Source organism: Kocuria sp. WRN011, from assembly GCF_002295155.1.
Taxonomy (GTDB): Bacteria; Actinomycetota; Actinomycetes; order Actinomycetales; family Micrococcaceae; genus Kocuria; species Kocuria carniphila.
This window is the reverse complement of the sequence record NZ_NSGI01000005.1, coordinates 115,343-173,013: the sequence shown is the minus strand read 5'-3', so window position 1 is coordinate 173,013 and position 57,671 is coordinate 115,343. Positions and strand designations below refer to the sequence as shown.

At 63.5% G+C, this 57,671-nt stretch carries 49 protein-coding genes and 3 pseudogenes (2 of these 52 running past the window's edge); 18 read left to right on the top strand and 34 right to left on the bottom strand.

What is annotated here, in order from left to right:
* The 19 genes from CKW39_RS08545 to dacB form a co-directional block, all read right to left on the bottom strand.
* Positions 1-679 carry the 5' end (the start) of an ATP-dependent Clp protease ATP-binding subunit gene (locus CKW39_RS08545; protein WP_095797708.1) on the bottom strand. The gene continues 1,937 nt to the left of window position 1, outside the view, so the window shows 679 of its 2,616 coding nt (coding positions 1-679); its start codon is at positions 677-679; its stop codon lies off the left edge, out of view.
* A gap of 249 nt (positions 680-928) precedes the next feature.
* The gene (locus CKW39_RS08540; RefSeq protein ID WP_095797707.1) at positions 929-1,261 is read right to left on the bottom strand and encodes an Lsr2 family protein; all 333 of its coding nucleotides are present in this window, start codon (positions 1,259-1,261) and stop codon (positions 929-931) included.
* A 259-nt stretch (positions 1,262-1,520) separates the two neighbouring features.
* A complete protein-coding gene (locus tag CKW39_RS08535) occupies positions 1,521-1,784 on the bottom strand; it encodes a hypothetical protein (RefSeq protein WP_095797706.1) in 264 nt (87 codons plus the stop codon).
* 59 nt (positions 1,785-1,843) lie between these two features.
* Positions 1,844-3,367 carry a lysine--tRNA ligase gene (gene lysS, locus CKW39_RS08530; protein ID WP_256382224.1) on the bottom strand — a complete coding sequence of 508 codons (1,524 nt, stop codon included), beginning with the start codon at positions 3,365-3,367 and terminating at the stop codon, positions 1,844-1,846.
* A 23-nt stretch (positions 3,368-3,390) separates the two neighbouring features.
* Positions 3,391-4,233, bottom strand: a complete 843-nt coding sequence (gene panC / locus CKW39_RS08525) for a pantoate--beta-alanine ligase (RefSeq protein WP_095797705.1) — start codon at positions 4,231-4,233, stop codon at positions 3,391-3,393.
* Positions 4,230-5,156, bottom strand: coding sequence for a Rossmann-like and DUF2520 domain-containing protein (locus tag CKW39_RS08520; protein WP_095797704.1), 927 nt, complete (start codon positions 5,154-5,156; stop codon positions 4,230-4,232). The genes panC and CKW39_RS08520 overlap by 4 nt, the downstream gene beginning before the upstream one ends.
* Positions 5,153-6,862 carry a PH domain-containing protein gene (locus tag CKW39_RS08515; RefSeq protein ID WP_158222923.1) on the bottom strand — a complete coding sequence of 570 codons (1,710 nt, stop codon included), beginning with the start codon at positions 6,860-6,862 and terminating at the stop codon, positions 5,153-5,155. The genes CKW39_RS08520 and CKW39_RS08515 overlap by 4 nt, the downstream gene beginning before the upstream one ends.
* A 14-nt stretch (positions 6,863-6,876) precedes the next feature.
* Complete coding sequence (locus CKW39_RS08510) at positions 6,877-7,392, bottom strand: PH domain-containing protein (protein ID WP_095797702.1); 516 nt, start codon at positions 7,390-7,392, stop codon at positions 6,877-6,879.
* Positions 7,376-7,933, bottom strand: coding sequence for a DUF3180 domain-containing protein (locus tag CKW39_RS08505; protein ID WP_095797701.1), 558 nt, complete (start codon positions 7,931-7,933; stop codon positions 7,376-7,378). The genes CKW39_RS08510 and CKW39_RS08505 overlap by 17 nt, the downstream gene beginning before the upstream one ends.
* A 7-nt stretch (positions 7,934-7,940) precedes the next feature.
* Positions 7,941-8,456 carry a 2-amino-4-hydroxy-6-hydroxymethyldihydropteridine diphosphokinase gene (gene folK / locus CKW39_RS08500; RefSeq protein ID WP_095797700.1) on the bottom strand — a complete coding sequence of 172 codons (516 nt, stop codon included), beginning with the start codon at positions 8,454-8,456 and terminating at the stop codon, positions 7,941-7,943.
* 2 nt (positions 8,457-8,458) lie between these two features.
* On the bottom strand, positions 8,459-8,860 hold the full coding sequence (gene folB, locus CKW39_RS08495; RefSeq protein WP_095797699.1) for a dihydroneopterin aldolase: 402 nt from the start codon (positions 8,858-8,860) through the stop codon (positions 8,459-8,461).
* Between the two features lie 6 nt (positions 8,861-8,866).
* Positions 8,867-9,778, bottom strand: coding sequence for a dihydropteroate synthase (gene folP / locus CKW39_RS08490; protein ID WP_095797698.1), 912 nt, complete (start codon positions 9,776-9,778; stop codon positions 8,867-8,869).
* Entirely contained in the window at positions 9,775-10,431 is a 657-nt protein-coding gene (folE, locus tag CKW39_RS08485) for a GTP cyclohydrolase I FolE (protein WP_095797697.1), read from the bottom strand. Before folE ends, folP begins: the two co-directional genes overlap by 4 nt.
* Positions 10,432-12,579: an ATP-dependent zinc metalloprotease FtsH gene (gene ftsH, locus CKW39_RS08480; protein ID WP_095797696.1), complete on the bottom strand. Its 2,148-nt coding sequence runs from the start codon at positions 12,577-12,579 to the stop codon at positions 10,432-10,434.
* A gap of 222 nt (positions 12,580-12,801) precedes the next feature.
* Positions 12,802-13,353: a hypoxanthine phosphoribosyltransferase gene (gene hpt, locus CKW39_RS08475; RefSeq protein WP_095797695.1), complete on the bottom strand. Its 552-nt coding sequence runs from the start codon at positions 13,351-13,353 to the stop codon at positions 12,802-12,804.
* Positions 13,354-13,405: 52 nt separating this feature from the next.
* Positions 13,406-14,464 carry a tRNA lysidine(34) synthetase TilS gene (tilS, locus tag CKW39_RS08470; RefSeq protein ID WP_238663122.1) on the bottom strand — a complete coding sequence of 353 codons (1,059 nt, stop codon included), beginning with the start codon at positions 14,462-14,464 and terminating at the stop codon, positions 13,406-13,408.
* Between the two features lie 3 nt (positions 14,465-14,467).
* Entirely contained in the window at positions 14,468-14,929 is a 462-nt protein-coding gene (locus tag CKW39_RS08465) for a DNA-binding protein (RefSeq protein ID WP_254049343.1), read from the bottom strand.
* A 52-nt stretch (positions 14,930-14,981) separates the two neighbouring features.
* A complete protein-coding gene (locus CKW39_RS08460; protein WP_095797693.1) occupies positions 14,982-16,079 on the bottom strand; it encodes a zinc-dependent metalloprotease in 1,098 nt (365 codons plus the stop codon).
* A 46-nt stretch (positions 16,080-16,125) separates the two neighbouring features.
* Positions 16,126-17,571 (bottom strand): D-alanyl-D-alanine carboxypeptidase/D-alanyl-D-alanine-endopeptidase, encoded by a 1,446-nt coding sequence (gene dacB / locus CKW39_RS08455; protein ID WP_254049342.1) that lies wholly within the window; start codon positions 17,569-17,571, stop codon positions 16,126-16,128.
* Positions 17,572-17,742: 171 nt separating this feature from the next.
* Between dacB and CKW39_RS08450 the strand changes: the two genes are divergently transcribed.
* Both CKW39_RS08450 and CKW39_RS08445 read left to right on the top strand, forming a co-directional pair.
* Positions 17,743-18,258, top strand: coding sequence for an inorganic diphosphatase (locus tag CKW39_RS08450; protein ID WP_095797691.1), 516 nt, complete (start codon positions 17,743-17,745; stop codon positions 18,256-18,258).
* A gap of 438 nt (positions 18,259-18,696) precedes the next feature.
* The gene (locus CKW39_RS08445; protein WP_254049341.1) at positions 18,697-19,590 is read left to right on the top strand and encodes a hypothetical protein; all 894 of its coding nucleotides are present in this window, start codon (positions 18,697-18,699) and stop codon (positions 19,588-19,590) included.
* 81 nt (positions 19,591-19,671) lie between these two features.
* Here the strand turns inward: CKW39_RS08445 and CKW39_RS08440 are convergent, their stop codons facing one another.
* From CKW39_RS08440 to serS, 3 genes are all read right to left on the bottom strand, one after another.
* Positions 19,672-20,283, bottom strand: coding sequence for a hypothetical protein (locus tag CKW39_RS08440; protein ID WP_238663118.1), 612 nt, complete (start codon positions 20,281-20,283; stop codon positions 19,672-19,674).
* A gap of 79 nt (positions 20,284-20,362) precedes the next feature.
* Entirely contained in the window at positions 20,363-21,283 is a 921-nt protein-coding gene (locus CKW39_RS08435; RefSeq protein ID WP_371514677.1) for an HAD family hydrolase, read from the bottom strand.
* Positions 21,284-21,355: 72 nt separating this feature from the next.
* Positions 21,356-22,660, bottom strand: a complete 1,305-nt coding sequence (serS, locus tag CKW39_RS08430) for a serine--tRNA ligase (protein WP_095797689.1) — start codon at positions 22,658-22,660, stop codon at positions 21,356-21,358.
* A 127-nt stretch (positions 22,661-22,787) separates the two neighbouring features.
* Here serS and CKW39_RS08425 point away from each other — a divergent pair, with 127 nt between their 5' ends.
* Positions 22,788-23,780, top strand: coding sequence for a diacylglycerol kinase family protein (locus tag CKW39_RS08425; RefSeq protein ID WP_095797688.1), 993 nt, complete (start codon positions 22,788-22,790; stop codon positions 23,778-23,780).
* Positions 23,781-23,937: 157 nt separating this feature from the next.
* Here the strand turns inward: CKW39_RS08425 and CKW39_RS08420 are convergent, their stop codons facing one another.
* From CKW39_RS08420 to CKW39_RS08405, 4 genes are read right to left on the bottom strand one after another with little or no spacing between them, the layout of a single operon-like run.
* Positions 23,938-25,332, bottom strand: a complete 1,395-nt coding sequence (locus CKW39_RS08420; protein WP_095797687.1) for a GntP family permease — start codon at positions 25,330-25,332, stop codon at positions 23,938-23,940.
* Between the two features lie 4 nt (positions 25,333-25,336).
* Positions 25,337-26,341, bottom strand: coding sequence for a prephenate dehydratase (gene pheA, locus CKW39_RS08415; protein ID WP_095797686.1), 1,005 nt, complete (start codon positions 26,339-26,341; stop codon positions 25,337-25,339).
* Positions 26,338-26,673, bottom strand: a complete 336-nt coding sequence (locus tag CKW39_RS08410; protein WP_031272826.1) for a rhodanese-like domain-containing protein — start codon at positions 26,671-26,673, stop codon at positions 26,338-26,340. Before CKW39_RS08410 ends, pheA begins: the two co-directional genes overlap by 4 nt.
* Positions 26,674-26,716: 43 nt before the next feature.
* Positions 26,717-28,204 carry an amino acid permease gene (locus CKW39_RS08405; RefSeq protein ID WP_095797685.1) on the bottom strand — a complete coding sequence of 496 codons (1,488 nt, stop codon included), beginning with the start codon at positions 28,202-28,204 and terminating at the stop codon, positions 26,717-26,719.
* A 343-nt stretch (positions 28,205-28,547) separates the two neighbouring features.
* On the opposite strand from CKW39_RS08405, the gene CKW39_RS08400 reads away from it, so the two are divergent.
* The 5 genes and pseudogenes from CKW39_RS08400 to CKW39_RS08380 all read left to right on the top strand — a co-directional run bounded on the left by CKW39_RS08400 (position 28,548) and on the right by CKW39_RS08380 (position 36,693).
* Positions 28,548-30,224: an amidohydrolase gene (locus tag CKW39_RS08400; RefSeq protein ID WP_095797684.1), complete on the top strand. Its 1,677-nt coding sequence runs from the start codon at positions 28,548-28,550 to the stop codon at positions 30,222-30,224.
* A 94-nt stretch (positions 30,225-30,318) separates the two neighbouring features.
* Positions 30,319-31,965, top strand: a complete 1,647-nt coding sequence (locus CKW39_RS08395) for a thiamine pyrophosphate-binding protein (protein WP_095797683.1) — start codon at positions 30,319-30,321, stop codon at positions 31,963-31,965.
* A gap of 99 nt (positions 31,966-32,064) precedes the next feature.
* Positions 32,065-33,276 (top strand): PLP-dependent aminotransferase family protein, encoded by a 1,212-nt coding sequence (locus CKW39_RS08390; protein WP_254049340.1) that lies wholly within the window; start codon positions 32,065-32,067, stop codon positions 33,274-33,276.
* A gap of 163 nt (positions 33,277-33,439) precedes the next feature.
* Positions 33,440-34,965 (top strand): annotated as a pseudogene (locus tag CKW39_RS08385) (amidohydrolase).
* A gap of 99 nt (positions 34,966-35,064) precedes the next feature.
* Positions 35,065-36,693 (top strand): amidohydrolase, encoded by a 1,629-nt coding sequence (locus CKW39_RS08380; protein WP_016996810.1) that lies wholly within the window; start codon positions 35,065-35,067, stop codon positions 36,691-36,693.
* Between the two features lie 114 nt (positions 36,694-36,807).
* On the opposite strand, the gene CKW39_RS08375 is transcribed toward CKW39_RS08380, so the two are convergent.
* A complete protein-coding gene (locus CKW39_RS08375; protein ID WP_095797681.1) occupies positions 36,808-37,848 on the bottom strand; it encodes an Lrp/AsnC family transcriptional regulator in 1,041 nt (346 codons plus the stop codon).
* Between the two features lie 444 nt (positions 37,849-38,292).
* Between CKW39_RS08375 and CKW39_RS15975 the strand changes: the two are divergent.
* Positions 38,293-38,616 (top strand): annotated as a pseudogene (locus tag CKW39_RS15975) (MFS transporter); the annotation flags it as partial.
* Between the two features lie 76 nt (positions 38,617-38,692).
* Positions 38,693-39,415 (top strand): MFS transporter, encoded by a 723-nt coding sequence (locus CKW39_RS15970; protein ID WP_315278882.1) that lies wholly within the window; start codon positions 38,693-38,695, stop codon positions 39,413-39,415.
* 91 nt (positions 39,416-39,506) lie between these two features.
* Here CKW39_RS15970 and CKW39_RS08365 read toward each other — a convergent pair whose 3' ends face one another.
* Positions 39,507-40,886: an NAD-dependent succinate-semialdehyde dehydrogenase gene (locus tag CKW39_RS08365; protein ID WP_095797680.1), complete on the bottom strand. Its 1,380-nt coding sequence runs from the start codon at positions 40,884-40,886 to the stop codon at positions 39,507-39,509.
* 126 nt (positions 40,887-41,012) lie between these two features.
* On the opposite strand from CKW39_RS08365, the gene CKW39_RS08360 reads away from it, so the two are divergent.
* The 6 genes from CKW39_RS08360 to pgm all read left to right on the top strand — a co-directional run bounded on the left by CKW39_RS08360 (position 41,013) and on the right by pgm (position 50,044).
* Complete coding sequence (locus tag CKW39_RS08360; RefSeq protein WP_016996806.1) at positions 41,013-41,336, top strand: helix-turn-helix transcriptional regulator; 324 nt, start codon at positions 41,013-41,015, stop codon at positions 41,334-41,336.
* A gap of 770 nt (positions 41,337-42,106) precedes the next feature.
* Positions 42,107-43,534, top strand: a complete 1,428-nt coding sequence (locus tag CKW39_RS08355; protein ID WP_095797679.1) for an APC family permease — start codon at positions 42,107-42,109, stop codon at positions 43,532-43,534.
* Positions 43,535-43,640: 106 nt separating this feature from the next.
* Positions 43,641-45,116 (top strand): NAD-dependent succinate-semialdehyde dehydrogenase, encoded by a 1,476-nt coding sequence (locus CKW39_RS08350; protein ID WP_095797678.1) that lies wholly within the window; start codon positions 43,641-43,643, stop codon positions 45,114-45,116.
* Between the two features lie 45 nt (positions 45,117-45,161).
* Positions 45,162-46,505 carry a 4-aminobutyrate--2-oxoglutarate transaminase gene (gene gabT, locus CKW39_RS08345; RefSeq protein WP_095797677.1) on the top strand — a complete coding sequence of 448 codons (1,344 nt, stop codon included), beginning with the start codon at positions 45,162-45,164 and terminating at the stop codon, positions 46,503-46,505.
* Positions 46,506-46,834: 329 nt separating this feature from the next.
* Positions 46,835-48,343, top strand: coding sequence for an amidase (locus CKW39_RS08340; protein ID WP_095797676.1), 1,509 nt, complete (start codon positions 46,835-46,837; stop codon positions 48,341-48,343).
* A 66-nt stretch (positions 48,344-48,409) separates the two neighbouring features.
* The gene (pgm, locus tag CKW39_RS08335; RefSeq protein ID WP_095797675.1) at positions 48,410-50,044 is read left to right on the top strand and encodes a phosphoglucomutase (alpha-D-glucose-1,6-bisphosphate-dependent); all 1,635 of its coding nucleotides are present in this window, start codon (positions 48,410-48,412) and stop codon (positions 50,042-50,044) included.
* A 321-nt stretch (positions 50,045-50,365) separates the two neighbouring features.
* Here pgm and CKW39_RS08330 read toward each other — a convergent pair.
* Both CKW39_RS08330 and CKW39_RS08325 read right to left on the bottom strand, forming a co-directional pair.
* A pseudogene (locus CKW39_RS08330) lies at positions 50,366-51,413 on the bottom strand (IS481 family transposase).
* 112 nt (positions 51,414-51,525) lie between these two features.
* Entirely contained in the window at positions 51,526-52,206 is a 681-nt protein-coding gene (locus CKW39_RS08325; RefSeq protein ID WP_095797852.1) for a metal-dependent transcriptional regulator, read from the bottom strand.
* 277 nt (positions 52,207-52,483) lie between these two features.
* On the opposite strand from CKW39_RS08325, the gene CKW39_RS15290 reads away from it, so the two are divergent.
* Both CKW39_RS15290 and CKW39_RS08315 read left to right on the top strand, forming a co-directional pair.
* Positions 52,484-53,347: a hypothetical protein gene (locus CKW39_RS15290; protein ID WP_143469959.1), complete on the top strand. Its 864-nt coding sequence runs from the start codon at positions 52,484-52,486 to the stop codon at positions 53,345-53,347.
* Between the two features lie 197 nt (positions 53,348-53,544).
* The gene (locus CKW39_RS08315; protein ID WP_095797673.1) at positions 53,545-54,927 is read left to right on the top strand and encodes a uracil-xanthine permease family protein; all 1,383 of its coding nucleotides are present in this window, start codon (positions 53,545-53,547) and stop codon (positions 54,925-54,927) included.
* A gap of 60 nt (positions 54,928-54,987) precedes the next feature.
* Here CKW39_RS08315 and CKW39_RS08310 read toward each other — a convergent pair whose 3' ends face one another.
* From CKW39_RS08310 to CKW39_RS08295, 4 genes are all read right to left on the bottom strand, one after another.
* A complete protein-coding gene (locus tag CKW39_RS08310; protein ID WP_216823168.1) occupies positions 54,988-55,530 on the bottom strand; it encodes a type II toxin-antitoxin system RelE/ParE family toxin in 543 nt (180 codons plus the stop codon).
* Between the two features lie 20 nt (positions 55,531-55,550).
* Positions 55,551-55,859, bottom strand: a complete 309-nt coding sequence (locus tag CKW39_RS08305; RefSeq protein WP_095797671.1) for a type II toxin-antitoxin system Phd/YefM family antitoxin — start codon at positions 55,857-55,859, stop codon at positions 55,551-55,553.
* Positions 55,860-55,943: 84 nt separating this feature from the next.
* Entirely contained in the window at positions 55,944-56,774 is an 831-nt protein-coding gene (locus tag CKW39_RS08300) for an alpha/beta fold hydrolase (RefSeq protein WP_254049339.1), read from the bottom strand.
* Between the two features lie 83 nt (positions 56,775-56,857).
* Positions 56,858-57,671, bottom strand: partial view of an enoyl-CoA hydratase/isomerase family protein gene (locus CKW39_RS08295; protein WP_254049338.1) — the 3' portion only. Its footprint extends 227 nt past the window's final position; only the last 814 of its 1,041 coding nucleotides appear in the window; the start codon falls outside the window, past its right edge — the gene reads right to left on this strand; its stop codon occupies positions 56,858-56,860.

Genomic DNA, 57,671 nt, shown 5'->3' with positions numbered 1-57,671 from the left:
TCTTACCGACGCCGGGCTCACCGATCAACACGGGGTTGTTCTTGGTGCGGCGTGAGAGCACCTGCATCACGCGTTCCATTTCCTTGTACCGGCCGATGACCGGATCAAGCTTGGATTCGCGTGCGGCCGCGGTGAGGTTGCGACCGAACTGGTCCAGCACTGCGGAGCCCGCGGGGGTACCCTCGGCGCGGCCACCGGTCCCGACACCCGCGGCTTCTTTCTCGCCACCGGCGTTTCCGGACTGGTAACCGGAAATCAGCTCGAGCACCGTTGCCCGCACCTTGGCGGGGTCAGCACCCAGCTTGATCAGAACCTGGGATGCCACACCCTCGCCGGCACGAATGATGCCCAGCAGGATGTGCTCCGTGCCGATGTAGTTGTGACCCAGCTGCAGTGCTTCGCGCAGCGAGTGCTCCAACACCTTCTTGGCACGGGGTGTGAAGGGAATGTGACCGGACGGTGCCTGCTGGCCCGGTCCGATGATGTCTTGTACTTGTTCGCGCGCCGAGCTCAGGGTGATGCCCATCGAATCGAGAGCCTTGGCTGCTACGCCTTCGCCCTCGTGAATCAAACCGAGCAGCAGGTGCTCGGTACCGATGTAGTTGTGGTTGAGCATCCTGGCCTCTTCCTGGGCCAGCACCACGACCCGGCGGGCGCGGTCGGTGAAGCGTTCGAACATGGATACTCCTCTATTGGTGTCTGCCAACGATGCTAGGCACCTGAAGAGCGTTTATGGGCACTGTTCGCCGCTGGCGCACGATGTATAGCCCAGAGCTAAAACCTGTTGTGCCCGGCAACGGGAACGGCCGGAATGCACCCAGTAGGTGCATTCCGGCCGTTGAGCTGTTCGCCGGGATTCGCCCTTCCCGACCTACATCATCAGGTCCGTGCCGAGTCGAACTCTCCCCTTGGCACGCCTGAACTTTTCTTACTTGTGAGCGTCGTAGTACTTGTCCTGGATGTCCTGGTGGATACGTCCACGATCGGACACCTGGAAACCCTGTTCCTTGGCCCACGCCCGAATCTTGGGCGTTTCGGGGTTGCCCGAGCGGGTGGGACGCGTGGTGGCCCCGCGGTTGGTCTTGGCCGAGGCGCGGCGGGCCTTGGACACGTAAGGACGCAGAGCTTCGCGCAACTTGGTGGCGTTAGCGGAATTCAAATCGATTTCGTACTGACCGCCATCGAGACCAAAACGGATGGTCTCATCTGCGGAGCCGCCATCGATGTCATCTTCAAGAATGATCTTGACTGTCTGTGCCATGTCGGATCCTCCTCATCACCCCGTCAAGGGTCATGTCAAAATTAGTGAGACATTAGGTGCCATGAGTGCTCTCCGGGTGGAAAGCCACACGTGGTGTCATTTCGCGTGAACCTGTCCCCCGATTAGTCCATAATCACCAACGATGGTCTTGATATCCATCACACCTCGCGGTGATAAGCCGACAAGAACACGAGTGTTTCACGCGGTCCTATCATGACATGATTGTTCACTAATGTCACGGTGGGATAATTGCGCAGCGTTATTTATCCTGCGGGGTATCCCGGATCGGAATGGTGTTCTTGAGTTCTAAACCACGTTTCTTCTTTGAGCTTACTTCTTGGTAGCCAAAGGGAGCCTGGTCACCTTCGCGGTCCTTGACCTGCTCATACCAGCGCTCAGCATCCTGTTCCACATTCGCTTGTGCGGAACGTTCTGCCCGGTCACCGCGGAAAAGCCACCTCATGACCAGATAGAAAATGAGGCCCACACCGAGAGAGGGCAAGAAAACGGAAAGATACTCCATGGTGATTATTGTCCTCTACTGCCCTGAACGGTCACTGGCACTTGGCTACTCATTCCCGATCACTCGGGCTTCATGAGCGGGAACAGGATGGTCTCCCGGATTCCCAGGTTGGTGAACAGCATGATCAGTCGATCCAGGCCGAGTCCCAGCCCGCCCATGGGCGGTGCGCCGTACTCCAGCGCCCGCAGGAAGTCTTCATCGAGCTGCATGGCCTCCACATCGCCCGCAGCGGACTTCGAGGACTGTTCCGTGAGTCGCTCACGCTGGATCACTGGATCGATCAACTCGGAGAATGCGGTGCCCCGCTCCATTCCCCCGATGATTAGATCCCAGGCTTCAATGAGTCCGGGCTTCTCACGGTGTTGACGGGCCAGCGGCTGAGCCGAAGGTGGGTAATCGTAAACAAATGTGGGCTGGATCAAGTTCGGCTCGACAATTTCCCCGAACAACTCGACCACGAGTTTTTCTGCATCCCACGCGGAATCGACAGAGATCTCGCGCTGCTGAGCAATCTCGCGCAGCGTATCCGCCGATGTGTCCGGCGTGATTTCCTGCCCCACAGCTTCCGATAAATCCGGGTAGACGGAAACCCATTCCCACTCACCGAAGAGCTCGATGCGGCCCTGATCAGTATCAATACCCTCCACACCCAATGCGGAGGCGCACGCCTGAATAATTTCTTTGATGCGGTCAGCCATCACGAATTGATCCGCGTACGCTTCGTACGCTTCCAGGGTGGTGAACTCCGGGCTGTGAGTTGAATCCACACCCTCATTGCGGAATACCCGGCCGAGCTCGAAGACCTTTTCAATTCCACCCACCACGGCTCGCTTCAAATAGAGCTCGGTGGCAATTCGCAAGGTCATGTCCTGGTCGAACGCGTTGAGATGCGTTTCGAACGGCCGCGCGGCCGCACCACCGTGAATGAGCTGCAGCATGGGTGTTTCAATTTCGATATACCCGCGTTCCTCGAGAACCCGGCGTACGGTGCGCGTGATGAGCGAGCGGGTCAGCACAACGTCGCGAGCCTGAGGGCGCACCATGAGGTCCAGGTAGCGCTGACGCACCCGAGTCTCTTCGTTGAGCTCCTTGTGCAAGGTGGGCAGCGGGCGCAGCGCCTTCGAGGCCATGCGCCACGAATCGGCCATGATGGACAGTTCACCGCGCTTGGAGCTGATCACGCGGCCGGTCACGGCCACGAAGTCACCCAGGTCCACCTGGGCCTTCCAGGCCGCCAGGGCGTCCTCGCCCACGTTGGCCTTGGAGATCATGACCTGCAGCCGGGTGCCGTCACCCTCTTGAAGTGTGCCGAAGCACAGCTTGCCGGTGTTACGCACGTGGATCACACGTCCCGCGACGGTCGCGACGTCATCGGTTTCCTCTCCGGCTTCGAGGTGCTCGTAACCCTCTCGCACCTGAGCCAGGGAATGGGTGCGACCCACCCCCACCGGGTAGGGGGAAACACCCGATTCCTCAATGGCCTTGCGCTTGGCAGCACGGAACGCCATTTGGTCGTTGAGTTCGTGCTCGGAAAGCTCCGGCGTGGAATCTACTGCTGTGGTGTTATCTCGCTGCTCGGTCACAATTCTCCAGGATAGCGGTCAGATCAAATCTTCATGTTGTCGATGAGGCGGGTGGGGCCCACCCAGGCGGCGGCCAGCGCCAACGCCCCAGCTCGCGGTTGGATCTCCGCGAGCGTATCCGGGTCCACGGTGACCAGGTAATCGAGTTTTACGCTCGGCTCCGCGTCGATGCGCCCGCGGGCCTGGTCCAGAGTAAGTTCACCCGCGGCCAGCGAGCGCAAGGTGTGGTTGAGAACCAGGGCGTGGGCGGCGTCGTCGGTGGTCAAGTACTGGTTGCGCGAGGACAGCGCGAGGCCTTGCTCCGAGCGCACGATGGGCACCGGTCGGATCTGCACGCGGTGATTGAAATCACGCACCATTCTTTGCATCAGCAGCAATTGTTGGGCGTCCTTTTCGCCGAAATAGGCACGGAATTCGACACCGGGGCCCGGCTGAATAATCGTGAAGAGCTTGTTGACCACGGTCAAGGCGCCGTCGAAGTGACCGGGGCGGGTGGCACCTTCCAGCACCGAACCGGCCTGACCGGAGGTCACCGAGACCACCGGAACGCCTCCCGGGTACATCTCCTCGGTGCTCGGCGCGAAAACGATGTCCACCCCGCTCGCGGAGAGCCCGGCGACATCCTGTTCGAGCTGGCGCGGATAGCTGTCGAAGTCCTCGTTGGGACCGAACTGGAGCGGATTCACGAACACGGAAACCACAACCAGTTGATTCTCCTCGCGCGCGGTCTGCGCGATCCGGAGATGACCGTCGTGCAACGCTCCCATGGTCGGGAACAACCCCACGCTTGTCACGCCCTGAGCCACGCGTGTCTCGAGCACCTCACGCATTTCGGCAACGGAGGTGCACACCACGGGTTGAGTCACTGGAGGTCCTTCCCCTCGAGCGCGGCAAGCACCGCGCGATATGTCGTGTCGTCGATCCGCCCGGAGGCCACGGCGCGCTGGGCCGTGAGCTTCCCGAGGGCGCGATAGCCCTCGAGCAGGTCATGCCCCGCCGACGACGCCGCAGCGTCCGGTCCCGCAAGTTCCGTCAGGGCGGCCACGTGGGCGGCCACCGTGCTCACGTCACCTCGCGCCACGGGTCCGGTCAACGCGTTCTCGCCGGAGGCCAGGGCGTTGTCCACCGTGGCTCGCACCAAGGGACCCAGCACGCGATCCGGGTGTTCGACACCGATCTTATGCAGCAGCTGCATGGACTGGCCCATGAGCGTCATCACATGGTTGGATCCGTGGGCGAGAGCAGCGTGGTAGAGCGGGCGATCCGCCTCCGCAATCACGACCGGTTCGGCACCCATTTCCACGACGAGTGCCTGCGCAATGGGCAACACGGGAGCAGCAGCGGTGACCCCGAAGCTACAGTCGGTGAGCCGTTGGAGGTCAAGACTCAGGCCCGTGAACGTCATGGACGGGTGGATGGCCAGGCCGATGCCCCCGGCCGCGCGCACCGGTTCCAGCACGTCCGTTCCGAAGCGTCCGGCGGTGTGCACGACCAGTTGACCCGGCTGCCAAACGCCCAGTTTGCCGAGCCCCTCGACCAGTCCCGGGAGTTGATCATCCGGTACAGCCAGGAGCACGAGTTCGCTGCGTTCCACGATCGTGGGAACGTCGAGCACAGGAACGTCCGGCAGGAGGGCATCCGCGCGGTCACGGCTGGCTTCGGAGTGGGCGTACACACCCACCACGGCGTGTCCGGCGGCGCGCAATGCCGCGCCCAGAACGGAACCGACCTTTCCGGCACTGATGATTCCCACGCCCAGGCGTCCCGGGCGCTGTTGTGGCTCGTTCACTGGATCTCCTCGCGTGAGTGACGTGCACTGTCCTGGTTGACCCGGTCCCGGGCGACACGTGCGAGGCCCGTCTGCCGCGCCAAAAGGGCGCGGGACTGCTGCACATCCAGGTGGTAAATGGCCGTGGTGACCGGTCCGGCAATCATGTGCGCGTGGATGCTCGCCAGCTTCATCCGCCGATCGACGGGCCCTTGCTGCAGACCGAGGGACTGCGTCTTGTGATGGGGAATCACGCTGACATTCCGGTTGAGCCGGCCCCACCGCATGGCCAGAACGGCGTTGTCCATGGCGAAACCCGTGCGACGCCACGTCAGCGGGTCCACCCAGCGGGCTCGGCGGGGGCTGATCGTGTAGTTCTGGTCCCCGTCGATCCCGTTGAGTCCGTCCCGCACCAGTTCGGTGGGCGGTTCCGCGAGCGGCAGCACGAGTTCCAGGATTTCGGCCACGTTCTCGGGAGAGCCCACGGGCAGGACGAGTGACCGCAATCCCTCGAGGTCATCTGCCCCGCCCTTGCCCGCGGTGATCACCTTGACCCGGTGGCCGTCGAAGACCCGCCAGAGCATCGGTTTGGACACCTGCAGCGCCTGGACCCGGCCCACCGGAATGGTCGAGGAGCGTTCATTGAGCAGACCGGAGCGCACCCGCACGCCCACCTGCACCTGGCTGAGGGTGAAACCCCAGCTGCTTTCCAAGCGGTTGTAGAGCCCGGAGACGATCATGATGACCACGGGCAGGTAACTGGGGATCAGCACCCGCAGGGCTTCAGGGTTCCACTGCCACACCATCACGGCCACGACGGCGAAGAACACCGCGGAGACCGTGCTCCACGAGAGCAACAGGCTCAGCAGCACGCGGCTCGTGGGCACGGTGAACACGCGGCGTTGCTGATCTTGATCGTCCTGGTCCGTGAGCAGACCCAACCGCTGGGCCGCTCGAACTTCCCGGGAGCGTTCCTCGTCTGCTGTCAGGCTGGAGCCCGCACCGTGCTGGGCGAGCAACGCCCGGTGTTCCTGTGCCTGCGGAGAGTGGTCCCACGGTGCCGGCCGGTGAGCGGCCGCCACCGGGTTCGGGGCGCCGAAACATGAGCCAGCGGCGTCGTCGGACCCGTGGAGACCCTTGGTATCACCGTGAGTGACCGTGCCGGAGCCCGAGGCCTCGCGTACCGCGCCGAGTAGTTGGTGGCGCAGTTCCCGGGCCTTGTCGCGGCGCAGGTACGAGAGTTCCAGGGCGGTGCTGCCGCCGTCCGCGACGTCGAATTTCAGGGACGCCAACCCGAAGATCCGGGGCAGGAACTTTCGCTCGATGTCGATGCCCTGCACCCTGTCCAACCGAGCTTGGCGCTGCGTGCGGAAGATGGCGCCGTTTCGGAAGCGCACGTGGTCCGGGGTGATCTGGTAACGGGTGAACCACCACGAGAGCACACCCAGGCCGATCACCAGGCCGACCACACCGCACAGTACGGCCGCGACCAGGCCGAGACCCACCAGTTGAACGGTGCCGGCGAAATCCACGTCGAGCGGATCACCGTAGACGACGGCCGCCAGGACGTCGTCCAGGAACACATTGCCCACGCCCCACACGAGCGCCACGATGAGGAGCCAGCTGCGCACGTACGGGGTGAGCGGGTGAACGCGCAGCCACTCCCCTTCGGGTGCGGGCTGCGGGGCCTCCTGGTCGAACGGCGCGCTGGTCTGGGGGTCGTTCATCCCGGGGGCACTCATCACAGTCCCACCATGAGCTCTTCTCCCCGGCGTGTGAGCTCCTCACGCAACCGGTCGGCCTCAGCCCGGGGTAGGCCCGGAAGATCCGCGTCAGTGTTCGCCGCCGCCGTGTGAAGTGTCAGGTTGGCCAGGCCGAACGCGTTGAGCAGCGGGCCGGTCTTGATGTCCACGTACTGCATGCGGCCGTAAGGGACCACCGTGATGCTGCGGAAGATGATGCCCTTGCGCAACCAGAGTTCGGTGGACTCCTCCGCATAACCGATCGCGCGGACGCGGCGGGGAATCAGACACAGGTCGATCAGGCCCCACACCAGCACCACCGCGGGCGGGAACCACATCCACGGCGCCGGAGAATCACCCCAGATCCCCAACACACCGAGAATCAGCGGAATGCCGAAGCCCACGGTCCAGATCACGGTGCTGATGGTGCCGGAAATGAGCCGCACCTTGATGTAATCGGGCGATACGCGCTTCCAGGTCAAACCCTGCGGGCTCAGGTCATTGGTGTCGGGCATAGCCTCCCTCTCCGGTGGCGTAAGGGTCTTGACGTCCACCGTACGGGGTGTCCTTCTCGGATTCGGGGTCGTCCGGGGGCAGCTTGCACCAATTCTCGACGATCCACCCGATGACCATGAGCAGTACGCCCGCGACGATCTGCGCCACGCACAACCACAGCGGTTCCTGGGTGGTGCGCACGCCGAGCAGCATGACCTGATCCACGCCGAGACCCGCGTGCCATCCCGCGGTCAGTGCGCCGTAGTACGCCACAGCCTGCGCCGCCGCTGCGGTGCCCACGCCCCACACGGGGTCGTAGGGTTTCCGGTCGGCCGGGGCTCGACGACGCCGCCGCCCCTCCCCTTCCGGGTCGCGGTAGGCGCGCAGCCGCAGACCCAGATAGAGCAACACGGCCGCCGCGGCGCCCTCGGCCACAAGGCTTCCCCACGGGAGAATCAGCAGCGCCTGGTTCTGCCCGGAGACCGCGTAGTTGATGCTCCAACCCAGCACGGCGGCGACGAGTGCAATCACCACCAGCGTCAGTACGTTCAAGTAGCGCATGATTGATTCAGCTCCCCTCCGTGCCGTCACACAGCGTGAGATCCGTGGTGCTCAAACCCTCGAGGTCGGGGGCGCGCTTGGCCAAGTCACGCACTAGCTGCCCGCCCAGCTGCGCGGAAGGATCCAGCCGTGACCACGGGACCAGAACGAAGGCCCTTTCATGAGCGCGCGGATGCGGCAGCGTGAGATTCGGGTCCTGTTGTTCGACGCCCTCGAACCAAATGATGTCCACATCCAGGGTGCGGGGACCCCAGTGAACCGTGCGCTCGCGGCCGTGTTCCTGCTCCACCTTTTGACACGCGCGCAGCGTCTCTTCGGGAGTTAATTCCACACTGAGTTCGAGCACCGCGTTGAAGTAGTCCGGAGAGCCCTCGGGGCCACCCACGGACCGGGTGCTGATCACGGGTGAGCAGCCGGTCACGGACATTCCAGGGATGCCGTCCAGAGCGGACACCGCGGACCGCAACGCGGCCAACCGGTCCCCCAGGTTCGCCCCCAGGGCCACAACACACCGGGCTGTCATGACTACCCCTCCGTATCCCGCGTGCGGAAAATGGTGACCGCCACGTCCGAAAACGTGACCTCGATGGGGGCCTTGGGCTTGTGTACGGTCACTTCGAGGGCCCCAATCAAGGAGAACTTCGCGAGCAACTCAGTGGAGATGCGTTCGGCGAGAGTTTCGATGAGCTGGTAACGGGGACCGATCACGATCTCGCGCACGAGTTCGGCCACCTCCCCGTAGTGCACCGTGGCCGTCAGTTCATCGCTGCTTCCCGCGGCCTTCAGGTCCGTGTACATCACCAGGTCCACGAAGAACGGTTGGCCCGTGCGACGTTCCTTCTCGAAGACGCCGTGGTATCCCACAGCGCCCAAGCCGGTGAGGGTGATGCGGTCGTGGTGGCTCAAGTCAGCGGGGGAAGTCATCATTCGCGCTCAGTTTTCACTCTCGTGGGGAATCTCATGGGGATCAAGGATCGGAGGGGTGACACCCAACCACGCGTGGGCGGTGGCCACGGCGTCGGCGGTCGCGGCGACGTCGTGAACCCGAACCGCCCAGGCCCCGCCGAAGGCCGACAGCGCGCTGAGGGCGGCCGTGGCGCCGTCGCGCTCGGCCACGGGACGCGGGCCGTGTTCGTCCCCCAGGAGGTGGCCCAGGAAGCGTTTGCGGGATGCCGCTATGAGGACCTTGTTGCCCATCTCGAGCAACCGGGGAAGGGCGCGGAGCAGATCCCAGTCCTGGGAACCGGCCTTGGCGAATCCCAGGCCAGGATCCAGGATCAGGTTCTCTGGTTTCACCCCGGCGCGGTAGAGGCGCTCGCGCAATGCGAGCAACTCGGCGATGACCTCGTCCGGAACATTCTCGTAGCGGGACAGTGCGTCCATCGTGGTGGAGGTGCCGCGCGAGTGCATCAGGATGTACGGCACCTGCCGCTGTGCCGCGAGCTCGATCATGTCCTGCTGGACGTTCATTCCCGAGACGTCGTTGATGATGTGCGCACCGGCGTCCAGGGCGGCGGCCGCGGTCTCCGCGTTGAGAGTGTCCACACTGATCACGATGCCCCGCTCGGACAGCCCGCGGATGACCCGAAGAATGCGATGCTGCTCTTCTTCGAGACTCACCCGCACGGAACCCGGCCGGGTGGAGTCTCCGCCCACGTCCACGATGTCCGCTCCCTGGGCGGCGAGCTCCAGTCCGTGCGCGATGGCCGCGTCCACGGTGTCGTGGGTACCGCCGTCACTGAAGGAGTCCGGCGTGACGTTGAGAATGCCCATGACCAGGGTGCGGCCTTGGGGCAACTGCTCGTACGATCCCCAACCCAGCTGATCGGCACGGTTCGGGCTCATCGATTTTGGCCCGACAGAATCAGGTTCATGGCCTCCGCGCGAGTGGCCGGATCACGCAATTGTCCGCGCACCGCAGAGGTCACGGTCTTGGCTCCCGGCTTGCGCACCCCGCGCATGGACATGCACAGGTGCTCGCATTCGATCACGACGATGGCTCCGGCAGGGTGCAGGTTGTCCACGAGCGCTTCGACCACCTGTGTGGTCAATCGTTCCTGGACCTGCGGCCGCTTGGCGAACAGGTCCACCAAGCGCGCGAGCTTGGACAGCCCGGTGACCCGACCCTCGGGACCGGGGATGTAGCCCACGTGGGCCACCCCGTGGAACGGCACCAGGTGGTGCTCACAGGTCGAGTAGAACGGGATGTCCTTGACCATGACCATTTCGGCGTGGCCGATGTCGAACGTGGTGGCCATCAAGTCCGAGGGGTCCTGATGGAGCCCGGTGAAGATCTCCGCATACGCTCGGGCCACCCGCGCGGGGGTGTCCTTCAAACCGCTGCGGTCCGGATCCTCACCGATGGCCAACAGAATCTCTCGCACCGCGGCCCGAATGCGCGGCTGGTCGATGCGGCTGCCCACCTGTTCCGATTCCAGGTAGTCCGCGTACGAGCCGGAGATCGGCTCGGATAATTCCTGACCGTTGTCCGGGCTCATTCAGCGCTGCTCCTGCGATCCGCCGGACCAGGGATTCTGGCCGTCGCCCTGCTGCTCACCGCCGGCGGGTCCGCCCTGAGGGCCACCCCGCCCGTCCGTGCCGGGCATCTGGGATTCACCGTGATCCGGGACCTCGAGCGGGTGCTCAGGCTTGGCGGCCACCGCTTGGTCCTGGGGAGCCATGGTGTCCGGATCCTGGGTGTGCTTGCGGTGTGCCTCTTCGCGCTCGGCAGCCGTGATCACCGGGGGGATGTCCGATACCGGGCGGTTTTCGCCCGAGTGCCACACGGGTCGCAGCTCGCGCTTGCGCACGTCGCGGAAGATCTCGGCGATCTGCGCCTCGTTGAGCGTTTCCTTCTCGAGTAGTTCCAGGGCCAAGCGGTCCAGGACATCGCGGTTCTCGTCCAGGATCTCGTGGGCCTCGGTGTGGGCCTGCTCGAGCAGCTGGCGCACCTCGTCATCGACGACCGCCAGCGTGCTGTCCGAGTAGTCCTTGCCCGTGGAGCCCATTTCACGGCCCACGAACGGATCGGAGTTGTCTCCGCCGATCTTCACGGAACCGATGCGGCTGCTCATGCCGTACTGCGTGACCATCTTGCGCGCGGTGTCCGTGGCTTTCTGGATGTCGTTGGACGCGCCGGTGGAAGGATCGTGGAACACGAGCTCCTCCGCGGCACGGCCGCCCATCGCGTACGCCATCTGGTCCAACAGCTCGTTGCGGGTGGTCGAGTACTTGTCGTCCGCCGGCATCACCATGGTGTAACCCAGTGCGCGGCCGCGCGGCAGGATGGTGATCTTGGTGACGGGATCGGTGTTGCGCAGCGCGGCAGCCACCAACGCGTGGCCGCCCTCGTGGTATGCGGTGACCTTGCGCTCGAGTTCCTTCATGATGCGCGAACGCTTCTGCGGTCCGGCAATCACGCGGTCGATGGCCTCGTCCACGGCGCGGTCGTCAATGAGCTGGGCGTGGGAACGGGCGGTCAGCAGGGCTGCTTCGTTCATGACGTTGGCCAGCTCGGCGCCGGTGAAGCCCGGGGTGCGCTTGGCCACGGACGCCAGGTCCACGTTCTGGGCGAGCGGCTTGTTCTTGGAGTGCACGCGCAGGATCTGCTCGCGGCCCTTCATGTCCGGGGCGTCCACGCCGATCTGGCGGTCGAAACGACCCGGGCGCAACAGCGCGGGGTCCAGGACGTCCGGGCGGTTGGTCGCGGCAATCAGGATCACGTTGGTGTTCGCGTCGAAACCGTCCATCTCGACGAGCAACTGGTTCAGGGTCTGCTCGCGTTCGTCGTTGCCGCCGCCCATGCCGGCACCGCGCTGGCGACCCACAGCGTCGATCTCGTCCACGAACACGATGGCGGGGGAATTCTCCTTGGCTTGCTGGAAGAGGTCGCGCACGCGGGATGCACCCACGCCCACGAACATTTCCACGAAGTCCGAACCGGAGATCGAATAGAACGGGACGCCCGCCTCACCGGCCACGGCCTTGGCGAGCAAGGTCTTACCGGTACCCGGAGGGCCGTAGAGCAGCACGCCCTTGGGAACCTTGGCACCCACGGCGGTGAACCGGTCGTGCTCGACCAGGAACTGCTTGATCTCGTCGAGTTCCTGAACGGCCTCGTCCGCGCCGGCCACGTCCGAGAACATGACCTCGGAATTCTCCTTGTTGAACATCTTGGCCTTGGAGCGACCGAACTTCATGGCCTGCCCGCCGGACTGCATGCGGGAGAAGATGAACCAGAAAATCGCGAGGATGATCAGGAACGGCAGCATGAACCGCAACAGGGACAGGAACCAGTTGTTCTCCACCGGTTGGTCGGTGAATCCTTCCAGCTCGGCGTTGTTCATGGTCTCGATGACTTCTTCAGCTCGCGGCTCCACGAAGAAGAACTCCACGTCTTTGCCGAGCTGTTCGTCGTTGAGGGTGAGGTCTTCCTTGAGCTGGAGCTCGACCTTCTGCTGGCCGTCGTAGATCTTGGCCTCTTGCACCTTGTGGTCGCGCAGCAGCGACATGCCCACATTGGTGTCCACGCGCGAGGTGGACGGGCCGAAGAGATTTGCGCCCACGGGTACCAGCACCAAGACGGCTAGCAAGATCCAGAAGAACGGTCCCTTAAAGAAGCTGGTGGGTTTTTTCGCCGTGGCCAAGCCGATGATCCTCCCGTGGACGTGACACGCAGTGCCGCGCCCCAAAAAACTGACGGTGCTGTATCCGGGTCCGTTTGATCCGGTTACCGATGTGGGTGCGCGGCGCGTAACGCACAATCTATCGTTTCCGGGAACACCGGGCCTCATCCGGGTCCGGTCGTTCCCTGAGAGCGCACGCGCCGCGCTCACGCTACATGCGGGACCCCACTGTTCCCTGAATTCTTACTCGTAGACGTGCGGGGCCAAGGTGCCGATGCATTCCAGGTTGCGGTAGTGCTCGGCGAAGTCCAGGCCGTAGCCGACCACGAACTCGTTGGGGATGTCCCAGCCGACGTACTTCACGTCGATGGACGTCTTGGCGGCGTCCGGCTTGCGCAGCAGTGCACAGATCTCCACGGACTTGGGGCCGCGAGATTCCAGGTTGGTGCGCAACCAGGACAGGGTGAGGCCCGAGTCGATGATGTCCTCCACGATGAGAACGTCCTTACCGTGCAGGTCGGTGTCCAGATCCTTGAGGATCCGCACCACGCCCGAGGACTTGGTGCCGGAACCGTAGGACGAGACGGCCATCCAGTCCATGGGGTACTGCCCCTTGAGTGCACGCGTGAGGTCCGCCATGACCATCACGGCACCCTTGAGCACGCCCACGAGCAAAACGTCGCGGCCTTCGTAATCGCGATCGATCTGCTCTGCGAGCTCCTCGATCTTCTGGGCGATTTCTTCCTTGGTGAATAGGACGTGGGTCAGGTCTGACTCGACGTGCTCGGCCTTCACGTTGCGCTCCTGAGGTGTTGCGTGAACAGGGTATGGGGTGTGTGGGAGGGGATCATGCGGTGCCGTGGAACTCCAGGCGCCCCTTGGCGCAGTGTTTGTCCGCGCGTCGTCGCCACACGGTCACCTTACCCGCCATTTGCAGTGGACCGGCAGCCCCGTATCCCATCGCGAACTGTTCCAGTGCGCTGAGCCGCTCGAACGTAGGGGTTTCACCGCCCGCGGCCACACATGCCTGAGCGAGCATACGACGGCGCATCGCCGCCGGTGCCGCCTGTACGGCCCCGCCGTCCAGCTCCAGGTTTTCCGACGACGACGCCGCGGGGTCCAGTCGCGCGCGGCGGAAAAACTCGGCTGCTTGCTCGTCCAGGAAGTCCGCGTCCGCGTTGAGCACGGAAGCCGTGCGTGCCAGCGCGTTCGACACACCGGGGCCCAGATGGTCCTCGAGCCACGGCAGCACCTCGTGCCGGACCTTGGAGCGCATGAGCGTGGTGTCCGAGTTGCTGGGGTCGTGCCACGGGTCAAGCCCCTCGGCCCGGCAGATCTCCTCGGTCTCCTCACGCGTCACGTTGAGGAAGGGGCGCCTGTACTGGACACCGTCGATCGTGTGCCGCGGGGACATCCCGGACAGCGATCGCGTGCCTGAGCCACGCGCCAATCCCAGCAGCACAGTCTCTGCCTGGTCGTTGCGGGTGTGTCCCAGCAGCACCGCGTCCGCGCCGGTTTGCCGCGCGATGTCGTTGAGCGCGTCGTAACGGGCCAGGCGAGCCGCCATTTCGGGGCCGTGACCCGCACGATCCACGGTGACCCGGCGTGAAATCACAGGCTCCAGACCCATGTCCTCCAGGACGCGAGCGGTGGACTCGGTGACGTCTGCGGAACCGGATTGCATCTGGTGGTCGATGATCGCGGCCCCCACGCGTAATTTTCCACGGCGCGCGAAATGGGCGGTGGCCGCGGCCAGTGCCAGGGAATCGGGTCCGCCACTGCACGCGATCAGGACCAGCGGAAGCCGTCCGTCGTGTCGAGCAGGCAGTTCTTCGATGGCGCGCCCCACGGCTCTGCGCGCACGGGCCACCCAGGGGTGTAACCGGCCGGTTCTACCTCGCTGCAAGGATCAGTCCTGGGCGTCGCGCGTGCGGCGGGACATGTCCTCGGCCATGCTCAACACCTTGGACAACACGGGGGTGTGCTCCCCCAGCATGATCAGAGCGCGCTCGAGTTCACCGGAGGGCACCACGGTGGCCAACGCGGTCACGGCATCCGTCTCCGTGCTGATACCCGTGCGGATCTGCGTGGTGGACAACACCGGCTGGGCTGCTTCCACGCGACGCAGAACGGCCTCAATGTCTTGGGCACCCACACTGTCTTCCAACATGACCAAGCGTTCATAGACAGCGGGGTTACCGATCTTGATTCGGCGCCCGCTGATGAGCTGGGAAAGCATGGGCGCAGACAGACCCAACACCTCGGCCAGGCGTCGCTGAGTGATGCGGTACGCAGCCACCACGTTGCCGAATCGCTCCGACAAAGGTTGGCCGTACAGCTGAATCTGCTGATCAATATTTTCCGAACTCACGGAATCATCCTGACACATTCGGCTGAAACGAACTCTCGGAAAGGATGGAACATCACGCGAGCACCCGATCCATCCAGCGCTGCGGATCGTGGATCTCCGCTTCGGTCGGCAAGGTCTCCGCCGAGGTCCACACGGTGTTGAATGTGTCCATTCCGGCCCGTTCCACGATGTACTCCACGAATTTCTGCCCGTTGCTGTACTGGCGCATCTTGGCGTCCATACCCATGAGAGTACGGATCGCCCGGTCCAGGGCACCGTGGTTGTCCGATCGTGCATTGAACCGGCGCCGAATGGTTTTAACGGTGGGCACAATGCTGGAGTCCACCGCATCCATGACCGCGTTGGCGTGACCTTCCAAGAGGGACATGACGGCGGTGAGGTGCGACAGCGTAGCTTTCTCCTCATCGGTCAGCAGGTGGCCGATAGGCCCCAGACCCGTGTCCGGGTGATCACCGGATCCGCGCCCGGTCACCGAGGCCACCACCGCGCTCAAGCGATCCCAGGGTGAGACATCAAAGGAACCCAGGGTGGATATCTGTTCGAGCATGTGCCCGCGTAACCAAGGCGCGGCCGCGAACTGCACGCGGTGGGTCTGCTCGTGGAGGCACACCCACAAGCGGAAGTCGTCGGGGTCCACGTTGATTTCTTGTTCGGTCCACAACACGTTGGGGGCCACGAACATCAATCTGCCGCCCGGATGTGATTCGGCGGCCTGCGGAGAGACCAGACCCGCGTACGGGTCGTACTGGCCCAGCACCTTGGACGAGAGGAAACCGACCATCGCCCCCATTTCGGCGGCAGCGGCCGTGGGTGCGAAACCGCGCAGGGCGGTGTCGAACTTCTCGGGATTCTTAATGCGGATCCTGTCGAAGATCGGCTGCATGAGCACCGAGAACGTCTGGGTGTTGGCCTTGGCCCACCCGGCGCGGTCGACCACCAGGATCTTGGAATCGCGCAGGTTTTCGGCGGCGTCCAATCGAGTGATGTTGTGCACGTGATGGACGGATTCATGGGCGAAGTACCGCAGCGACTCCACGGCCTTGCTCATCTCCCGCGGTTTGGGCGTGGGCCCTGGCGGGGTGAGTTTGGCGGCGATCTGCGCCGCCGAATCCCAGTCCACGAGTGAGGGTCGAGCAAGCTCTTGAGTCATGCCCACCACTCAACCACACACAGCCGGTAAGCACACTGCCCGAAGTTCAGCCTTGGGCGAGCGCGGCCACCGTTCGGTCCACGGTGTCCTTGGCGGGGTCGGTCTGGCCACTCACATCGTTGAAGATCACCGAGTACACGAGCACTTCCCCTTCCGCCCGTTGCACGTAGCCGCTCAGCGACACCACCGAATTGAGCGTGCCGGTCTTTGCGCGGGTGAGTCCCCTGGCCGCCTGCTCGTCCGGGTCGTCGAAGCGCTCGGTGAGCGTTCCGGTGGCACCGCCCAGCGGCAGTCCCTGTCCATAGGGCCCCAGCTCCGGATCGGTCAGCAGCGCACGAGTGGCCTGCGCCAGCGTTCCCGTGGTCACGCGGTTGGACAGCGCCATGCCACTGGCGTCCACGACCTCCGCCCCGGTGAGGTCGATCTCGTGGGCCTCCAGCGTGGCACAAATGGCGTTCTGCACACCCGCAACGCTGCCCTGCTCCCCCGCTTCTCGAGCCGCGATGCGTGCCAGGGTCTCGGCGAGCGAATTGTCCGAGTGTTCGAGCATGAACGCGGTTTGTTCGTGGACGGGTGCGGATTCCACGCGCGCTAGCTCCGTACCCTGCTCGGGCGCGGAGTGGTTTCCCGGGCTCACTCTGGTGCCCGCCCCCAGGTGCCGTTGCAACCGCTCTCGGAACTCCATGGCCACGGCGTTCGGCGCGTTCTCGGGGCGTTCGCCTCGGGCTCCCGGATCCCGCCCGTCCGGGGTGGGAACCCTGTGCGAATACATGGCGATGGATGAGACGGCGGTGATTTCGCCGGCCTCGACGTCCTCGTCCGCCCAGCCCGGGTTCAGTGCGGGCCCCGAGAAGAGGGAGGTGTCCAACCCCACCTCGATCTCCCCCTGAATGCCGCGCTCGACGAGCGCATCCGCGGTCCCTTCTGCGAGGTCCTCTATCCCTGCGTGTCCGTTCACGGCTTTGGGGTCGCCCTCACCCGGCGCCAGCGTGGTGTCTCCACCGGCGACGAGCGTGATCTGGCGGGGATTTTCCCCCGTCACCACAGTGGTGGCAAGCCGCGCGTACGGGTCCAGGTGCGCGGCCACCGTCAGCGCGGTCAGTGTTTTCTGATTGGACGCGGGGATTCTCGGCGCGCCAGCCTCTCGTTCTGCTAGCACCTCTCCGGATTCGGCGTCGAGGACCGTGACACTCGAACTCCCCGGTGCGCCGGTCAGTTCGGCGTCCACGATGTTCTGGACCTCAGCACCTTGTGCAGCCGGGCTTTCCGCCGACGACGCCGCGGCCTGCAGTACCCCGGGCAGGTCCCCCGCTTCACCGGGCGGGGTAACCACCCTCATGGGCTCACCGGGCTCGCCCCGATCCACTTCCGCCAGCAACGCGGGGATTGCCCACAGCGAACTGAGAATTAGCGCCACGATGAGCAACGCCGCCACAACGGGACCCAACAGGCTCTTGGGTCGCTTGGGCGGCGGGGCGCTGGGCTTACTCATGCGGCCATTCTTTCGCATGTACGGGACTGAAACGAACCGATTGCCCGGCCCCGAGCGGCGTCGTTGATTGCTGTGCGCGCGGCACGTGCCGCTATCGTGGAACCCAACGTGATTTCGGGGCCTCAACGCGCGCCCCGATACAACTAAGACTCGAACACGAGGAGCACTGCTATGGAGCTGGACGTCACTATCGAGATTCCCCGCGGATCCCGCGTCAAGTACGAAATCGACCACGAGACCGGTCGCATCCGCCTGGATCGTGTGTTGTTCACGTCCATGCAGTACCCCACCCACTACGGCTACTTCGAAGACACCCTGGGTGAGGACGGCGACCCGCTGGACGCCATGATCATCATGGACGTGGACATCATGCCCGGCGTGATCGTGGAAGCCCGCCCCATCGCCGTGTTCAACATGACCGACGAGGCCGGTGGCGATGCCAAGGTGCTGTGCGTCTCCGTGGACAAGCGGTACGACGAGATCCAGGGCCTTGAGGACGTCAACGAGTTCAAGCAGAAGGAGATCCAGCACTTCTTCGAGCGCTACAAGGACCTCGAGCCCAACAAGTGGGTCAAGGGTGAAGGTTGGGAAGGCAAAGAGACCGCTGAGCGCCTGATCGTCGAGGCTCAGGAACGCTTCCAGAAGTCCCAGTACGACTCCGCAGCCGAAGCCGAACAGGACAACTGAGTCCCGCTCACCTTCTCGTGGGACCCCGCACCAATTCCTGGTGCGGGGTCCCGGCGTTTTCGCCCACGCTAATGCCCTGACCAGGAGCTCGAGGTGGCAGGTCGTTGGACTCGAAAAACTTTCAGAGGAAAACTCTTGTCACTCTGCATTCCGTACGCTTAATTTTCTACTAACCGGTAATACCGGTGACGAACCGGGAGAATTTCCCCCAAATCCCTCCCGGATTCGAGTACCCGAGCGCAGCAGATTTGAAACTCTCGCGAGTTTTGATGGTTCCCCCAACTTGTCGAAACTTTTGGCGCTCGGACGAATCCCGTTCGAGGCGTATACCGAGCACGGGAGTCGGCCGGTGAATGTCCCCCATGTTCACCGGCCGATACCTTTTTAACGTGACCGTTCGGCGGCCTATGCGTGTCGGTGGGTTGTGGTGGGATGGTTTTGAGCACCCCGCAGACCACGTGCGGTGGCGCTCCGTCCACCCGCCCCGCCCGCCCGCTCGAGGTGATCTCCGTGCTTGGCTCACAACCTGCGCCTTACGAGCGCGTGTATGTGTTCCACGGCAGCGCCTCGACGCAGTTGCTCGGGACCGGCCGTCTGGTCACGGCAGCGCAGAAATTGCTCGCGGCCGCCGGTGTCGATCCGCACGTTTCACCGGCCATCCACACGGACATCGTGGCCCGCCCGTACACGAATGAAGCGCTCCAGGATCCGATTCTCGATGCGCCCTCGCCCTGGGTCCGTTCCCACACCAGCGTGACGGAGCTCTCCGTGCAACTGCCCGCCCAGATGTTCTGGGACCGGCTCAATGCCGGAAGTTGGGCCACCTGGTCCGAGCAATGGCCCTCCCCCGCGGACGGCCCCATGTTCCCGCCCAGTGTCCCGGACTGGTTGGCTCATGCTCCCCGGTGGGAACTGGACCCGCTCGCACCGGCCCTGGGGCCCGCCGCACCGGGTGGTTGGATCTGGGCCCCCGCATCATCGGACGGGTCCACCGAGGCCGGTGGTTCCGAGGCCTCCGCTCCGTCTTCACCCTCTCGAGCGAGCGGTGTCGCGTGGGACGAGGCCCACGAGACCGGGGAACAGTATCCCTGGGTGGGTCTCTTTCAACTCACGGATGTGGAGTCATTCTGGGTGCTGACAACTCCGGAGCGTCTGGATCAGGTGGTCGCCCTCTGCGAAGAGCTCAGCGGCACGCACTCCGCCTTCTCGTGGCTGACCGGGTATTTCGATCCGATGGACGTCCTGGGATCGCTGCGCCTTCCCATGGAGTGCGCCGCGGAGCTGGAGTACGCCCTGACCGAGCGTGGCTATTCCGTGGACGTGTGGTGGTGAACGGATGAACTCGGGCCCGAGCGCACTTCGGTAGTGACGGCTGGAGCGCCGGTCACCGGCGGCGAACCAAGGCACGGTCGGCTAGAACTGTTCGGCGCACCGCTGCAAGAGCGTGGCAGCGGCGGGACGGGCTTCCCATTCTTCGTTCCATAGTGAGCGCACCACGGCTTTGGAAACGGCCTGCGGGGTGATGCCCAGTTGAGCGGCTACGTCCTTCTGTTGCCCCCTCGCGCCGGGTGTCAGCAGATCCACCACGCGCCATTCGGCGTCACTGCGCACGCTGACGATTCTTCCCACGAGTTTAAGCACGGCCTGGGCCTCGGCCGCGGATTGCGGGTCGGCCGCGCACACGCGCACGGCCACTCGTTCACCGAGGCGTTGGGTCGCTGCGGCCTCGTGCCCGTAGAGCATGCCCGCGCCGTCCGCGGCGACCGCCAAGCGCCCCTCCGGATCGGTCACCCGGGTCAAGAACACTTCTCCCACGCCGATGGCCACCGCATAACGGTCCTCGCGCAGGGCGATCATGGTCGCGCTCACGGCGGCGTTCGGGTCTTCGGTCAACCCACGGACCTCACCGGGCCCGGTGGGTTGGAACGGCGCACTGGTGTTCAGATCGCTCAACTCGCGCGTGAGTTCACGGTCCGTGTCGGTACTGGGCCGGGAGCTGTCCTCCACGCGCTGAGTCAATGTCATCACAAACACGTTCTCAGTATCGCAGCTCGCTGCCCGGATTCATGCGGTTGAACCCGGTGCAGCGGAGCAGTGTCTGGGCTCAGAGCAGCGTCTGCAGGATGCGCGCCGCGCCGTCCTCGTAGACCGTGGTGGTGACCTCGTGGCACACCTCGGCCACTTCGTCCGGAGCCTGTCCCATGGCCACCCCGCGGGCGGCCCAGTCGAGCATCTCAATGTCGTTGCGACCGTCGCCCATGGCAATCGTGTGCGCGGGATCCACGTTCAACTGACGCCGGATCTGCTCCAGCGCGCTCGCCTTGGACACTCCGTTGGCGGCCACGTCCAGCCACGAGGACCAACCCACGGAATAGGTCACGCCGTGCAGACCGGCCTCGTCGATCACCTTTCCGAACTCTTCAGGGGTGTCGTTGGCGCTGTAGACGACCAACCGGACCGCCGGTGTTTCGGACAGGGTCTTCAGATCCACGCCGATCGCCTCGATGCCGAAGGACGAGTCCTGGAACCGCTCGGTCGAATAAAACGTTCCGTCCTCACCCTCGAGTGCGAACTTGGCGGTGGGCAGTTTATCGGCCAGTGCTTCCAGCGCGGATGACGGGTCGAAGCTGACCCGGTCCACCACTTCGTAGTGGTTCTCGAGTTCCGGATCGAGTCGCAGTGTGATGCCGCCGTTGGAGCACACGGCAAAGCCGGACTCCATGTGTACCTGCCGGATCACGGGGAGTGTTGCGCCCATGGAGCGGCCGGTCGAGATCACCACGTGGTGACCCGCCGCGACCACTGCGCGGGCGGTGTCCTTCACGGCGCGGGACATTTTTCCGTCGTGGTCCACCAGGGTGCCGTCGACGTCCAGGGCAACGAGATACTTGACCCCTTCCTCCTTGGTCCAGGAACCCGTACGAACGGGCTGAACCTTGGTGGGGGGAAGCGTATCCGCCGCTGATTTCAGTTGTGCTTGCTGCCGGTCATCGATGCCAGCCTGTGTTTCAGTCATAACAGTCATGGTGTCACACCACCAGCTGCTCATGACACGACGCAGACCACACGGTTAAGGGCGCATGAACTCCCCGGCGCGTCAGTTCACCGGGCGCATCATGTCCTGACCGCGCATGTAAGGGCGCAGAATCTCGGGAATCACCACGGAACCGTCCTGCTGCTGGTGGGTCTCGAGGATCGCCACAATCCAGCGAGTGGTCGCCAACGTGCCGTTGAGGGTGGCGACGGCGCGCGTGCCCGCCTTCTTGGGTTTGCCGTCCGCGCCCGTGGTTTCCGGCAGGCGCTCGCGGATGTTCAGACGGCGGGCCTGATAGGTGGTGCAGTTGGAGGTCGAGGTCAGCTCGCGGTAACGGCCCTGGGTGGGTACCCACGCTTCGCAGTCGAACTTGCGGGCGGCCGATGTCCCCAGATCACCGGCGGCAGTGTCGATCACGCGGTAGCTGAGACCGCAGGCCTGCAACATCTGCTCCTCCCACGCCAGCAGCCGTTCGTGCTCGGCGGCGGCCTGGTCCTGGGTGCAGTAGACGAACATCTCCAGTTTGTTGAACTGATGCACGCGGATGATGCCGCGGGTGTCCTTACCGCCCGATCCTGCCTCGCGGCGGTAGCACGAGGACCACCCGGCGTAGCGCAGCGGACCGTCCGAGAGATCCAGGATCTCATCCATGTGATAGCCGGCCAGGGCCACCTCGGAGGTGCCGACCAGGTAGAGGTCGTCCTTCTCCACGCGGTAGATCTCGTCGTCGTGTTCCACATCGAAGCCGGTGCCGCTCATGACCTCGGGGCGCACCAGGTTGGGTGTGGTCATGGGAATGAATCCGTTGTCCAGCGCCAGGTCCTGGGCCGCGAGCAACAGTGCGTTCTCCAGGCGGGCGATGTCACGCTTGAGGAAGTAGAACCGGGAGCCGGAGACCTTGGCCCCGCGTTCCATGTCGATTCCATCGAGCAGTTCGGCAATTTCCAGGTGGTCTTTCGGCTCGAATCCTTCGGCCACGAAATCGCGCGGGGTGCCCTCGGTGCGCAGCACCGTGAAGTCTTCTTCGCCGCCGGAAGGCACGCCCTCTTCCACCAGATTGGGCAGCTGGGTGAGCAAAGCCTGCTGAGTCTGCTGAGCGGCATCGGCGGTGGCCTGCGTGGCCTTGACGTCCGCGGCGAGCTGCTTGACCTGGGCGAGCAATTCTTGCTTCTCCTCACCCTGCGCCTTGGCGACCTTCTTGCCGAACGCATTCTGCTCCGCGCGGAGGTTCTCGAACTCGGTGATGGCCGTCCGGCGCTGGGCGTCGGCATCGAGAATTCGATCCACCAGGCTCTCGTCGGCCTCGCGGGCCTTCTGGGAAGCACGGAACAGGTCGGGGTGGGCGCGCAGCTCATTGATATCGATCACCGTTCCAGGGTAGCGAACGCCGCAGGGTGACGCGGAACCCATTGCCGCACGCGGCTCGCGCCAAGCTGGCGACCGTAGACTGTCCCTAATCAACAGGTGACTGTTCTTCCTACCGAGAAAGGCTGCCGTGCGCACCAATTCTCTGGTTCCGCAGCGAGTCGCTGTGGTCCTCAATCCGATCAAGCTCCAAGCCGACGAAGCCCGCGACGCCGTGATCCTGGCGTGCCGCAAGGCTGGCTGGTCCGATCCCGAGTTCTATCTGACCGAAGTGGACGACTCGGGGTACTCCATGGCCCGGCGCGCCGTCGAGGACGGCGCGGACGTGGTCCTTGCCGCAGGCGGCGACGGCACCGTGCGAGCCGTGGCCGAAACGCTGGCCGGGACCGATACCGCCCTGGGGCTCGTTCCCCTGGGCACCGGCAACCTGCTGGCCCGCAACTTGGGTGCCAATTTGGCCGATCCGCGCCAGTGCGTGGACGTGGCCTTGTTCGGTTCCGAAAAATCCATCGACACGGTGTCCTTCAACGTGGAACGCGAGGACGGCACCACAGACGAGAACCGCTTCCTGGTCATGGGCGGCGGCGGCTTCGACGCGCAGATCATGGCGGACACCAAGGACGACCTCAAGGACATGGTCGGCTGGGTCGCCTACGGCGAGGCCGGTGCCCGCCACCTGTTCAACCGCCCCGGTTGGGCCCGATTTCAGGTGGACGGCGGCGAGTGGGAATCCGCCCGCTCCCGCTCCGTCATGGTGTGCAACTGCGGCGAACTCACCGGCGGCATGGTCCTGGTTCCGGACGCCAAACTCGACGACGGCGTTCTGGACCTTGTCGTCATGAGCCCCCGCAGCATGCTCGGCTGGGCCCGCATGGCCGCCAAGGTCCTCTTCCGCCACACCCACGACCTGCCCGTGATCGATTTCCACCGCGGCAAGCACGTGCGCGTGGAGTTCTGGGATGCCACCGAGTCCGAGATCGACGGTGATTCGCTGGGCAAGATCAAGGCCTTCGAATCCGAGGTGTTCCCCCGCTCCCTGCGCGTGCGCGTTGCACCCTCCATGGCCGATCTGGACGAGCCCGAGGCCCCGGTCATCGACGCCGCGGATCCGGACAAGATCTGAGCGCACCCTGATCGACGCTAGTGCCGCTTGGGCATGGCGCCAGTAACGTGATCGACGGTAGGGCCCGGGAATCTCGATTCCCGGGCCCTACCGTCGATCAGTTTGCGGTCCGTCGAAAATCAGGGACGCGGCGACGTCGTCGTCGAACGAACCGTTACTAGGCTACGCCGGCGAGACCGAAGATCGCCGCGGCGATCGCGAAGCCCACCACACCAATGATGGTTTCCAGAACGGTCCAGGTCTTGAACGTGGTCTTGACGTCCATTTCGAGGAAGCGACCGACCAGCCAGAAGCCGGAGTCGTTGACGTGGGACAGCACCACGGAACCGGCGGCCACGGCAACCACCATGGCGGCCAGTTGCATCGCGTTGTAATCACCGGCGAGCACAGCGGGAGCCACCAGTCCGGCCGCGGTGGTCAGCGCGACCGTGGCCGAACCCTGCGCAACGCGCATCACGGCGGCGATGATGAAGCCTGCCAGGATCACGGGGATACCCAGGTTCGAGAGCACGTTCTCCATGGCGTCGCCGATTCCCGAGGTACGCAGCACACCGCCGAACATGCCACCGGCACCGGTGATCAGGATGACCGAGCAGACGGGGCCGAGCGCGGACTCGAACGTCTTCTCGATCGCGGAACCGCTCATGCCGCGGACCTTACCGATGGTCAGGGCCGCAATGACCAGTGTGATGGTCAGGGCAATGGGTGTCTCACCGATGGCTCGAAGCAACTCGTACCAACCCCGACCGGCCGTGTCCTCCGAGACGGCTCCGGAGTTGGCCAAGGTACCCAGGCCGGTGTTGAGGAAGATCAACAGCATGGGCAGCAACAGGAGCATGATGACCAGGCCGACCGACGGCGGGTTCTTCACGTTCTCGGCCTCGCCCAGGATGCTGGGCACGGGGAGGTTGATCTTGCGCCCCATGACCTTGCCGAACAGGTAGGACGAGAGGTACCACGCGGGGATGGCGCAGACCAGGCCGACCAGGATGATGTAGCCGACGTTCGCCTCGAAGAAGGTCGCCGCGGTCACCGGACCCGGGTGGGGCGGCAGGAACACGTGCATCACGGAGAACGCACCCACGGCCGGCAGCGCGTAGGTCAACACGCTCCCGCCCAGGCGACGCGCCACGGAGAAGACCACCGGAAGCATGACCACCAGGCCGGCGTCGAAGAAGATCGGGAAGCCGAACAGCAGTGACGCCACACCCAGGGCGAGTGGGGCGCGCTTCTCCCCGAAAATTCCGATGAGCCTGTCCGCGAGCACCTGGGCACCGCCGGAGGTTTCCAGCAAGCGGCCGAGCATCGCGCCCAGGCCCACGAGCAGAGCCACGCTGGCCAGGGTGTTGCCGAAGCCGAACAGCAACACCGGAACCACTTCGCCGGTGGGGATACCCGTGGCGAACGCGGTCAGCGCGGAAATGATGATGAGTGCAAGGAACGCGTGAACGCGCAGCTTGATGATGAGCACCAGCAGCACGGCGATCGCCGCGGCTGCGATCAACAGCAGGGGACCCGCTGTGAGGGTTTGACTCCAGCCTTCGATTTCCATGGGGCTATTGTCCTCTCAAGTGATCGACCCAAGATCGGGCCTGAATAAATGCGGCATCCGAGTGTTGTTTGGCAACCTCGATGACTCGCTGATCTGCTCGCGGGTAGGAACCCAGGAATCGGGTGCGCGGGCACATACGCCGAACGCCCATCAGCGCATCCGCCACGCGGTCGTCCTGAATATGACCGTCGACGTCCACACTGAAGAAGTAGTCACCCAGGTGGCTTCCGGTGGGCCGGGATTCAATGCGGGACAGGTTCACCCCGCGAGTGGCGAACTGCTCAAGGATCTCCATGAGCGCTCCGGCACGATCTTGCCACAGCGGAATCACCACGGAGGTCTTATCCGCGCCGGTGGGTTGGGGCATGGTGGCATCAGGCCTGGCCACAAGGATGAAGCGGGTCACCGCATTTTTGTTGTCGCCGATGTTCTCGGCCAGCACGGTCAGCTCGGGGTGCCGATCGACGACGACGGGCGAGCACACCGCAGCGTCATAGCTGACACCTTCGGAGCTGGTACCGCCGTGACCGTCCAGGAAGGCGACGGCCGAGGCCGCCGTGGATGACGCCGCGACATATTCCACGCCCGGGATATTCTGCTCAACCCACCCGCGAATCTGTGCCCAGGCGTGGCTGTGCGTGGAGATGGAGCGGATCTGGTCCAACGCCAACTCCCCCGGTGCCACCAGGGTGAACTGAATCGGGACCAGGATCTCCTGGAGGATGCGCAGCTCGGCGCCCGAGGCGACGTCGTCCAGCGTTGCCGTCACGCCACCCTCGACCGAGTTCTCAATGGGGACCACCGCGGCATCCACGGCACCCTTACGAACGGCCGCGAGCGCGGACGGAACGGAAGCCATGGGAATCCGCTCGGATTCGCGGGCTCCGGGGACCTGCATGAGAGCGGCCTCGGTGAAGGTGCCCTCCGGGCCCAGAAAAGCGATCCGACGCGGGCGTGGCCCCGAGTCCGCAAGGGGACCCGAGGCCACGCCGGAAACTGCCGCGTTCACAGGACGCGCGGAGTTTCGCCGTTTTCGGAAACCAGGGGCTTGTCGGCATCCGCCCACGCGCCCATGCCACCCAGCACGTTCACGGGATCGAACCCGTACTGCGCGAGGTAGGCGGTGGCCTTCAGCGAGCGGCCGCCGGATCGGCAGATGACGTAGACATCTTCATCCACCGGAACCTCGCCGGTGCGCTCGGCCAGCTGGGACAGCGGCAGGTGCTGAGCGCCGTCAATGTGGCCGGCATCCCATTCGTCCTGCTCGCGGACGTCCAGGACGGGTGCGCCCTGGGGAATGTCCTCAACGGACGCGGACGGCAGATTGTTCACGTTGTCCATGGTTCCTCCGAACTCAGAAGCGGAAAATTGATCCGCCTCCACCTTAACGCTGGACCGGGTCCAGGGGCTCTTCTTCGTGCGACGCGAACGGGCCGAGATCAGGCAGACCGTTCTTGGCCACACTGCGCTTGGACGCGCTGAAGCCAATGGTGGTGCCCACCACGATCACCACGCCGGCGATCAGGCTGTAATACCAGTGCGGGTTGCTGAAGTCGAACATGATGTAGAGCGCCACCGCGATCAAGAACACCAGGCAGATGTAGTTGGTGACCGGAGCGCCGGGCATGCGGAAATTGACGGCATGCGCTTCGCCGCGGGCCACCTTGCGGCGGTAGCCCAGGTGCGAAACGAAGATCGAGATCCAGCCGAACAGGATGAACACCGCGCATGCGCTCAACACGACCTCGAATGCGGAAGCAGCACCCAGTGCGTAAATCAGGATGATGCCCAACAGGTAGAAACCGAGCAGGCAGATCAGTGCACCGGAGGGCACACCGCGCTTGGACACGGTGGCCGTGACGCGAGGCGCCTGGCCGTGGGCCGCGAGGTTACGGAGCAGACGGACACACGCGTAGAGAGTGGCGTTCACACCGGAGATCGCGGCGGTCAGCACCACAAAGTTCATGATGCCCGCGAGCGCCGGGATGTTCAGCGAGCCCAGAGCGGTCACGAACGGCGACTCGTTGCCGGAGTACTGGGCGGTGGGCAGCAGCATGGAGAGCACCAGGATGGAGCCGATGTAGAACAGTGCAATACGCAGTACCACGGAGTTGATGGCGCGGGGCATGGAGCGCTCGGGGTCCTTGGCTTCACCAGCGGAGACGCCCACGATCTCAATGGCGGAGTACGAGAAGACCACACCGGACATCACGACCACCAGGGCCAGGACGCCACTCGTTGCGAAGCCCTCCGACCACAGGTTGGAAACAGAAGCCACGGTGGGGGCATTGAAGATGTCACCGGCAACCACGAGGACGATGCCCGCAATCAGGAACAACAGGATGGCCAGCACCTTGATCATGGCGGCCCAGGTCTCGATGAAGCCGTAGAGCTTCACGCTGAGCAGGTTACAGCCGACTATCACGAGTGCCGCGACCAGGGACGGGATCCAGCCCGGGATCTCCGGCCACCAGAACTGCACGTACACGGCGAGCGCCGCAATCTCGCCCACGCCGGCCACTGCGGCCAGCACCACGTAGATCCAACCGGTCATGTAAGCGAAGCGGTCGGAGACGAACTCTCGGGCGTAAGACACCCACGCGCCGGTGGTGGGCCGGTGGATCACCATTTCGCCCAGTGCTCGCATGAGCAGGTAGACGACCACGGAGACGACCAGGTAGGACAGCACCAGGGCCGGCCCGGCGGTGGCCAGACGTTGCCCGATTCCGAGGAACAGGCCCACACCGATGGCGCCGCCAATGGCGATCATCTGGATCTGGAAGTTACCGAGGGACTTCTTGTACCCCTCGTCACCCCGATCCTCGTACGTGGGCATGGGCCCTGTGGCGGGCTCTTTCGGGTCGAATGGCATGACATTCTCCTGTTCGTGGGGTGAACCACCCACCTGATGCGTCAATCAGTAACGCTCACGAGACGGACCCCCACCACGCACCGCCGGTAGTTGCTCACTGAGGGTAGTTCTGAAATCGGCGTGCAACGAACATTTAGGTTCATTTGCCCGAGTGAGTCGAAATGCGTCATATTGCGCCCGCGAAGAGCAATAAATGGCAGACAAGTGACACGTGGCTGTTGACGAGAGGCGATGTAACGGTCCACGCTGACCACCAATCGGCCGGTGTGAGACGGTTAGTCACGATGCCGCTTCTGGTGGATTCCACCATCGATCGCACGAGTAAAGGACGGTAAGAGACTTCATGACTTTCGACGTGATCTTCACCAACGGCACCATTCACACCCAGGATCCTGAGCACCCCACGGCTCACAGTTTGGGTGTTCACCAGGGGAAGGTCGTGAGCCTGGACGACGAGCTGCCCACCGATCTCTTCGAGCGCGTGGTGGATCTCAAGGGTGCCGCCGTGGTCCCCGGGTTCAACGACGCTCACTGCCACCTGAGCTTCTTGGGCGAGTCGCTGGTTCAGCTGGACCTGCGCCCGTCCGCCATTTCCACCATGGACGACCTGATCGGCGCCGTGCGCGATGCCGCCGCAGACGCCGAGCCCGGCGAATGGATCCTGGGTCAGGGCTACGACCAGAATTATCTGGACGGCGCGCATCCCACCGCGGTAGCCCTGGACGAGGTCGCCCCGGACAATCCCGTGTGGCTGTGGCACAACTCGCGTCACATGGCCGTGGTCAACAGCAAGGCCTTCGAAATCGCCGGTTACCCCGGCCGCAAGGGCTTCGAGGTTCCGGAGGGTGGCGAGGTCCCGCTCGACGAGGACGGCGCCGCGCAGGGCCTGCTCTCGGAGACGGCCCGCGGCCTGGTCCAGGAAGTACTGCCCGCCAAGACCACCGAGGACGTTGCCGATCAGATTGCAGCCGCCTGCGACGCCGCTCTGGCCGCCGGCATCACGTCCATCACCGAACCGGGTTTGGGCTCTCCCGCGAACATCGGTCAGTCCTTCACGGATATCGCCGCCTACCAGCTGACCAAGGACCAGGGTCGGCTGCGCTTGCGCGCCACCGTGATGCCTTATCTGACCACGCTGCACCCCATCGATCCCAGCGGCAAGGACGTTGCCAATGAGTTCCCGGATGAGGATCAGCCCTTCGGTCTGGACTTGGGAATCCGCTCCGGCATGGGTGACGACTGGTTCCAGATCGGCGCCGTCAAGGTACTGTCGGACGGCTCTCTGATCGGCCGTTCCGCGTTCATGACCGAGGGCTACGCCGCTGATGCAGAAGAGGGCGTGGAGAACGTCGGCTTCCTGCAGTTCCCACAGGAATGGTTGGAACGCCGCCTGATCGCGGCGCACAAGAACGGCTGGCAGCTTGCCGTGCACGCCATCGGCGACGGCGCCGTGGACGTGGTGCTGGACATCATCGAGAAGGCACAGCAAGAATTCCCCCGCGAGGACGCCCGCCACCGTATCGAGCACTTCGGTGTCGCCAGCGACGAGCAAGTGGCCCGTTCGGCGGCTCTCGGAGTGGTTCCGGTGCCCCAGGGGCGGTTCGTGAACGAGCTCGGCGACGGTATGGCCAAGGCGCTGGGCGAGAAGCGCACCCGCCTGTGCTACCGCATGAAGTCCCTCATCGACGCGGGCATGGTGGCCCCCGCCTCCACGGACGCACCCGTGGTGGAGTACCCGCCGCTGTACAACATTCACGACATGGTCAACCGCCGCACGGCATCCGGCGCCCAGTTCGTTCCGGAAGAATGCATCACCGTGGACCAGGCCGTGAACGCCTACACCGTGGGCAGCGCGTACGCGTCCCACCAGGACGACTTCAAGGGCACCTTGAGCGCGGGCAAACTTGCGGACTTCGTGGTGCTCTCCGATGACATTTATGACATCGACCCGCAGACCATCAAGGACGTGCAGGTCACGGCCACGATTGTGGGTGGGGAAATTATGCACGGAAACCTGTAACCACCCGACAAATCATTCAGCGCGTCACCATTTATTGAAGTTAACGACCATTCTTCCGGTTCCGGCGAGTCCGGTGCCTAACCAGGAGGTACTAATGACCAAACAGTCAGCCGGCCATCTCATTGTCGAGTCGCTCAAGCGCCACGGCGTGGAACGCGTGTTCTCCGTGCCCGGTGAGAGCTACCTGGACGTACTCGATGGCCTCTACAACTCGGGTATCGAGAACGTGGTGTGCCGCCAGGAGGGCGGCGCCCTGTACATGGCGGAGGCAGTGGGCAAGGCCACCGGTGAGCCCGGTGTCGCCATGGTGACCCGCGGTCCCGGTGCATCCAACGCATTCGTTGGTGTCCACCTCGCATGGCAGGACTCCACTCCCCTGGTGCTATTCGTGGGCCTGATCCCGTTCGAGCACCGCATGAAGGAAGCCTTCCAGGAGTTCGACCCGTACGCGTGGTTCGGCACCCAGACCAAGCGCGTGTTCGTCCTCGACGAGGCCGAGCGCGCGTCCGAGGTCGTGGCCGAGGCATTCTTTGCCGCTACTTCCGGCCGCCCCGGTCCCGTGGTGGTCGGTCTCCCCGAGGACGTCATCACCGAAATGGTGGACCGCCCCGTGGTGCCGCGCATCCCCGTGACCGAGGGTTCCGTGAGCAACGAGGAGATCAACGACCTCAAGGCGGCCTTCGCCAAGGCCGAGCGTCCGGCAATGCTGCTCGGCGGTCCCCGCTGGACCGCGGAGGCCTCCAAGCAGGTCACCGCATTCGCCGAGAAGAACGGCATTCCGGTCATTACCGATTGGCGCGCCGCTGACCGTATCCCCGGCAACTCTTCCGTCAACGCGGGCGAGGTGGGTTATGGTCGCACCGAGGAGTCCTTGGCTGTCCTCAAGGACGCCGATCTGCTGCTCCTCGTGGGCGGCACCCTCTCCGACGTTCCGACGGAGAGCTTCACCGTTCGCCAGAACCCCGATGACGTCAACTGGATCGTCAACATCGACGCTTCCTTGCGCCAGCACTCGGGCGCGGTGACTCGTCAGATCCTGGCTTCCCCGGTGGCCTTCGGTCAGGCCGTGGCAGATCTGGACCTGGGCGAGCACCCGGACTGGACGTCGTGGCGCGAACCCGCCGTGGAAGCGCACCGCAAGGTCTCGCAGATCCCGGACAACACCGGCACCAACGCGGAGGGCACCGCTGACATGACCCTGGTCATGGAAGAGGTCCTCAAGCACATGCCGGAGGACACCCAGATCACGTTCGGTTCCGGTAACCACACCGCGTGGGGTCACCGCTACTTCCCGAACTCCTTCTACCCGTCCCAGTTCTCGGTGCGTAACGGCACCATGGGCTATTCGGTTCCCGCCGCCGTAGCGCTGTCGTTGGAGGACAAGGATCGCTTTGTCTTCTCGATCGCCGGCGACGGTGAGTTCCTCATGAACAGCCAGGAACTGGCCACGGCAAAGCAGTTCGGGGCGCACCCGCTGATCCTGGTCATGGACAACTCCCAGTTCGGCACCATCCGTTCCCACCAGGAAGCCCACTACCCGGGCCGCATCTCCGGAACGCAGCTGGCGAACCCGGACTTCGGCGTGCTGGGCGAGGGGTACGGCGGGTACGGAGCCCGCTTGGACAACAACGACGACATTGAGCGCGTCATCTCCGAGGCCATGAAGGCCACGCAGGAGGATCGCATCCCCGCCGTGGTGCACGTGGTGGTCGACCGCTCCAAGGTCATGCCGGGCATGTAATAACAGCCCGCTCGGTGTGTGGTGGCGGAATTTCCGCCGCCACACACCGTTTTCAGTCGGCACTAGCCGAGCATCGAATTATTTCAAGGAGGTATTGGCATGAGCCAAGAATTTACTATTGAGGACTGCGCCGCCGGAGTACGGAACGCCAAGCCCTCCGAGGTCCGTAAGGTTTTCGCAATGTCCGCCAAGCCGGGCATGATTTCCTTCGCGTCGGGTATGCCGGAGCTCAGCTCCCTGCCCATGGATTCGCTGGCGGACATCACTGAGGACCTGATGCGCAACCGCGGCATGGAGGTCATGCAGTACGGCGCTTCCACCGGCACGGATCACCTCAAGGCCCAGATCATCGAACTCATGAAGCTCGAGGGCATCGAGAACGCCAAGCCAGAGGACATCATTGTCACCACCGGTTCGCAGTGCGGTCTGGACATCCTGACCCGCGTGCTGATCGATCCGGAAGACGTGATCCTGGCGGAAGCACCGTCCTATTCGGGTGCCATGGCCGTGTTCACCGGCGCCCAGGCCAACGTGGTGCACGTTGGCGCTGACCACGAGGGCCTGATTCCCGAGGAACTCGAGAAGACCGTGGAGGAGCTCAAGGCGCAGGGTCGCCGCATCAAGTTCCTGTACACGATCCCGAGCTTCCAGAACCCGGGCGGCACCATGATGCCGCAGGAGCGCCGTGACCGCGTGCGCGAGATCTGCGACGCCAACCACATCCTGATCACCGAGGACAACCCCTACGGTCTGCTGGGCTTCGAGGGCCAGGTGGGCCGCGCCATGCGCGCCGACGACGACAACGTGGTTTACCTGGGATCCTTCTCCAAGATGTTTGCCCCCGGTTTGCGCGTGGGTTGGACGCTGGCGCCCAGCTCGCTGTCCAAGATCCTTGGCCTGCAGGCAGAGGCCGCCGTGCTGAACCCCTCCGTGTTCGGCCAGGAATTGGTCGCCGAGTACCTGGAGAAGACCGACTGGCAGGCTGTGCTGAACCAGTACCGCGAGCTGTACGGTAAGCGCGCCCAGGCACTGATGGACGTCTTCGACGAGTTCATGCCCGAGGGCGTGACCTGGACCCGCCCCGAGGGCGGTTTCTACTCGTGGATCACCCTGCCCGAGTCCGTGGACTCCTACGAGCTGTGCATGACCTGCATCGACCGCGGTGTGGTGTTCGTACCGGGCACCGCGTTCTACACGGACGGCCGTGGCACGCACGAGGCCCGCGTCTCGTTCTGCCACCCCACCGAGGAGGACATCCGCAAGGGTGCAGAGATCTTCGCCACCGCACTGAAGGAAGCCATCAGCGGCTGATTTCCCTCGCGTAGCGCTCATGACGACGGCGCCGCACCCCGGAAACGGGGCGCGGCGTCGTCGTATTTCTGTTAGCAAATCCCCAGGTCACTGACTTCTGTAATGTCCACAAGAACCCCTAGGCCAGTCGAGGCACGGGTATTGCAACCGCAGGCGTTCAACAATGTTCGGACTGTTCCACAATGCAAAGATCCACTCCATGAATCCGGCCGCCGGCTGGACTCCGCAAAACGCCTGGCACGCCTCGGACACTCCCCACCCGGACGCCATTTTGACCTCCCATGACCGCATCGTGGCGGTGGGTGATTATCAGGAACTCAAGGATCTGGCCCCGCTGGGCACCGAGCACACCGACATGGAAAACCGTTCGGTGCTGCCCGGGCTGGGCGATGCGCACATTCACTCCGCCATCTACGCACGCTCCCTGTTCGAGCCGGACATGCGCAATTGCCGGTCCTTGGAAGAGGCCTTGGACGTGCTGAAGCCGTACGTGGCGAAAGCTCGCGAGGATGAGAGCATCACGTGGATCTTCGGTGGGCAGTGGAACGTCAATATTTGGGACAAGCCCGTGGTGCCGGATCGCAAGGCGCTGGATTCTGTCAGCCCGGACATCCCCGTGGCGCTGGGGTCCATGGACTGGCACACCCTGTGGCTCAATTCCAAGGCTCTCGAAGAACTCGGCCTGGACCGCGACGTGCCTAACCCAAACGGCGGAACGTACGTTCGTGACGAGCACGGTGAACTGACCGGTATTCTGCGCGAGGCCGCAGCCATCCCGGTACGCGACGGTCTCATGCAGTCGGACGTCTCGGGCCATATCGACGACATGCTCCCGCACGGGCAGCGTGAACTGCTCAAGCGCGGCATCACTTCGATCCACGACATCGACGGGGCAGACTGTCTGTACGCGTACCAGAAGATCCGCGAGCGCGGTGAGCTGGACATCCGAATCCACAAGGTGCTCCGGCAGGAACAGATCCTGGACTTCATCAGCCGCGGCATTCGCACGGGATCCGGCGACGAGTGGATTTCCATTGGCCCGCTCAAACTCTTCACGGACGGCGCCCTGGGTTCCCACACCGCACACATGTCGGAGCCGTGGGTGACCAGGCCGTCACCGATGTCTTGGACTCGTTCGAGGCCAACCGAACGATCGCCCAGGTCTTCGGGCTGCGCCAGCGCGTGGAGCACGCTCAGTACATCAAACGCGATGACATCCTGAGGTTCCAGCGATTAGGGGTGACCGCTTCCATGCAGCCCCTGCACTGCCCCGAGGAGATCCCCATGAACGACTTTGTGGAGGGCCGGGATATGGTGGCCTACGGGTGGAACAGTCTGCGTGCTGCGGGAACCCCCATGGCTTTCGGCTCGGACGGGCCGGTGGTGGACCCCAACCCGTTCTTCGGGATTCACGCCGCTGTAGTATGTCGTTCGGAACCGGAGAAGCCCGCCAATCGCTGGCAACCGGAGGAGAGCATCGGTCTACCGGAGGCACTTTATTACTACACCCACGCGGTAGCCCGCGCCTCCTATGAAGAGAACCTCAAGGGGTGCCTGGCACCGGGCATGCTCGCGGACTTCATCGCGGTGGACCGAGATGTGTTTGCGGAAGACGCCCAAGCGGTCAAGGACACCGTGGTCGAAGCCACCGTGGTGGGTGCGCAGATCCGTTATCAGCGTGAACGGTAAAGGGGACAAGGAGCCTGCGCCAGTCCACCGGTTGCTTCGATAGGATCGGAGGTCAGCCCTTGTCCACCCCGCACCGGTTCGCATCGAGGAGTCCCACGGATGTTTCGCCTGTTCCATAACGCCAAGGTCCACGCCATGAACCCGGCCACGGGGTGGACTCCGCAGGCCACCTGGCACTCCCACGACATGCCTCACCCGGATGCCATCCTCACCTCGGACGACCGCATCGTGGCCGTGGGCGACTATCGGAGGCTCAAGGACATGGCTCCGTTGGGTACGGAGCGCACGAGCCTCGAGGGTAAGTACGTGTTGCCGGGCATGGGTGACGGACACATTCATTCGGCCATTTACTCACGCTCCATCACGGAACCCGATATGCGTTTCTGCGGCTCGTTGCAGGAGGCCCTGGACCTGCTGAAGCCGTTCGTGGAGAAGGCGCGGCAGGATGAGTCCCAGACCTGGATCTTCGGCGGACAGTGGAACGCCAACGGCTGGGACGTTCCGGTGTTCCCGGACAAGCACAGCCTGGATAGCATCTGCCCGGACATCCCCATGGCCCTGGGTTCCCTGGACTGGCACACGCTGTGGCTCAACTCCAAGGCGCTGGAGACTCTGGGTTTGGACCGCAACGTCAAGGACCCGGACGGCGGCACCTACGAGCGGGACGAGCACGGTGAGCTCACCGGCATCATCCGGGAAGCGGCGGGCATCCCCATCCGCGATGGCCTGATGCAGTCGGATGTCTCCGGCAACATCGACGATTACCTGCCCGTGGGCCAGCGAGAACTGCTCAAGCGCGGTATCACCTCCATCCACGACATCGACGGCGCGGACTGCCTCTTTGCCTATCAGAAACTGCGGGAACGCGGTGAGCTGGATATCCGCGTGCACAAGGTGCTGCGGCAGGAACAGATTCTCGATTTCATCAGTCGCGGTATTCGCACCGCATCGGGCGATGAGTGGATTTCAATGGGTCCGCTCAAGCTCTTCGCGGACGGCGCTCTGGGCTCCCACACTTGCCACATGTCGGATCCGTGGCCGGGCACCCAGGACCATGGGATGGCCGTGACTACTCGGGACGAATTGGATCATTGGATCCACCTGGCGGCGAGCGCCGGCATTGCCACCGCGGTTCACGCCATCGGTGACCAGGCCGCGACCGAGGTGCTCGACGCGTTCGAGACTCATCAGGCCATTTCACGGGTCTTCGGCCTGCGCCAGCGCATCGAGCACGCGCAGTACATCAAACGCAGCGACATCGCCCGATTCCGTCAACTGGGTGTCACGGCCTCTATGCAGCCCATGCACTGCACGGCTGACATCCCCATGAACGATTTCCTGGAGGATCGCGACCTGATCGCGTACGGCTGGAACAGCCTGCGGGCGGCAGGTGCGGAACTCGTCTTCGGTTCGGATGCACCCGTGGAGGATCCCAATCCGTTCCAGGGCATTCACGCGGCCATCACGCGGACTCGTGACGGGGATGCCGTGGACGGTTGGCAGCCACAGGAAATCCTTCCCCGTGCGGAGGCCGTGTACTACTACACCCACGCCGTGGCGCGCGCCTCCTACGAGGAGAACCTCAAGGGGTGCCTGGCACCGGGCATGCTCGCGGACTTCGTGGTCGTGGACCGGGACGTCTTCGCGGAGGACGATCGCGCGATCAAGGACACCGTGGTCGAGTCCACCGTGGTGGGGGCTCAGATCCGCTACCAGCGCGAGGACTGAACCACTTCCGGTTGTTCTCGAACGCCCCACCTCGACGCCGCCCCGGCACCTTGGTAGGTGCCGGGGCGGCGTCGTTGGCGAACCCGTCGTGGAGACGGGACAGGCCGCAGAAGGTTAGCTCAGGTGCAGCTCGGGCGAAACGAACTTCTTACCCACGTGACCCTCCGTGCCCAGGACCCATCCCATGCGCTTGATGGGCCGCAGGGACACCACCGTCTCCTGGGTCTCGATGCCGGACACCGCGGACTGGATGGCCCGTTCGGCCTCGAGGATCTCCCCCACCGAGCCCAACCACATGACGACCATCAGGTTCGCACGCCCGGTGATGGACGTGACCACGCGGGTACGAGGGTCGTGCGAGAGCGCTTCCGCCGCCGTTTCGTGCAGATTCGCGTCCAGGCGCGTGAACCACTGCGCCGTGATGGGCGATGCGGAGACCCGCTGGATCAAATCGCACCGGATGGACAACATCCCAGAAGCGAGCACCTTGTGCAGATACCGGCGGGCGGTGGCCGGGTGCAGGCCGGTGGTGCGAGCGATTTCCGCCGCGCTAGCGCGACCGTCGAGCATGAGCGCTTCGATCACGGGACGCTGATCCTCGCCCAGCGGCGTGCTGCTCACGGGCAGAGACTCCTGCTCAGCCTTCACCCAGGCCTGCGCGGCGGCCCGCTGCTCATCGCTGAGCCTGTCCAGACGCCACTTGTCACCGGCACGGTGGAGCTTGGTGGAGATCATGTTGTGGATCTTCACGATGCCCTGAACGCGGGAGATTTTCTCCTCGATGATGCGCGAGAGCGACTGCAGATCCCGACTGACCACGGTGAGACCGAGGTCCGGTTCTCGGCAGAAAGCCTCAACCGAAAGCACCTCCGGCATGGCCACGAGCTCTTTGACCACGTGGTCCCACTGCTGGGCGTCGCAGGAGATCTCCTGGAAGGACAACAGATTGCGGGGATCGTTGAGATTGACCTGGGCCGTGATCCAGGCTGCGCCGGAGCTGCGCAGTTTCTCCCAGCGTCCGGCCAGGGTGGTGGGGTGTGCGTCCAGAATCTCGGCGGCTTCACCCCAGGTGATTCTGGGTGCCCACTGCAGCAGGCTGATGAGCTCCAAGTCCTGGTCGGACAGCTCAGTCTTGGACTGGCCGTTGCTTGCCATGGATCTCCCTTAGATGTGTGTGGTGGCCGATACATGATTCTACAAAGTCAGGGTGATGACCCTGGGTCTGTGGTTTCAGACGCTGGGGCAATAATTTGAAACAAAATCGCGACATGCGCCCGTGAACTGTAAAAAATCTTACACAGGTCTTGGTAATCTGGAACGCATCGTGCACAATTGCCTATACGAGCTGTAGCACCCGCCACTTTCTACTTCTTTCGCGGCGCCCCTCACGAGGCATCGCTCCACCGATTCAGGATGCACGTTATGGCTACTTCAACTGCCACCCCTTACTCGGAGACCAATCCGGGCGGCATTGCCGTCTCTTCCAGGAAAACCCTCATCAACACGGGCATTGGCAACGCCCTGGAGTGATACGACTGGAGTAATTACGCGACATTCTCCATTTACTTTGCTCGCGAGATCTTCAACCCGTCGGATCCCGTGGCCTCCATCCTGGGCGCCATGGCCATCTTTGCCGTGGGCTTCATTTTCCGCCCGATCGGCGGTTTGTTCTTCGGTTGGATGGCCGACCGCGTGGGTCGTAAGGCTGTACTGCTGACCACGGTCGGAGGTATCGCACTGGGCGCGCTGATGATCGGCGTGACACCCACCTTCGAGACCGCGGGCGTGTTCGCCGCCATCATGCTGCTGGCCGCACGCCTGATTCAGGGTCCGGCCTACGGTGGCGAAATGCCCACCGCTCAGACCTACCTGGCGGAGATGGCTCCCCCGGAGCGCCGCGGCCTCTGGTCCTCCATGATCTACGTGTCCGGCACCATTGGCGCGTGCCTGGGTATTTTCATGGGCGTCATCATGAACCTGTTCCTCTCCCCCCGAGTAGATGAGCGAGTGGGGCTGGCGCGTTCCGTTCTTCATCGGCGCCTTGGGTGGCCTGTGGGCCCTGGTCGGCCGTTCACAACTGCACGAGTCCGAAACCTTCAAGTCCAACAAGGCCAAGCGCCCCTCGATCTGGCCCGAGTTCCGCCGCAACTGGAAGTCCGCATTCCGCGTGATCGGCCTGACCATTGGCGGCACCGTGTGCTACTACGTGTGGTCCGTGTCCGCGGTTCAGCAGGCCGTGGTGGTCCACGGCATGCCCCAGGCCACCGCGCTCAACGCGAGCCTCTTGGCCAACGTGGTACTCATCATCTCCCTGCCGTTCTGGGGCAAGTTCTCCGACCGATTCGGTCGCCGCCCCGCACTGATCATCGGCAACGTTGTTCCGCTGCTGCCGTTCTTCCCCATGAACGCCATGGTGGGTCAGACCTTCGTGTCCCTGGTCTTCCCCGCCGCACTCATCCTGCTCTTCATGGGCGCCACCCTGGCCAACACTCCGGCCGTATTCGCGGAGTTGTTCCCCACCAGCGTGCGCACCGTGGGCGTGGCCTTCCCGTACGCGGTGGCCGTGGCCATCTTCGGTGGCACCGCACCCTACCTGCAGAACTGGATCAGCACCCAGTACTCCGTGAGCGCTTTCTCGGTGTATGTGTGCCTGCTGCTGCTCGTGTCATCGGTGGTCGCATTCTTCCTTCCCGAGACCAAGGGCAAGGACCTGCGCCACTAAAGCTTTCCCGAGAACGACGCCGCCCCCGCACCTTTTCCAGGTGCGGGGGCGGCTTTCGTCTGTCTACCGTTCGAGAACGGTCAACCCTGCCTTACTTCTTGGCGGGGGTGTGCAGCAGCTTCTTGTTGGCGAACTCTTCGATACCGAAGGGGCCCAGCTCACGGCCCACACCGGAACGCTTGACGCCACCGAAGGGCAGGTCCGGAGCGGTGCCGGTCACCTCGTTGACGAACACCATGCCGGAGTCAACGCGCTTGGCGATCTCCAGAGCGGCGGCCTCGTCCGCGCCGAACACGGAACCACCCAGGCCGAAGGGCGAGGAGTTGGCGAGTTCGATCGCTTCGTCAGCGTCCTTGACCTTGTAGACCACGGCCACCGGGCCGAAGATCTCCTCGGCGTAGGCACGCATCTCGGGGGTCACGTCAGCAAGGACGGTAGCTTCCATCCATGCGCCGTCGCGCTCGATCTTCTTACCACCGGCCAGCACGGATGCGCCCTTGTCGATGGCGTCCTGGACCTGCTCCATGATCTCGTCACGAGCGCCCACGGTGCTGATCGGGCCCAGGAAGGTCTTGTCGTCCGAGGGGTCACCGGGCTCGATGCCCTGGACAGCCTGCGCGAACTTGTCCACGAAGGACTCGTAGGCGTCTTCCAGAACGATGAAGCGCTTGGCGTTGGTGCACGCCTGGCCGTTGTTGGACATACGACCCATCACGGCGTTCTTCACGGTGCGTTCCACGTTCTGGTCGTCCAGAACGATGAAGGGGTCGGAACCGCCGAGCTCCAGAACGACCTTCTTGAGGTTCTTACCAGCGGTGGCGGCCACGGAGGCACCTGCGCGCTCGGAACCGGTCAGGGACACACCCTGCACAGCCGGATCCGGGATCACGATGTCAGCGATCTGGTCGTTGGAAGCGAAGATGTTGATGTAAACATCCTTGGGGAAGCCCGCCTCGTGGAAGAGCTCCTCCTGCACCACGGCAGACTGCGGAACGTTACCGGCGTGCTTCAGCAGGATGGTGTTACCCAGCATCACGTTGGGTGCTGCGAAACGAGCCACCTGGTAGTACGGGAAGTTCCAGGGCATGATGCCCAGCAGGGAACCGGTGGAATCCAGGACCACGCGAGCTTCGCCACCCGTGGACGGTTCCAGGGTGCGGCCTTCCATGAAGCCTTCTGCGTTGTCCGCGTAGTAGTCGTAGATACCCGCAACGATCATGACCTCGCCGATGGCCTGAGCCTTGGGCTTGCCCATCTCGTCGGTCAGGATCTTTGCGAGCTCTTCCTTGCGCTCGCGGTACAGCTCAGCCATCTTGTGCATGAGCTGGGCGCGCTCCGAAACGGGAGTGTTGCGCCAAGACTTGTAGGCCTCACCGGAACGCTTCACTGCGTCCTTGATCTCTTGATCCGTTGCGGTGGGGAACTCTTTTACGGTTTCGCCTGTGGCGGGATTAACTGTTGCGTAAGCCATACCCCTAGGTTATGCCTCACTCAGGGTTTGGCGAACAGCGTTCACCGAGGGCGAGAGTCCTCCTTCTGTGTTGCATCGGGCCCCACGGGGCTTGATATCGCAAATTTCTTATATAAGGATGGTCTTATGACAACCGAGGCTACGGGGCCGCTGTCCCCCTATCTGGATGTGGCTCGTCTGTTCGGCGCGCTGGCCAACCCGGCTCGCTGCGCCATCGTGGAGCGACTCACCGTGGAGCCCCGGTTCGTCGGAGAGCTGTCACAGGAGTTGGGCCTGTCCCAACCCCTGGTCTCGCAACATCTCAAGGTGTTGCGAGAGGCCCACCTCGTGGAAGGTTTCCGCGATGGCCGAGTCACGCGCTACCGCTTGATCGACGAGCACGTAGCACACGTCTTCCTGGACGCCCATCAACACACCAAGGAGCACCACAATGAGCGCTGCAACCACTGACCAGACCGCCTGCACCTGCGAGAAGTGCGCCCCCAACTGCACGTGCGAAAACTGCACCTGTGAGAACTGCACGTGCGCCAACTGCAATCACGCGGCCTGAGAACGGACCTGCCCACACGACTGAGGCAATGGTGAATTAGGTATTGGCGAACATTGCCAGAGCGCAGAGAGCTAAAGATTCAGGTCGCAGCAAGTTAACGATTTAGCTCGTCAGCCGGCGAGGAGCCAGCGAACGAACGATGCGGGGACCTTGCCCACCTGGGCGGGGTCCCCGCAGTCATGTGCAGCCTCACCCTCTCGCCCTGATGCTCGCCCCCGCGTACTGACGCGAGATCCACCTCACGTGCGGTGCCGCTAGGACCGTGCGCAACATCTGAGGCGTCGCTAGAACCCTCATGGCGACCCCAAAAGGTTCCAAGGAAACACCACGCGCGCCACGAGGTTCTAAAGGCACCTCACACGCGACGGCGCGCTGTCATTGGCGGCAACACCTGAGGCGCGCTGCCGTTGGCACCCACATCTGAGGCGTCACTAGGGCCGCGGATGACACTTCAAGTTCCGTTAGGACCCTTACGGCCCTCCAGAAGGGCTCTAACTAAACATCACGCGGGTCGTGAGGTCCTTGCGAAACCTGGGGCGCGGCGTCGTCGGCGAAAAGCAGGCGCGCAACGGCGGGCAACGCGCAATGTAGCGTCAAAAAACACGATTGAGTCCGACGAGCGTCACAATGAGGAAATCAACTCGCAACACTCGCTTGATAGGACTTGCCCATGACGAATACAGACCAGCGGGGATTCAAGAAGGTCCTCGGTCGGATAGATGCCATTGCGCTGGGCTTCGGCGCGATGATCGGTTTCGGCTGGGTGGTTCTCACCGGTGGCTGGCTCGACGACGCCGGAACCATGGGTGCCGCGCTGGCCATGTTGGCCGGTGGCGCCATCATGGCGGTGGTCGGCCTGGTGTACGGCGAGCTCGTGGCCGCTATGCCCGCGGCCGGCGGTGAGCACAACTATCTGTTGCGTGGCATGGGTGCGCGATGGGCGTTCATCGGATCGTGGGGAATCACGGTCGGTTACATCACCATCGTGGCGTTCGAGGCCGTGGCCGTCCCGCGAACCGTGCAATACATCTTCCCCGAGCTGAGCCAGATTCCGCTGTGGACCGTGGCCGGCTTCGAGGTCAATCTCACGTGGGCCCTGCTCGGTTCGCTGTGCGCGGTGATCATCACGTGGATCAACATCCGCGGCGTGAAGCAAGCATCCACCGTGCAGATCTTCGTGATCATCTTCCTGTTGCTCGTGGGCCTCATGATGATCTTCGGCGCATTCTCCGGCGGCTCCGCACGCAACATGGAACCGTTCTTCGACAACGGCATCAGCGGATTCTTCCTGGTCCTGGTGGTCGTGCCTTTCCTGTTCGTGGGCTTCGATGTGATCCCCCAGGTCTCCGAGGAAATGAACCTCGCCCCCAAGAAACTGGGCGGCACCATCATCACGTCCGTCCTGCTTGCAACAGTTTGGTACGCGGCTGTGATTCTCGCCACGTCCGCATCCCTGCCCGTCGAGGAACTCGCGGTGGCGGATATCGCCGTGGCGGATGCCATGGGCGCCGTGTTCAACTCCCAGGCGATGGCCAACCTGCTGCTCGCTGGCGGCCTGGCCGGCATTCTGACGTCCTGGAACTCCCTGCTCATGGGCGCCTCACGACTGCTGTGGGCACTGGGCAACTCCCGCATGCTGCCGCGCTGGTTCGGCAAGATTCACCCCAAGTACGGAACACCGGTCAACGCGCTGCTCTTCGTGGGTGCACTCTCCTTCATTGCGCCGTTCTTCGGTGAGGAAATGCTGGGCTGGCTGGTGGATTCGGGCTCGCCCTCCATCGTGATCGCCTACCTGCTGGTCTCGATCGTCTTCGTGATTCTGCGCAAGCGCGAGCCCGACATGGAGCGTCCGTTCCGCATCGGCGGCCGCCACCACGGCGGCACGGCCATCGGCATCCTGTCGGTCGTACTGTGTGCCGGCCTTGCCGTTCTGTACATCCCCGGTATGCCCGCGGGTCTCGGAATGGCCCCGTATGTGATCTTCGCCCTGTGGTGGGTACTCGGACTCATCTTCATGTTCCGCATCCCGCGGGGCATCGAACCGGGAGCTGACGCGGAACACCGCTTGGTGGCCGCTGTGGAAGCCCGCAAGAAGTAACTAAATCTCCGGACTTGCGCCGGGGCATACCATGGACACAGGGGCCTTGCGCCCAAACACGCACAACTGCACAATTTCTAAGACGAAATTGTGAGATAGGCACGATATGAGCACCCAAGAGAAAATTTCTGCACTTCTTGAGGCGACCCCCAAGGGTCTCCTGATTAACGGTGAATGGCGCGATGCCTCTGACGGCGGCACGTTCGATGTCGAGAACCCCGCCACCGGTGAGGTCCTGGCCACTCTGGCCTCGGCCACCGAAGAAGATTCCCGTGCGGCCATGGACGCCGCCGCGAACGCCCAGGAGTCCTGGGCCCGCACCTCCACGCGTGAGCGTTCGGACATCCTGCTCCGCGCCTATGAGCTGGTGAAGGAAAACACCGAGGAACTCGCCACCCTCATGACCCTTGAAATGGGCAAGCCGCTCAAGGAGTCCAAGGGTGAAGTTGCCTACGCCAACCAGTTCATGCGCTGGTTCTCCGAGGAAGCTCCCCGTCACTACGGTCGCTACGCGGACACCCCCGAGGGCAACCTCAAGATGATCGTGACCCACAAACCGGTGGGCCCGTGTTTGCTCATCACCCCGTGGAACTTCCCGTTGGCCATGGCCACCCGTAAGGTTGCTCCCGCCATGGCCGCCGGTTGCACCATGATCCTCAAGCCCGCTCGCTTGACCCCGCTGACCTCGCAGTACTTCGCCAAGTTGATGATTGAGGCCGGCATCCCGGCCGGCGTCCTCAACGTGGTGTGCTCGGCCTCCGCCTCCAAGGTCTCCGGCCCCATCATGGACGACCCGCGTCTGCGCAAGGTGTCCTTCACCGGCTCCACCCCCGTGGGCAAGCAGCTCATGAAGACCGCTGCGGACCGCGTGCTGCGTACCTCCATGGAACTGGGTGGCAACGGCCCGTTCATCGTGTTCGAGGACGCAGACCTGGACAAGGCTGTCGAGGGTGCCATGGCCGCCAAGATGCGCAACATGGGCGAGGCCTGCACCGCGGCCAACCGCTTCCTGGTGCACGAGTCCGTGGCTGAGGAGTTCTCCAAGAAGTTCGGTGAGAAGCTCGGCGCGCTCAAGACCGGTAACGGTATGGACGAGGGCACCGATGTGGGCCCGCTCGTCGAGAAGAAGGCGCGCGACGGCGTCGTCGAGCTTGTGGAAGACGCCAAGGAAAAGGGCGCGACCATCAGCGTGGGCGGCAAGGCTGTGGACGGCAACGGCTACTTCTTCGAGCCGACCCTGATCACCGGTGTGACCGAGGACTGCCGCGTGTTCACGGAAGAGATCTTCGGCCCCGTGACTCCGGTCATCACCTTCAAGGACGAGGACGACGCCGTGCGTCTGGCCAACTCCACCGAGTACGGCTTGGCCTCCTACGTGTACACCAATGACATCTCGCGTGCGCTGCGCATCGGCGACCGCATCGAGTATGGCCTGTTGGGCATGAACGTCGGCGTGATCTCGAACGCCGCCGCTCCGTTCGGTGGCGTCAAGGAGTCCGGTCTGGGCCGTGAGGGCGGCGCCGAGGGCATCGCCGAGTACACCACCACCCAGTACATGGGCCTGCCCTCTCCCTGGGCCTGATCCAACCCTTATTTTCCTGATCTTTGAAAGGACAACCAGACCACTATGGCTGAAATCGAATACACGCTTGAGCAGAAGCGTGACCTGAAGACCGCTGTTCCGGGCCCCAAGTCCCGCGAACTGGCCGAGCGCCGCGGCAACGCGATCGCTTCCGGCGTGGCTTCCTCTGTTCCCGCTTACGCGGAAAAGCTGGACGGCGGCGTGATCCTGGACGTCGACGGCAACCAGCTGATCGACCTGGGTTCCGGCATTGCCGTGACCTCCGTGGGTGCTTCCGCACCCAAGGTCGTGGAGAACGTCAAGAACGCTGTGGAGAACTTCACTCACACGTGCTTCATGGTCACCCCCTACGAGGGCTACGTGGAGCTGGGCGAGAAGATTGCCGAGCTGACCCCGGGCTCCTTCGACAAGCGTGCAGCCCTGTTCAACTCGGGTTCCGAGGCAGTGGAGAACGCGGTCAAGCTGGCGCGTACCTACACCAAGCGCACCGCGGTGGTCGTCTTTGATCACGCGTACCACGGCCGTACCAACCTGACGCTGGCCATGACCTCCAAGGTCATGCCCTACAAGCAGGGCTTCGGTCCGTTCGCCTCTGACGTGTACCGCGTTCCCATGTCCTACCCGTTCCGCGATCCGGAAGGCATGACCGGTCAGGAAGCTGCCGAGCGTGCACTGCTGCTGGTCGAGAAGCAGGTCGGCGCAGAGAATGTTGCCGCAGTGGTCATCGAGCCCATCCAGGGTGAGGGTGGCTTCATCGTCCCCGCCGAGGGCTTCCTGCCCACGCTGACCAAGTGGTGCCAGGACAACGGCGCCGTGTTCGTCGCTGACGAGGTGCAGGCTGGCGTGGCCCGCACCGGCAAGTGGTTCTCCTCCGAGTGGGAGGGCATCGAGCCCGACCTGGTGACCTTCGCCAAGGGCATCGCCGGCGGTATGCCGCTGTCCGGTGTGGTCGGTCGCGCCGAGATCATGAACTCCGTGCACGGCGGCGGCCTAGGTGGCACTTACGGCGGTAACCCCGTCGCGTGTGCCGCAGCTCTGGGCGCCATCGAGACCATCGAGGAGTGGGGCCTCAACGAGCGCGCCCTTGAGATCGAGAAGATCATCAAGGAAGAGCTCGGCAGCCTTGCCGAGTCCTCCCCCATCGTGGGCGAGCTGCGCGGTCGCGGTGCCATGATGGCGCTCGAGTTCGTGGAGCCGGGCTCCAAGAAGCCCAACGCTGACGCCGCCAAGGAGATCGCCGCCAAGTGCCTCGAGCAGGGTGTCGTCATCCTGACCTGCGGCACCTTCGGCAACAACGTGCGTCTGCTCCCGCCGCTGGTCATCGACTTCGACCTGCTGCGCGACGGCCTGCGCGTGTTCGCCAAGGCCATCGAAGAGGTCGGCGCCTGATCTGAACTGATCACGTCGCGCTTTTCGACGGGCGGTCACCGGTTTCCGGTGGCCGCCCGTTCGCATTTATGGGTTTCTGCGTTTCTTGCGTTCCTGCGTCCCTGGCCAACCTTGACGCCACTACGGACGACGACGACGCCGCCCCGCCACCTTCCGCGGTTGCGGCTCCATGGTCTTCGTCTTCCGGTGTCACTTCCGTGGAATAGGGTTCCCTATGCCTTGTTTTCGGCCGGAAATGCGGGATAGGGAACCTTAAACCCTCACGGTCGATGTGGGATGGTGGGACTAACCCGCCGTATACCACTTCATTCCGAGCCCGGAGGACCATCGTGGAGCACTATCCGTCACTCACCGAGACTGTTCTGGCACTGCGCAACGGTCAGGTCACCAGCGAGGACACCGTGAAGTCCTCGCTCGACCGCATCGAAGAGCTCAATGACACCCTGGGCGCGTTCATTCACGTGGATCGTCAAGTTGCTCTGAAGCGGGCCCGAGAGGCGGACGAACAACTGGCCGAGGCGGCGTCGGACCCGTCCGCTGAAGCAGAATTGCCAGCGCTTCTGGGTGTACCCACGGCGTTGAAGGACGGGCACGAAGTTGCGGGGATGCCCACGACCTTCGGAACCCTGATCAACCAGGACGAGAACGGCGAGTTCCCGATCGCTGCCGACTCTGACCCTCTCGCGCAAACCCTTGAGGCAGCCGGCGCCGTGATGGTGGGCAAGACACAAGTCCCGGAGTTCCTGCTCAATTGTTATTCCGAGAACAGAATATTTCCGCCGGCGCGCAATCCCCACTCGCCGGAACACAGCCCCGGAGGCTCCTCTGGTGGCCAGGCTGCGGCTGTGGCCTCCGGGATGCTGGCGGGGGCGATCGGTTCGGACGGCGGCGGTTCGGTGCGAATTCCTGCCGCGGCGTGCGGATTGATCGGGCTCAAACCGAACCGTGGACGAGTCCCGAGCAGCGATGCGCTGAACAACGTGGGGCAGTTGAGCGTCAACGGCCCCATCACGCGCACCGCCTTGGACGCCGCCCTACTCATGGATGTGCTGTGCTCCACCCCGGGCCACACCGCCATCGATCGGCCGGTGAAAGCAGTGCCGGAACGGTCGTTCACATCCGTGGTGAGCCGCGCGCTGGCCGGGGATGCACCATGGGGAGATCGTCCGTTACGGATTGGCGTGAGTACGGCATCCCCGTTCGAGGGCAGCTACGACATCTCTGTCTCCCCCGAAGCAGAGCTCGCTCTGTCCGAGGGCGTCCGCCAGTTGCAGGCGCTGGGGCACGAGGTCGAGGAAGCGCAGATCAACTACCTGCCCGGTTATGCGAAGAACTTCTTCAAATTGTGGACGACCGCCGTGGGTCAGATCCCCTTGGCCGACGGGCAAGAGTTGCAACTGACCGGCCTGGCGCGGCACTTTCGAGAAGCCGCGTTGAACCGCTCTGCCGTGGAGTTGGCGGACGCCGTGAGCGCGATTCGCGTGTTCGAGGCCGACACTATCGCTCAATATGCCCAGTACGACATGATTCTCACGCCCGCCCTGGCCATGCCGCCGCGGCCCATTGATTGGTACTTCGAGGGCTACGACATGGCCGATCCTCGCAGCGCAGAACGCGACTACGAGCGGCAGTGCCAGTACACCCCCTACACCTCGTTCATCAACGTGGTGGGGCTACCGGCCATCACTGTTCCCACCGTGTGGACACAGCCGGAATCCGGTGACTACCCCGGCAAGGTGCCGATGGGTGTGCAACTGGTGGGAGCGGCGTCGTCGGAGGCGTGGCTGCTCTCCCTGGCCGCGCAGCTGAACCCGCCCACGGACCCGCGGGCCGCGTGAGTGCAATCGAACGGAACATTGCGTCGCGTCACTGACGAGCGCGGGTTTCCCGAGTAGGTTTGGGGTATGGCGAACCGTGCGGGCACCGAAGCCCAACCCAGTGACCTTGTGAACATCGACGAGCTGATCGCGGCGTATTTCGACCGCGTGCCTGACGCCGGTGATCCCGATCAGCGAGTGGCGTTCGGTACGTCCGGGCACCGTGGATCCTCGCTCAAGACCTCGTTCAACGACACGCATATCGCGGCCATTACGCAGGCAATCGTGGAGTATCGCGCGGGGCAGGGCATTACCGGCCCGCTGTTCATGGGCAAGGACACGCACGCGCTGTCCGGGCCCGCGCAGGACACCGCGCTCGAGGTGCTCGCGGCCAACGGCGTGAACGTGCTGCTGGATTCGCGCGAAGGATTCACGCCCACCCCCGCGCTGTCCCACGCGATCATCAAGTACAACGCGTCCGGTGCGGCCGAGCAGGCGGACGGCATTGTCATCACGCCGTCTCACAACCCGCCGTCCGACGGTGGCTTCAAGTACAACCCTCCCCACGGCGGCCCCGCAGATTCCGACGCGACCGAGTGGATTGCCGCGCGCGCCAATGAGCTCATGCAGGCCGGGCTCGACGGCGTGCAGCGCGTCTCGCACGAGGCCGCCCAAGCCGCGGCGACCACCGGCAGCTACGATTTCTTGGACTCATACGTCTCGGATCTACCGTCCATCATCGACCTGGGCGTGATCGCGGAATCCGGTCTGCACATTGGCGCGGATCCCATGGGTTCCGCCTCCGTGGCGTACTGGGAGGAGATCAGCAAGCGTTTCGGGCTGAACCTCACCGTGGTCAACCCCGAGGTGGACCCCCAGTGGGCGTTCATGACCCTGGACTGGGACGAGAAGATCCGCATGGACTGCTCCTCCCCCAACGCCATGGCCTCGTTGATCGGTAACCGCGACAAGTACGACATCGCGACCGGTAATGACGCGGACACGGACCGGCACGGCATCGTGACTCCGGATGCCGGGCTCATGAACCCGAACCACTACCTGGCCGTGGCCATTGATTACCTGTACCGCAACCGTTCGGGTTGGTCCCAGGACGCGGGTGTCGGTAAGACGCTGGTGTCGTCGTCGATCATCGACCGCGTGGCGTCCTCTCTTGGCCGGCGTTTGGATGAGGTGCCCGTGGGTTTCAAGTGGTTCGTGCCGGGTCTGATGGACGGCTCCATTGGTTTCGGTGGCGAGGAGTCCGCGGGTGCTTCGTTCCTGCGCTTGGACGGCTCCACCTGGACCACCGACAAGGACGGCATCATCCTGGCGCTGCTGGCCGCAGAAATCACGGCGCGCACGGGCAAGACCCCGTCCCAGCGCTACGCGGAGTTGACCGAGGAGTTCGGGGATCCGGTATACGAGCGCATTGATTCTCCGGCTAATCGTGAACAGAAGGCCGCGCTGAAGAAGCTCTCCGCGGAGCAGGTCACGGCCGACACCCTGGCCGGTGAGCCCATTACCGCCAAGCTGACGGAGGCCCCGGGTAACGGTGCGGCCATTGGCGGCTTGAAGGTCACCACCGAAAGCGCATGGTTCGCCGCCCGGCCTTCCGGCACCGAGGACGTGTACAAGATCTACGCCGAGTCCTTCAAGGGTGCCGAGCACCTGGCGCAGGTGCAGCAGGAGGCCAAGGCGCTGGTGGATTCGGTGATTGGATAGCGACTCGCAGCGTCTGCGAGCGGGCCGCTGAACATTTAGGGCAGAGGTTGGCACCGGAACAAGGGATTTCGGCGCCAACCTCTGCCATATTTGTTATGACGAGGTGCGGACCGAGGAATTCGGCCCGCTCCGCACCGGCACAACGGTGGATCGGTGGCCCCGTTCCTGTTGTTCTCGGAGGCGCATTGCCACGTGGCTGTTCGTGATCGCCAGCCATGCGGCAATGAGCGGGGACTTTTGAGCCGTGAACATTCCAGTCCGCAAAACTGCACCTGAGCGGGTCTGGAAAGCATTATCAGGGACTGATTTGTCGGTGTGGCCCTAGTTGTAAGAGGGCGTGACGTTGTTGACACGGTCCGGGGTGCGTGAGGCCGGGGGCTGGTCGCCGCAGGCGGTATGGGGTCGGTGGTAATTATAGTGATTGACCCAGACCGCCACCGCGGTGCGTCGGGCGTGTTCGCTGGTGTAGGTGCGGGTGTAGAGCACCTCATCGACCAGTAGCCGGTTGTAGCGTTCGACCTTCCCGTTGTGCCGCGGCGTGTAGGCACGGATCCGCTGGTGGCGGGAGGCCAGGGCTTTCACGGTGCGGGTGAAGTCCGCGGCGCGATAGTTGGCCCCGTTGTCGGTGACCACCCGATGGATCTTCTCGATGCCGTGAGCGGCGAAAAACACCTTCGCGCGGGAGAAGAACCCGATCGTGGTGGTGGCCCGCTCGCTCTCGAGGGCCTCGGTGTAGGCCAGGCGGGAGAACCCGTCGATGGCGGTGTGTAGGTAGGTGTAGCCGACCTTCGCCCCGGGTCCGCGCTTGGCCGCCTTCGCCTTGGTGGTGCCGCGGCCGTGGGTGCGCCAGCCGCCGCCGTCGGGGATCTTGCCGACCTTTTTCACACCCAGGTGGATCATATGTCCGGGCCAGTACGCCCGAATCCTGGCCGGGGTGCCTCGGGCGTTGTCCCCGTCGGGGCTTAGATCCCGCAGCCGAGAGATCCCCAGCCGGGCCAACCACCGGCCCACGGTGCGTAGGGCGATGATCACCGGGGCGTGGAGGGGCCCGGTGCCCTCCTCATCGCCACAACCACCGGCGCTCAAGTGGTGCCAGATCCGGCGTGCGGACCACTTCCGATTCCGGCGCAGGGCCTCGATGCGCTCGACCACCTCCAGCCGGGTGGGCGACGGGGAGGTGACCGGGGTCGAGGGCCGGTCGATCAGGGCCTCCTCACCGTCTTGAAGGTAGCGGGCCACCCAGGTGCTCACGGTGGGGCGGGAGACCCGGAACTCGGTGGCCACATGCGCCTGGGATTCCATCGATTAGGTGGCGTTGGACCAGGCGCAGCCGGCCGGTGGGGGTCAGGGGCGCATTAGGATGGGTCATGAACGGGCTCTTTCGTGTGGGCGGACGGTGTAGGAACTTCCATCCTGAAGCGAGGAGCCCGTTCCTCATCTCATCGACGCGCCCGCGACAAGAACCTCATGACCCACAACACCTAGACCCGCGTCACCCACACCGCTTCCGCGGCGAGCACGCCCATGCTGACCGCGGACGCCGCGGCGGCAGCCACCACCGACACCGCAACCATCCCCGGGGACCCCGAATCCGGCAGCACCCGTAACCGGGTACCCGGGACCACGCCCACACCGGCCAGATAGCGCAACGTTGCGGGGTCGTCATCTGAGACCCGCACCACGGCCACGTCCACCGGGTCCCGCACGTCCGCCAGCTGCACGGCCGTAGGTGCGGCGATCTCTCCGGTCGGCGACGGAATCACATCCCCGTGGGGATCCGCAGCCGGATGCCCCAGCAACGCATCGATCCGATCCAGGAACTTCTCCGATACCGCGTGCTCGAGCACTTCGGCCTCGTCATGGATCTCATCCCACGCGTAGCCGAGCTTGGTGGTCAAGAACGTCTCCAAGAGGCGATGCCTGCGCACCATTTTCACCGCAATCGCACGACCCTCATCGGTCAGCACGACCACGCCGTAGGACGGCCGCGTGACCATGCCCTGCTCGGTCAGCTTCTTGAGCGCTTCGGACACCGTGGACGCCGCCAGCCCCATGCGAGAGGCCAGCGTGGTGGTGGTGACCTTTTGCGGCGACCATTCCCCCAATTGCCAAATGGTCTTCAGATAGTCCTGGGTGGCGGAACTGAGCTCTGCTGGTTGCACGTGTCCAGGGTATCGGGGCACACCGTGAACATCTTCTACACCCATCCAGTTCATGTGTTTGCACCTTCTATACTTAGGGGGAGACTTATGGGGTCCATACCGTCTCACAGGTAGTCCAAGACGATCGGAAATGAAAATGCCTGAATTAGTTGTCAGTCTTTTGACGGGATGCGCCTGCGGAGTACTCCTTCTGGCATTCTACAACTTACTAAAAATGCGGCGAGGATCCCTTGACGTACCAATTCTTTACTTGAACAACTACGGCCCAATAAATTACATGGGTATCGCGGAATTCATAAGTCAGCCCCAACATCGCTGGACCAAATATATTATATTCCGCACTGTTCCATTCGTATTGGCTACCACAACTGCTGTTGCATTTCTACAAAAAATAGAATATTACACCTTACCCCTCTCACTAGCTTCGATCGCATCTTGCTTATTGGTGTCGTCTACGCCGATTATTCGACAGATTATTTCTTCAAGAATTTATATCTCCATCAAAATTTTTTCTATATGTATAATCTGCGGGTTATCTGCAATCGGAGCGCTTGTGTCGATTTCAGGAACGGTTCTAGACTTGAGGTGGATTCTACCCTCCCCACAATCATTGCGTGACGGTCTATGGACTGCTGCGATCGCCGCGATCCTGGTTGCCTACTATTTCAAGGCAACTGACCTTAGTACACTAAACCGTAAAGACATTACCAGGGCAGGCTTACTACCAGGAGACCTACGAGAATTCATCAATGATCGCGGACTGCGGATATGGCGGCGTTTTGGCAGGGTAATTTATCGAGAAAGTCGTAATTTTAATCTTGATCCTAAGATGATGCTGTCTCTGCTGGTTTACGAAGATCTGAATCGCCCCGCAGCCCTTCGGTTTCTCGAAAATGTGATCGTTACTATCACACCACTGAGTCTTACTGTGGGGATTGCCCAAGTAAAATCCCACCGTCGACTTAAGAACGAGGAAAGTATAAGGCTCATGGCCGTGCAACTTGCTGACATCCGTAATGAGCTTTGCGACAAGAAATGGGGGTTTTCATTAAGTGACATATTTTATGGATACAACAATTCGACCGAATATGCTGAAAATGTATCTAAGATATACGAGGAAATTTATCACGATCTCTCGTAACCAATCTTGATTGATAGGTGTCTATCACCAGCTCCAGCTCAGACCAGTTGGGCTAGACAGCTGAGGGATTCTCTAGCAGTGCAATTCCCTCGGGCGGCCCAGGCGACGTAGCCGTAATATGTGGTATCCCGCCATCGACAACGGAGCATAGTATATGGCGGGCGGTACGCAGGGTTCCGCCCGAATTAGGAGCCTTCATGAGTTCGTCACCGTCCACTCCCCCCACTAACGACGCCGCTGCCCCCGGTCTCGCGGAACGCCTCGGGTTGGGCTGGCGCCTCCACGGGGACGGACGCACCGTGGCCCCCGGCGACGTCGTCACCCCGCGCGAGCGGCTCGTGTGGCCCCGAACGATCTCGATCGGCGCCCAGCACGTGGTGGCCATGTTCGGCGCGACGTTCCTGGTGCCGCTGCTGACCGGATTTCCACCGGCCACCACGCTGTTCTTCTCGGGCATCGGAACCATCCTGTTCCTGATCCTGACCGCGGGACGTGTGCCCTCATACCTGGGCTCGTCGTTCGCGTTCATCGCCCCGATCTCCGCGGCCATGAACCAGTACGGCCCCGGTGGCGCGCTCGGTGGTGTGGTCATGGCCGGCATCGCGTTGGCGATCATCGGCCTGATCGTGCAGCTGGCCGGCACCGGGTGGCTGCAGAAGCTGATGCCGCCACTGGTCACGGGCACCATCGTGGCGCTGATCGGCTTCAATCTGGCACCCTCGGCCAAGGCGAACTTCATGGAAGCCCCGGTCACCGCCATGGTGACCCTGGGCTCCATCATCCTGATCTCCGTGCTGTTCCGCGGGTTGATCGGTCGCCTGTCCATCCTGTTGGGCGTGGCCATCGGCTATATCACGGCTGTGGTCCGCGGCGAGGTCGATTTCACAGCCATCAACTCCGCGTGGCAGGAACAGGGCCTGTTCGGCCTCCCCGAGTTCCACACCCCCGAATTCCACCTGAGCCTGGCCGGGCTCTTCATCCCCGTGATCCTGGTGCTCGTGGCCGAGAACATCGGGCACGTGAAGTCCGTAGCGCTCATGACCGGCGACGACCTGGACCCCTACGCCGGCCGCGCCATCATGGCCGACGGCCTGGCCACCATCATCGCCGGCTCCGGCGGTGGCTCCGGTACCACCACGTACGCGGAGAACATCGGAGTCATGGCCGCCACCCGCGTCTACTCCACCGCCGCGTACTGGGTCGCCGCGATCGTCGCGATCCTGCTGAGCGTTATGCCCGTGTTCGGCGCAGCCGTTGCAACCGTTCCCCAGGGTGTCCTGGGCGGCGCGGCCACGGTGCTGTACGGCATGATCGGCATGCTGGGCGTGCGCATCTGGGTCCAGAACCGCGTGGACTTCTCCAACCCCGTCAACCTCACCACCGCGGCCGTTGCCATGATCGTGGGCATCGCCGACTACACGTGGTCGGTATTCGGTCTGGACTTCGCGGGCATCGCCCTGGGCACCGCCGCGACCCTGGTGGTCTACCACCTCATGGCGTTCATCGCCCGCGTGCGCGGTTCCGTGGGCTCCGACCCGCTGACCCCGGACACGTCCAAGACGCCGTCGCCGTTGGGCTAAATCAGTTGAAGAAGGGCTTGCTCACCATGGTGAACAAGCCCCCACTTCTAGCCCTCGGACTTAGGACCCCTGGTCACTCCATTTAGCCATGATGAGTTGCTTGGCTTCAGATTCAGACAACTCTTCAATCTCCTCGGCACTCAGGTTCAGTTCTTCACTGAGTGCGCGCCTGAGCCACTCAGGCAATGAACTGGGCGGTGGGGGTTCCTCATTCACCGAGATGTCCTGGAAAAGTCGCCCCATCCCACTAATGACGTCCGCCAGGGGCTTTATCTCTGGCCCGCCGTTAGAACAAAGTTTGGCGATCCGGCCCTTCATTTCTTCGTAGACCTCGGAATCCGAGCGGACTCCTACCGCCCAAACTTCCGAAATTTCGAGAACCGTTGGTCCGCCGGGCTCTTCCTTGACTCGCCACACAATCCTGTAGTGCCGGTCACCGACTACAAGTTTTCGAAAACCCACCAAAGCGCCAAGTAGAGGTTCCCCTGCCAGTGGCGAGCGCTCCAACAGGAGCATCTTCTTGAAGACTGCACGAAGGATGGATGGATCCTTCTTCTTCAAGCGGAACAGATCACTGACTGCGTCTTCTGTCAGCCGTACCACGCAGTGTGAATCTGGAAGATTCACGACCGTGTTGAACCGATTTCAGCAGCTAGCTCTGCTTCGAGTTCTTCGCGAGTAAAGCCAAAAGCCTTCATAGCCTGATCCAGGTCCGTTCTAACTCCTGAATCCGTGGCGAAGCGTGCCATGACCAACGCCGCATCGCGGAGAGTATCCCGATCCCGTCGAAGCTCGTCCATCTCGTCCGCAGAGACCACCTCTGCCACAACTCTCCCGTGCCGCGCCAAAGCGACGTCGTGGCCTTGTTCAGCTGATGACACCAAAGCAGATACGCCGGCACGCGACGCATCGGAAATCGACAAAGTACTCATGTCCCAAATATACACATTTTTCTACACAGAATTCTAGGAGACCATCGAGGCGCGAACCGGGTCTAAGAGACTGCCGCCTCTGAGCTAAATACTCGCGCCGCGCTCAACGACGCCGCTCAGCCACCTCTCCAGCGCCGGCCACGCATTGCGCCCGGTCGAGCGGCGCACCAGACCGTGGTGTCCCAGCGAGGTGACGCCCAGCTCCCCCGGCGTGAACGTCCTACGCTCCACGGTGGTTCCGGTGAGGCGGTCGGTGATTTCCTCGATCTGCTCCGGCGTGGCCCAGGGGTCGTCCGACGCGCCAACGGCAAGCACGGGAACAGAAACCTTAGCGGCCCGCGAGACAGCATCCATCGTCGGGTCATCGAAGAAGTAATGCGGTTTCCGCGCCCACTTCCCCCACTCGAGCATGGCGCCGGAAGGCATGTCTTCGCCCAGCCCGGCTCGACGCCCCGGCATGTAGCCGAACACTCGACACAGCACCGGACCGGCCACGTGGAGCACGGCTGCCACGCGGCGTCGTTCGGCGGTGCCGCGCACGGTGCTGGTGACGCCGGCGTGAGATGAGATGGTCACGAATCCAGCGAGACCCTCAGTGCCGTAGTCCAGGGCGAGCGCATGAGCACCCACGCTGTGGCCGATGGCAACTCGGGGCAAGTCCCCAAATCGCGAGTGAACCCACGAAGCAACCGCGGGAACGTCCTGCATCATCCAGTCGCGCATCCGCAGCTCAGGATGGTCCTTGGGCTTGCCAGAGCGGCCAGTGCCGCGGAAGTCGTACGTCACCACCGCGTAGCCCCGGCCAGCGAAGTACTCCGCCAGACCTCGGTAGAAACGCTCGGGAGTGGCTGTGGCCGGATGAATCGTCAGGACAACAGACGGCTCACCGGAAGACAACCACAGCGTCCCGGCCACCGAGGAATCCCCGATGACCGGAATCTGTACCTGTTCGCTCTGGATCCGAGCGCCCGGCTCAAGCGAAGGATACGATGAGCCGCTCAGAACGGCAGCTCGATCTTGCGCTCCACGACCCTGCGCACCTCGTCCGCATCCACTTCGGCCACGGTGGCCGGGGACCACTGCGGGTTCTTGTCCTTGTCGACCACCATGGCGCGCACGCCTTCCAAGAATTCCTTGGACTGCGCGGCCACCGTGGCCATGCTGAGTTCGCGCTCCAGGCAGGAGCGGACGTTGTCGTCCTTGGCGCCAGCGTTGAGCAGCTCGAACACGCGTACGAGCGCGGTGGGGCTCATGCCGTCCAGGTCGTTACCGGCACGCTCCACAATGTCCTCGAGCGAGTCGCCGGCGTACGTTTCGCGTACCTCGTCCCACTTCCCGAGAATCTCCGATGTGGGCGGCTCCTGGCCGAACTTGGCCACCGCGGCATCCACACCGTCGGAAATGGTCAGCTCCACGAAGGCTTCGGCATCGGAGGAGGAAATGTAGGTGTCCGCCAATCCCAGGGCAATGGCGTCCGCGCCGTTGAAGCGAGCACCGGACAGCCCCAGGTACCGGCCGAATTCCAGGGAGGTCTCGCGAGCGCCGTCGGCGGTCTCGCGGGAGACGCGGGGCAGGAAGTGACTGGCGCCGATGTCCGTGAAGAAACCGATCGCGGTTTCGGGCATGGCCATCAGAGTGGTTTCGGAGACGATACGGTGCGAGCCGTGCACCGAGATGCCCATGCCGCCGCCCATCACGATGCCGTTCATCATGGCCACGTACGGCTTGGGGTACTCAGCGATCAGGTTGTCCATGGCGTACTCGGTGCCGAAGGTGTCCTCCACCTCGTCCGAGCGGCCATCCAGGGCTGCC

Coding starts and splice junctions, on each gene's coding strand:
- CKW39_RS08540 (WP_095797707.1), bottom strand. CDS start 1,261: ATGGCACAGACAGTCAAGATCATTCTTGAAGATGACATCGATGGCGGC.
- CKW39_RS08535 (WP_095797706.1), bottom strand. CDS start 1,784: ATGGAGTATCTTTCCGTTTTCTTGCCCTCTCTCGGTGTGGGCCTCATT.
- CKW39_RS08515 (WP_158222923.1), bottom strand. CDS start 6,862: ATGAACGACCCCCAGACCAGCGCGCCGTTCGACCAGGAGGCCCCGCAG.
- CKW39_RS08510 (WP_095797702.1), bottom strand. CDS start 7,392: ATGCCCGACACCAATGACCTGAGCCCGCAGGGTTTGACCTGGAAGCGC.
- CKW39_RS08505 (WP_095797701.1), bottom strand. CDS start 7,933: ATGCGCTACTTGAACGTACTGACGCTGGTGGTGATTGCACTCGTCGCC.
- folK (WP_095797700.1), bottom strand. CDS start 8,456: ATGACAGCCCGGTGTGTTGTGGCCCTGGGGGCGAACCTGGGGGACCGG.
- folB (WP_095797699.1), bottom strand. CDS start 8,860: ATGATGACTTCCCCCGCTGACTTGAGCCACCACGACCGCATCACCCTC.
- folP (WP_095797698.1), bottom strand. CDS start 9,778: ATGAGCCCGAACCGTGCCGATCAGCTGGGTTGGGGATCGTACGAGCAG.
- folE (WP_095797697.1), bottom strand. CDS start 10,431: ATGAGCCCGGACAACGGTCAGGAATTATCCGAGCCGATCTCCGGCTCG.
- CKW39_RS08460 (WP_095797693.1), bottom strand. CDS start 16,079: ATGACTCAAGAGCTTGCTCGACCCTCACTCGTGGACTGGGATTCGGCG.
- dacB (WP_254049342.1), bottom strand. CDS start 17,571: ATGAGTAAGCCCAGCGCCCCGCCGCCCAAGCGACCCAAGAGCCTGTTG.
- CKW39_RS08450 (WP_095797691.1), top strand. CDS start 17,743: ATGGAGCTGGACGTCACTATCGAGATTCCCCGCGGATCCCGCGTCAAG.
- CKW39_RS08440 (WP_238663118.1), bottom strand. CDS start 20,283: ATGACATTGACTCAGCGCGTGGAGGACAGCTCCCGGCCCAGTACCGAC.
- CKW39_RS08435 (WP_371514677.1), bottom strand. CDS start 21,283: ATGACTGTTATGACTGAAACACAGGCTGGCATCGATGACCGGCAGCAA.
- CKW39_RS08420 (WP_095797687.1), bottom strand. CDS start 25,332: ATGGAAATCGAAGGCTGGAGTCAAACCCTCACAGCGGGTCCCCTGCTG.
- CKW39_RS08410 (WP_031272826.1), bottom strand. CDS start 26,673: ATGGACAACGTGAACAATCTGCCGTCCGCGTCCGTTGAGGACATTCCC.
- CKW39_RS08405 (WP_095797685.1), bottom strand. CDS start 28,204: ATGCCATTCGACCCGAAAGAGCCCGCCACAGGGCCCATGCCCACGTAC.
- CKW39_RS08400 (WP_095797684.1), top strand. CDS start 28,548: ATGACTTTCGACGTGATCTTCACCAACGGCACCATTCACACCCAGGAT.
- CKW39_RS08395 (WP_095797683.1), top strand. CDS start 30,319: ATGACCAAACAGTCAGCCGGCCATCTCATTGTCGAGTCGCTCAAGCGC.
- CKW39_RS08390 (WP_254049340.1), top strand. CDS start 32,065: ATGAGCCAAGAATTTACTATTGAGGACTGCGCCGCCGGAGTACGGAAC.
- CKW39_RS08380 (WP_016996810.1), top strand. CDS start 35,065: ATGTTTCGCCTGTTCCATAACGCCAAGGTCCACGCCATGAACCCGGCC.
- CKW39_RS08375 (WP_095797681.1), bottom strand. CDS start 37,848: ATGGCAAGCAACGGCCAGTCCAAGACTGAGCTGTCCGACCAGGACTTG.
- CKW39_RS15970 (WP_315278882.1), top strand. CDS start 38,693: ATGAGCGAGTGGGGCTGGCGCGTTCCGTTCTTCATCGGCGCCTTGGGT.
- CKW39_RS08365 (WP_095797680.1), bottom strand. CDS start 40,886: ATGGCTTACGCAACAGTTAATCCCGCCACAGGCGAAACCGTAAAAGAG.
- CKW39_RS08360 (WP_016996806.1), top strand. CDS start 41,013: ATGACAACCGAGGCTACGGGGCCGCTGTCCCCCTATCTGGATGTGGCT.
- CKW39_RS08355 (WP_095797679.1), top strand. CDS start 42,107: ATGACGAATACAGACCAGCGGGGATTCAAGAAGGTCCTCGGTCGGATA.
- CKW39_RS08350 (WP_095797678.1), top strand. CDS start 43,641: ATGAGCACCCAAGAGAAAATTTCTGCACTTCTTGAGGCGACCCCCAAG.
- gabT (WP_095797677.1), top strand. CDS start 45,162: ATGGCTGAAATCGAATACACGCTTGAGCAGAAGCGTGACCTGAAGACC.
- pgm (WP_095797675.1), top strand. CDS start 48,410: ATGGCGAACCGTGCGGGCACCGAAGCCCAACCCAGTGACCTTGTGAAC.
- CKW39_RS15290 (WP_143469959.1), top strand. CDS start 52,484: ATGGGTATCGCGGAATTCATAAGTCAGCCCCAACATCGCTGGACCAAA.
- CKW39_RS08315 (WP_095797673.1), top strand. CDS start 53,545: ATGAGTTCGTCACCGTCCACTCCCCCCACTAACGACGCCGCTGCCCCC.
- CKW39_RS08305 (WP_095797671.1), bottom strand. CDS start 55,859: ATGAGTACTTTGTCGATTTCCGATGCGTCGCGTGCCGGCGTATCTGCT.